This window comes from Pseudoalteromonas sp. 2CM36K (assembly GCF_023161865.1).
Taxonomy (GTDB): Bacteria; Pseudomonadota; Gammaproteobacteria; order Enterobacterales; family Alteromonadaceae; genus Pseudoalteromonas; species Pseudoalteromonas tetraodonis.
The window spans coordinates 57,672-101,917 of sequence record NZ_JALNTK010000018.1 but is presented as its reverse complement, the minus strand read 5'-3'; the positions used below and the strand labels follow the sequence as shown (position 1 = coordinate 101,917).

The following is a 44,246-nucleotide window of genomic DNA, read 5'->3' as shown; positions in this document are numbered from 1 at the left end:
GGGCGAAAAAAGCGGCAGCTTGCCTCAGGATATCATTCGTTCGCTTGAGCTCTTTATTCTCGCGCTCTAAGACGGCAAGGCGTTCTTCAGTTGATTGCGTATTAGAAGAGGGTTTAGACGGTTGAGCTTGAGATTTCTTGACCCATGCTCTAAGTGTTTCTGGGGTACATCCCAGTTTATCTGAAATCGATACTAGCGCAGCCCAAAGAGAAGGGTATTCATGCTGTTGTGTGGTAACAAGCCTAATTGCACGTTCACGAAACTCTGATGTATAGCGATTTGATTTTTTCATAGTTCCAGTTTCTCAAGTTATTGAGTCTCTGGCAAACACGGGGCGATTCAGTAAGATCTGGTGGCTAGTTAAACTTTCTATTAACGACTCAGCCCTATGAGTCGTTAATAGAAAACAATCTAAAATAAAAGCTTAAGTTTTATAAAATTATGTCGATAAAAGAAAACGACATATGAAAAAGGATTTTTATGAAAATCAGCACCAATCTACTACCTACTCTATTTGAAAGTAAAATATCTATTTTTACAAACAGTGATGATGAAAAAATAAAAAGCTTTTCTACTAAAACAAGCGAAAGTGGCTTAAAAATTAATATAAACACAACTCACCTTGATCCTAAAGTTAAAGAAAAAAAAGACAATAATGCTTTTGATTCATCATTAATTGAGGGAAGTGCATATGAAAAAGTATTTAAAAAAGAAGAGCTCAACTTTTCTAATATGAGTATAAAAGAACTTCATAGTATTGTTAAAAATGTGAATGAAATGGAACGAGAATACACACAAAAATACGATAGTGATGAACCAGTTAGATTAGGTAAGTCAGGAAACCCCATAATATCCAAAAAAAGAGAAGATATGAATAGTTTAGAGTCTAAACTTAGGATCCTTTCTTATGGTGGAGGGGATGTAGATCCTGATAAAAAAATTAATGTTATGGAGTATTTTTCTAATAGTTCAGAGAAATTAGATGGACTTGCTAAAGAATATCCTGAACGTCAGACTTATCAAGTAAGAGCCTCTTACATGAAAGAAATAATTAATACGTTTGATAAATTTATATCAGACGATACTTTTGATTTATATCAAGAAAAGGCTGCTTTATTGTTAACCGACAAAAAGAAAGTCGATGTTTTTATTTGAAAAAAGCCTAGAACATAGCAAAACAGCTAACAGCTTATTGAACACCATTTTGGTGGTTTATAACACACCGAAACGGCGTATATTACATACCCTGATAATTTCACCAATAATTACCTTTGTAAACAAGTAATTAAAACAGCTAGGAATTAAGCATGTTATTTTGCCCCAAAACGGCGTTTAATAATGTTATTGGACAAAATTAGATTTCTACTTAAAACACAGGAATAAATTTAACTTTTTCAGTGTCCGGTTATCGCTCAAAGCCGACCTATAGAATAATTGCTTTAACACGTTTTGGGGCAAAAACGAGCTACGATTGAAGGTCCGCTGGCACAGAGCCGAACTTCGTCAAAGAGCGAAAAGCGGTCATTGAGGTTGGCTAAATATTGTCGTTAATTGATTGGTTAAACTGCTCTTTGCGCATATATTCATTAAAATGAGCGTTGCGTGCATAATGGTTCATTTAACTCTACCTAAAAAATTTTAGAAAGCTTAGAGATAGTAATACCTTAGGTTATCTGTTAAAACTATATAAAGTAGACAAATGAGCGTTAAGTAGGGAGAAATAAACGCGGTTATCGTACTATAAAATGTTAGTTGCATCCGTAATATTGAACATTGGAGGTTTAAAAGTGGAATGGTCTTGGAAAGTATTCTTTATAACTTTACCCATAATGATTATTTATAGCATGTTTTCTCGTGGCTATATGAACGCACAAAATGTTGCTAAACATGGGGATAAAGCTGATTATAAGCAAAATCCTAAAATGGCGTTATTTGGTTCAATAGGCAGTGGTGCGATCGCATCGGTAATAATTACGGTCATTATTGGCTTCTTTTAGTTAATTAAAAATGCAACTAACAAGCGCATTAGATCTGACGTCCCACATTGTTCGATTTTTTGCTTAAAAGAAAATGACGAAAAAAAGCGTCTAACATGCTCCGTAACTAATGCGGGCATTATAATGACTAAAGGGAATTTTATGAAAAGACAATTTTTTGCAATATTATCAGTATCTTTATTATTAGCAGCTTGTACATCGAGCAGCGGGGTAATCCCTGACGGTAAAGATGCATACAGAGTAGTGCAAACAGGGGATACGGGATTTACCAACTCCAACACATTACAAAAAAATGCTTATAAAGAAGCCTCGTACTTTTGCGCGAATAAAGGACAAGTAGTCGAGACACTTAATGTTGAATCAAAACAAGCTAGACCGTTAGGTGGTTGGCCGGAAGCAAATTTATGGTTTCGTTGTGTAAATCGAGAAAAAGATGTCGAACAGTCCTCTTTTTCTGATAGCAATCAAAAAATTTGAGTACCGATCTATAACAGGTCAATCAACGCGCTCACTTCGTCCGCTGGGACGCAAACGCTTAGGACGGCTTCGCTATTATGCACTACGTGCCAACGCCCACTATTTATAAGTTATACTTTTCAGAGGTTTAGGTGAAGTTAATTAGCAATATAAAAACTTGGATTACACGGCTGCTAGGCTGCTTTTTAATGTATCTCGTTTTCACATCTGATTTTCACCTGCTTTATTCATCGTTAGTTGTAATAGGTGCAATTGTTTGTTTATTTTACAAACACTCATCAGATAAACGAAATGGTATAGTTGAAGGGATATGGATTCTGACAGCAGTTCTATTTATTTTATTATCTGGTTTAGCGATATTTGGTGGTAAAAATGATCTACTCGCTTTAGCTGTTCTTATCCCATTAGCGGTACTTTATGGTTGTACTTATATTCCATCTAGATATATTCCTAAGTTTATCAGGTTGCTTTTTGAATAAAACATAACAAGCGATTGAACAGGATTGTGCTTGTCCCTCGCAAATTTCAGCCTGCAATAAAAGTCCATTAATTGAGCGTTATCAATGTCCGCTCATGGCACAGAGCAGACCGCCGGTAATTATTGAGTGATGCAATCCACGGCTATAACTGACCAAGAATAGAAGTTCTTTATGTAATGAAAAATAAAGATGCGCTGTCGCTCCTCTGGCAAGCATCGGCCTAAATAAACTCTACCTCGAAGTAAACCCGATTAGCTTTCGTATAACAGATAGGCAAATTACCACTTAAAATCACTTACTGTAATAGATGTTTTCAAGCGATTTCTCGTTGTTTAAGAAATTTACCTAATAAAAAACATAATTATTTTTTAGAGTGTAATTTAGTTAATAAATCTCAATTTAAGTGCCGTATTTCATTATAAATCAACAAGTTCTCAACGCGCCGTGAATTCTCGATTTAAGTGGCACTGATCAGATTAAAAAATAAAATTTAATTTTTGATCAAAAACCAATTGATAACTATTTTCGTTTAGATTAATATAAACCCACTAAATGAAATTGAGAGTTGTTTGTATTCATGTATGTTTGTCTTTGTCACGGTGTGACCGATAAAAAAATTGAGCAAACCATCGACGATGGTGCTACTACCATGCGCGAGTTAACTAAAGAGCTTAAAGTGGGCAGCCAATGCGGTAAGTGTTGTTGCTGTACTAAAAAGATCCTCAATCGTAAACTGATTCAAATTGCAGATATAACCGATCAAGTGGCTTAATAGTAACTTATAAAAGTAGGCCCTATCTAAACGAATTGGTTTAACATTTAAAAATTAAACATAAAAAAAGCAGCCTTAGCTGCTTTTTTTATATTTATAACTTTAATTTACAGTTGCGATTGTAAGTAGTTTTCAAGCCCAGTATTTTTAATCAGTAGTTGCTGTGTTTCTAGCCAATCAATTTGCTCTTCTTGCTCATTTAAAATGTTATCGAGCGCTTCACGGCTAATATAATCTTTTTTACTTTCAGCTAGTTTAATGGCAGCACGTAGCTCATCTACTGTATCAAGTTCAAAGCTCATGTTAGCGGCAATCATTTCTTCGCTGTTTTCGCCAATGCGTAAGCGTCCTAAATCTTGAAGGTTCGGTAAGCCTTCTAAAAATAAAATACGCTCAATTAAACGATCAGCATTTTTCATTTTTTGTATCGATACTTTGTAATCAGCTTTGTCCAGTTTACTAAAACCAAAATCTTTAAACATACGTGCATGTAAAAAGTATTGGTTAATACCCACAAGCTCATTAGCAAGTACTTTATTTAGCGCTGCAATAACGTCTTTATCGCCTTTCATAATATAGTCCTTATTCGCCCATTTGAGCTTGGTGATAGTTTTGAGTGCCAATTTTGTCAATCAGACCCAGTTGTTGCTCTAACCAGTAGACGTGATCTTCTTCGGTATCAAATAATAGCTTTTCTAAAATTTCACGAGATTGATAATCTTGCTGTTGTTCACAGATAGCAATAACCTCTTTAACACACTCAACCACTTCAAGTTCTAAGGTTAAGTCGTTTTGCATCATGCTTTTTACATCGTCACCAATTAACAGATCACGACGTTTAGTCATGTTTGGTACGCCTTCTAAAAAAAGAATACGCTTGATTAGCCAATCAGCGTGATCTTTTTCTTCTTCCATTTCATGGTTAAGACGCTCATAAAGTTTGTTTAAGCCCCAATCGTCGTACATACGAGAATGAATAAAATACTGGTCAATAGCAGCTAATTCGTTAGCTAACAATGTATTGAAGGCGTCGATTACTTTTTGATTACCTTTCATAGCGCTTATCCTAAAAATTCTAATTGTGGCTAGTCTAGTATATAGGCACAGAATTGCAAGTAATTTACTTATAAATCATATGGTTAATATTGAGTTTGATTCTCGTTTAAGTTTGCATTGCTGGTTAATAAACGGACAGGTTGTTATTTGTATTTTAGATCAGCAAGTTAGTTGAGGGTATAAGCGCGTTCATACCGTAAAAGTATGAACGCGTAAGTGATTAAAATTGATAAGTAACACCTACTGTGGCCGTGGTACCTAAACCTTTAATGTTGTATCCACCATAGGTGTAAGATTGCGCACGGGCTGGGAAGTAGTCTTGGTTAAATAAGTTTTCTACCCCGATAAAACTTTTCCAGTTGTCTGCAAACTGATACTGACCGCTTAAATTAAACACAGTGTAGTTATCGACAGGTCCCTGATCGCCAACATATTTACCATTATCATTAGGCTCAAAGCGCTTTCTATCACCCACATACAGGTAACTTAATGTTAGTGACAGGGTATTCGTAGGTTGCCAGTTAAGGTTGGCTGTAGCTTTTGGTGGGCTGATTTGCTTAGAGCCTAAATATATATCTGCTTCAGTATTTTTACCTTCTACATAACTATATGTTGCCAGTAATTTAAGGGATGGATTTATGGTGTAGTCTACTAAGGCTTCATAACCCCAAATTTCTTGAGGTGCTCTAACCGGTTCATAAACACCCGTTACTTCATTAAATTTGTTTGTAGTGCCAAGCTCAGAGGTGCTTCGATATGCTGCGACTTCTAAACGAACTGCATCAAATTGAGAATTAAAACCAATTTCATAATTATCGATAATTGAAGCTTGTGTTTGAATAAGGCCTATATCATTTACTGTGGCAGAGCGAAGTAGGCGGCCAATATCTGATATATCAGATCCCTGTGAGTAGTTTAAAAAGGGGCTGAATTTTTCATCTAGATTGTATTTAATGCCCACGTTATAGGTCGTAGCATTGTAATCAACCGTGTCGCCTTTTACGCTAATTGGCACAGAGCATTGCGTGGCCGTTTTACATAATTTAAGCGTGCGATAATCATCTACTCTAAGGTCGATATTTTCTTTGCGTACACCGGCCTTTATTATTAAGTCATTAGCAATAACCCACTTAGTTTGTAAAAAGCCCGCGACACTTTTCATGTCCATTTCTGGCACCCAAACACGCCCATCAACCAGCGGTTGTGCAGTCACATCATTTAACGCATCAATTCCGTAAATAAATGACGCTTCAACTGAGTCAAAGTCTACCTGGGTATTAAAAGTTGCTCTGGCGCCTTTTTTTTCTGAACTTATAACTGATTGACCACCTTGATAATTCTCATCAGGATTGGCAAGGTTTGGAGAGAAGAAAAACACATTTTCTATATCTTGCGTATAGAGGTCTAACGTCATTTGTGTGTTTTCAAGCAGTGCGTAGTCGGTGTATTTTAAGGTTATATTTTCGTTGCCTTCTGGCCCTTGTGGTTTACCTTGCTTTTGTAATTCTGACGGCACATGAATGGCGTAGGTTTTTTCTCCTAGGCTCATATCACCAACAACATCGCCTAAGTCGGTTTTTTGTTGTGAACTAAAGTAGTTATAACTAAATTGGAGTTGCTTTTCATCATCAAAGTCATAGCCAAGCTTAGTGAAGTAATTTTGTGTAACGGCATCAGATAAACCATATTGTAAACCGAGAATATCGCCTTGCGAATCGCGTTGTACACCGTTTTCTTCATAGCTTGCAGTTACTAAGTAGCTAAATTTATCTGCACGACCATTCAATGCTGCAGATAACCTTGCGCCTGCGCTTTCTTCAAGTTTTACCGCACTAAAACGACTCGATAAGCTTATTTCACCTTGGGTTTGGCCATCGCTTTGTGCTTGCTTGGTAATATAGTTAATAATTCCGCCTGATGCGCCGTTACCATAAATTGACGTTGCTCCTTTTATGACTTCTATTCGACCTATTGCGCTTGGATCTAAGGTTTTTACCCCTAATGATCCGTTACGCAGTGGCGTTGACTGTGGCACGCCATCAATCATGATCAGTGGGGCACGCCCGCGTAAAGTTTGTCCTGAATTACTTGAGCTTCCAGTATCTGGAGCAAGGCCGGGAACCATTTGTGCTAAAAGGCTTTGTAATTCTGGATTAACTTTTAAATGCGCTTCTATTTGCTTTTGACTAATAATAGTTATGGAAGCAGGGACTTCATCAATACTTTCAAAAACACGACTACCCGAAACAATAACGTGCTCCATTTCTGTTTGATTTAAATTTCTTTGGATCGTTGATTCGTCTGCAATACTGGCGCCACTGACTATTAATGCTATTAAGCTCAGAGATGTTTTAAACATGCGGGTCCTTCGTTTGAATGGTTTTAGTTGTATTAATGATGGGCGCAATATTAAGAGTAATTTAAAGTAAACGCAAGGTTAATGATAATTGTTGTTATTTGTATTTAATAAGGAGGGGTGATAGAGATTTGAATATAGCGTTGTGTTAAAAATAGAGGTTTTACTCGTACCGATAGTGGATTATTGTTAGCAGGTCTTCTGCATTATGTTGCACAAGGCATAAAAATAAGGATGCGATCAGCTTTAATTACAAAGCACTTTGTATAATCAAACTAAGATGAACAACACTCAATTACGCAGTGTTCAATTGCAAATTCATCATGTAAATAGTGTTTTATGGCATTAAGCTCAATAGGGGTATCTGTTTGCATCACAATTTCACAGTGAGTGGTAGTATCGTCCAGTTGCCACGCTTTTATTGATTTTATTTGCGTAATAGTAAACTGTTGTAGTAATTTTTTGCTGATAAGTTGCTGGTCAAAACCAATGGGGGCTGCCTGCATTAAAATGCTGCAGCTGGCTTTAAGTAATAATACGCCGTGATAAATAACATACATTGAGATCAATATAGTCGCTATTAAATCAACTACATACCACTGGTATAAAATAATTAAAGTACCCGCAATAATAACCACAATAGAGGCCATGGCATCAGACACATTATGAATAAACGCCGCCTTTATATTCATGTTGTTTTTAGCGCCGGCTTTAAAGGTTAATAATGCAGTGACTAAATCAATGAATAGCGCTACTGCAGCAACCCACACAATGATCCAGCCATTGATAGGTTGAGGGTTTACATACCCGCTAATTGCTTCAAAAACTAAATAACAGCCAATCACAATTAAGGTTGTACTGTTAAAAAGTGTGGCTAATATTTCAGCGCGTTTGTAGCCAAAATGGTGGGTTGTATCAGCCTGCTTATTGCCAATTTTTCGAGCAACGAGGGCGATAAAAATTGAGGCCGCATCACTTAGGTTATGTAATGCATCGGCAATTAATGAAAGGCTGCCAGAAAATACGCCGCCAACAACTTGCACTGCAGTCAGTAAAACATTTATAAATACGGCAAGAGTGAGCTGTTTATCACTTTGGTTATCATCAACGTGACTGTGTGAATGACCATGACCCATCTTAGTTAAACTTCCTCATTGCTTTACTGTGTACTCATAATGACAACTTTTTGCCATATATAAAAGCATTGTTTTAATTTGTTTTTTTAATGCCCTAATGGCTAAATTGAAATAAGCTCATGAACGTTACTCATTGAATGTAAAACGATATGCTAGGGTATAAATAAATGTATTAATAGCTTAAATTATTATAATTAGTTAAGCACTTTTTATATTAAATTAGATGCTTGCCAGGCATAAAAGTAGTTTTTTAAAGGTCAATAACAATGAACACAGCAATAGAAATTCGCGATGCAAAGCCAAGTGATGCAAAAACAATTCTACACTTTATCAATGAGCTTGCTATTTACGAAAAAGAACCTGATGCAGTTAAAACCGATGAGCAAGCCATTTTAAACACCCTGTTTTGTGAAGGCGCAACGGCGCACAGTTTAATATGTTTACAAGATGATGAGCCAATTGGTTTTGCCGTATATTTTTACAACTACTCGACTTGGTTAGGTAAAAATGGCCTCTACCTAGAAGATTTATACGTGAGCCCAGATAGCCGCGGAAATGGGGCTGGTAAAGCCATTATGAAAGAACTGGCAAACAGAGCAATCAATAAAGACTGTGGTCGCTTTGAATGGGTGGTACTTGATTGGAATAAACCCGCGATTGATTTTTATAATAGCATGGGCGCTGAGCCACAAAATGAATGGATTATATATCGTTTAACGGGTCAGGCATTAATTGATTTTGCAAACAAAGATTAGTACCGAATATGGCCAGTAATACGCTTAGTTTTTGCTAAGCTAAGCGCTACCGAATTTACAAGAGCATTTTATGGGTGATCAGCATTGGCAAAAAGCACGTCAAAGTCGTGATGCGCGTTTCGATGGGCTTTTTTATGTAGCCGTTAAAAGTACCGGTATTTATTGCAGGCCAATTTGCCCTGCGCCCACAGCTCACGAAAAAAATGTGGTTTACTATCAGTTTGCGCACTCTGCTGCGCAAGCTGGTTTCAGGCCTTGTATTCGTTGTCGGCCCGATAGTGCACCAGGAAGTGCGGCTTGGCAGGGAACAAAAACAACGGCTCTACGAGCCAAGCAATTAATTGATCATGATAATCAGCACGACTGCGAAAAGCTCGCCACGCGTTTAGGAATAAGCAGCCGTTATTTAAGGCGATTATTTTCTCAATATTTCGGCATTTCTATCACGCAATATCGATTATTTAACCAATGTCATTTTGCAAAAAAATTAATTCAAGAAACCAGCTTATCGCTTACCGAAATAGCATTTGCCTCAGGCTTTAAAAGTGTTCGGCGTTTTAATGATGCTTTTTTAAAACAACTTAATATTGCGCCCTCAGCGCTCAGAACCGCCAGGCACCCAACTAATATTGGGCTCACCTTAATTTTGCCTTTTCGTCCGCCGTATAACTGGCGGGCATTGCATGGGTTTTTAGCAAAGCGAGTAATAGAGCCAATAGAGTGGTTAACGCCAACCAGTTATGGGCGTACTTTTACTTATAAATCGTGTAGAGGGCGCTTTGATGCTGAATTTGTTGCAGATAAACATCATTTTCGGGTGCAAATTGATATAGATAATACGCAATATTTACAGCCAATTATTAACAACATTCGCCGCGTACTTGATTTAGATGCTGATATAAATCTAATCGAGGCACATTTAAGCGAACACATTAATAATGCATTTCCACTTACGAAAGGCTTAAGGCTACCGGGTATTTGGTCAAGCTTTGAAGCAGGTATTCGTGCTGTGTTAGGTCAGCAGGTGAGTGTAACTGCGGCGCACAACCTAGTGACTAATTTAGTAACACAGCTTGGTGAAAAGCAACACCAACAGGTCTATTTTCCAGAGCCTGAAGTGTTAGCAAACTGTGATTTTGCATTCTTTAAAATGCCACGGGCGCGTAAAAATGCCCTGCATAACCTCGCTGAATTTTGTGCCGTTAATCCAAATTGTGATGACTTAGATCAATGGCTTAGTTTAAAAGGGATTGGCCCATGGACGGTTAATTATGCAAAGTTACGCGGCCAAAGCCAGCCCGATATTTTACTCAATGGCGATTTAGGCGTTAAAAAGGCACAAGCGGCAGCAAGCTCTTTTGAATCTGCGAACTGTGCACCATTTCGATCTTACTTAACTTTTCAACTTTGGCAGCAATTATGATAGTGCAAACCAGTTTACCCAGCCCGATTGACGATATTATTATTCAGGCAACTGAAAACGGTATTAGTTATGTGGGGTTTTATTCACCGACCAGTTATATCAGTACGCCTTTAAATAAGGTGACTAATTCGCATGTTTTATCTTGTGTGGCGCAGCTTAATGAGTACTTTGCTCATACGCGTACTGAGTTTGATTTAGAGCTTGATACTGGCGGCACACCGTTTCAGCAAAGAGTATGGCAGGCATTGTGTAGCGTACCGTTTGCTAAAGTGGCAACTTACAAAGATATAGCCATACAATTAAATAATCCTAAAGCAGTGAGGGCCGTGGGGGCTGCAAATGGCAAAAATCCAATCAGTATTATTGTGCCGTGTCACCGCATTATTGGTGCAAATAAAAAGCTAACTGGTTATGCCGGTGGCTTAGAGCGCAAGCAATGGTTACTAGAGCATGAAGCAAAATAAATAAAATAGTGTTTCCAAATTTGTATTCTCTGCACTTTAGGGTAGCATAAGCGCACTTTTTATTTGAAGGCATGGCCATGGCGCAATTATACTTTTACTACTCTGCAATGAATGCAGGTAAATCAACCACTTTATTACAATCAGCGTTTAATTATAAAGAGCGCGGTATGGAGCCGGTGATCCTCACCGCTGCCATTGACGATAGAGCAGGAGTAGGTAAAGTATCCTCACGTATTGGCTTGCAAGCAGATGCGCATATTTATGATGCAGATAAAGATGTATTTGAGCTAATTCAAACTCTTAATGCAGATAAAAAACGTCATTGTGTGCTGGTGGATGAATGTCAGTTTTTATCAAAAGACCAAGTTATGCAGTTAACCGATGTGGTTGATGAGTTAGGTATACCCGTATTGTGTTACGGATTGCGTAACGACTTTAGAGGGGAGCTGTTTATAGGGTCACAGTATTTACTTGCTTGGGCTGATAAGCTAATTGAGCTTAAAACGGTGTGTCATTGTGGGCGCAAAGCAAATCACGTATTACGTACCGATGAAAATGGCGAGGCTATTGCCGATGGTAATCAAGTTGAAATTGGCGGCAACGATCGTTATGAATCGGTGTGCCGCAAGCATTACAAAGCGGCGTTAAATATGGGCCGTTAAGGCTTTAATAAAGGTATCTATATCCGCTTTAGTGATACCTAAATGGGTTACTAGCCTAAGTTGCTTACTTGGGCTAATAAAAATGCCTTGTGCTTTTAAATCGGCTGCTAGCTTTGTAATGCTTATGCTGTTATCAAACGTAGCGTAAACCATATTTGTGGTATTACTCATATTTACTTCAAAGCCTGAAATTTCATTTAACTGCTGTGCTAAATAACGCGCGTTGGCGTGGTCATCGACTAAACGTTGCGTGTTGTTTTCTAAGGCATATTGCCCAGCAGCAGCTAACATACCCGCTTGGCGCATACCGCCGCCAAGCACTTTACGCCAGCGTCTTGCTTTAGCGATTAACTGCTCAGAACCTAATAATAATGTGTCAACTGGCGCACCTAAGCCTTTCGATAAATAAATAGAGACTGAATCAAAATGTTTGGTGATTTCTTTAATGTCAAGGTTAAGCTCGGCTGCGACATTAAATGCTCGCGCGCCATCTAAATGCAGTGCTAAGTTATGTTGATCAACAAATTCACGTGCTTTAATTAAATAATCAATACCCAGTACTTTGCCACCTATGGTGTTTTCAAGGCTCAGTAATCGCGTTTTCGCAAAGTGGCTATCATCGGCTTCATTTTCAATAGGCTGTGATTGAATAGAGCCTATAACGGCAGCGCCACCGCCTTCAAACTTTTAGCTATGAGCACTTTGCCAACAAATATACTCATCACCACGCTCACAATGCGCCATTAATGCAAGTAGATTTGTTTGTGTGCCTGAGCTACAAAAAAGTGCATCTTGGACATAGCATAGGCTTCTAATTGGTTAACGCTTTCATCATCGCCGTATACATCATCGCCAACTGGGGCATGATACATAATATCTCGCATTTTATTGCAAGGCTTGGTCACTGTGTCTGAGCGAAAATCTATCATGAGTGGTCCTTATGGTTGTTATATGAATTCTTCACAAATTTGTTCACGGGTTGTTTTATCAAAATAACTCCACGCAATAAAGCGACTGACTTTTTGCCCTTGTGCCATTTCAACTATTTTATAGTCGCAAATAGGGAGCTGTTTTAGTTGTGTTTGTAAAGCAGCAAGGGTCTCTTTTTTAGAAACCAACGAGGTGAACCAGATCACTTGCTCACTGTACTGAGCGCTTTCTTTGATCATGTTAGAAATAAAGGCCAGTTCGCCGCCTTCACACCACAGCTCATTACTTTGTCCGCCAAAGTTGAGGGCGTTACTGGGGGCTTTACCTAAGTTTTTCCATTTACGTTCACTGCCTTTATTGGCTTCTTCTGCACTGGCGTGAAATGGCGGGTTACACATCGTTAAATGATACAAATCTTTCGCATTAACCACCCCTTTAAAAATATGCTCGGGATTTTTTTGTTGTTTAAGCGTTATTTTTAAATCATTAAACTGAGCGAGCTGCTTGGCTATTTTTATTGCTGCTAAATCGATGTCGCTGCCAGTAAAGTGCCATTGGTATTCGCTATTGCCCGTTAGCGGGTAAACTAAGTTAGCGCCAGTGCCTATATCAAGCACTTTAATTTGTCGGCCAGTGGGAATAACCTGCTGATTATCTTCGCTGAGTAAGTCAGCTAAGTAATGAATATAATCTACTCTACCTGGAATAGGTGGGCATAAGTTGTGCTCAGGAATGTCCCAAAAGTTAATGTTGTAATGGCTTTTTAATAGCGCCTGATTTAAGGTTTTTACAGCTAAGTTATTACTAAAATCAATACTTTGATTGCCTGCTGGCGTCGTAATTAAAAAAGCAGTTAACGAAGGGGTTTGCGAGGTAAGCAAATTAAAATCGTAACCATTTTTGTGTTGATTGCGTGGATGTAATTTAGAACGAGTTGATTTTGCTTTCATGAGGCTTTTTTAACAACAGGAATAAAAGCCAATAGTAACAAATACTGACAGAAAAAGTGCATATTTTCCCTTTGGCTTACCAGGTATTACTGGTAGGATGAGTTGTTAACAATTATAAGGAATTCGCTTTGGCAGTTACTCAAGAGTCTGTTTTTATTAAATTAGGTGACCATCAAACACTGCATTTGCGCCGTATCGCCAACCAGAAGCCAAGTGGGCCTGTGGTGCTATTAATTCATGGCGCGGTAGAAAATGGCAAAATATTTTACACTCATAGCAATAAAGGGTTAGCGCCTTTTTTAGCTGAACACGGGTATTGTTGCTACGTAGCTGATTTACGCGGGCGTGGTGAAAGTAAACCAGCTATTTGTAAGCAAGCACGGTATGGACAAACTGAGGCGATTGTTGAAGATATTCCGGCATTTATTAAAAAAATTGAACAGTTAGAGAGTAAAAAACCTGACTTTTTAGTTGCTCATTCTTGGGGTGGGGTGTTGCTTAATAGCGTGTTTGCTCGCTTTCCTGAGCTGATAAACGATGTAAAAGCGTGTGCCTATTTTGGTTCAAAGCGTTCGCTATTTAATAACCACCCTAAAAAGTTATTTCAGGCTAATTTAATTTGGTATTTTATGGCGCCAATATTGGCGAAAAAACACGGTTATTTACCAGCAAAACGCTTAAAGTGGGGCAGTGATGATGAAACTCAAAAGTCGCATTATCAAAGTATGCAGTGGGCTAAGAAAAATCCGTGGATAGACAGTGATGATGGCTTTGATTACGCTAAAACATTAGCAAATCTCACGCTTCCTCCAACGTTACATATTGCGGCAGTAAAAGATAAAGCATTGGCACAGCCTATCGATATTCAAAAGTTTATTGATGAGTCAGGTACTGGGGTGCAAAAAATGCAAATATATGGCCGACGCTTTGGGCACAAAGTAGATTACGACCATATTAATATGCTTACCCATCCACAGGCACGCCAAGAACAGTTTATGGATGTGCTTAATTGGTTTGAGGCAACGAGAGCAGACTAAGTAAAGGGGCTTCATAACGCTGCCATTTATCAAGGCTTTTGTTATTTACAGGCTGCCTAATCGCATGTTTACTGAGCGTTGTAACGGCGCTTTTATTTTTGTAAAAGTCTAGACAAGTCTGTTCAAATTCACAGCCAGTAAAACTCAATAGTGCGGTTAATTGATCTTTAGGGTTTTCAATTAACTGCTCATAACTTAAATTATAAATAGCTAAGCGGTTAAATTGCTGCCAATGGCTCATCAATTTTTCATAAAGCTGATGGTACAAAGTAAATTCATTTAAATCACAAAAATAGGGTTCGTTTTCAGCAAAGTAATTAGTAAACACTGAAAATGCGGTTGCATGAAAGTTTCGACTCAGGTTAATAAACTTAGCATCTGGGAATAAAATATAAATTAACCCTAAGTTTTGGTAATTGCTAGGCAGTTTATTGATCACAAATGCGCAATTGCTCCCAGAAGAACTTAAGGTATCTAAATACATGGCTCTGGCTTGGTTAATTAAAGGCGTTGTTAGCTTAGTTAAGCATTGAGGGTAGCGTAACCCTTTTTTTTGTTCTAAAAAAGCGACTATCTTATTACTAATACTGGTGTCTTCTCCAAGCGTTGCCCATTGACTGTGTCCTGCTAACATCTGCTCCAGTAAGGTTGAGCCGCTTCGTGGCATACCAATAATAAACACGGGCGTAACAGGATACTGCTTATTTAGGTTTGCAAAATTGAGCACACTTTCATTATTATATTCAATAAGTTGATCATAAAACCCAATTAAATCTTCAGTTTTAAATTCACTGAGTTTGTGTTGTTGCTGATTGGCAATCACAAAATAGTTAAACGCTTGATCAGTATCGTCTAACTTGTCGTAACTTTTAGCTAAAGCATAGTAGCAGACCATTTTTAAGCGTAGGTTATTTGTTTGAGTTAAAAAATGGTGTAATTGAACGATGTAATTATTTGCTTTATTAAAACGTCCTAATTGTACCAATTCAAATAAAACATAAGCCGTAACCGGTGCTATTCCAAGCTTTAATGCTTCCTCAAGCGTTGACTGTGCTTTATCGAGCTCGCCAAAGGTTAAATAGTGCTGAGCTAAATAATAATGGGTATCTGGGTTGTCTGCGGCAATACTGGTTGCGTACTCGAGTACTTTTTGCGCATTTTCAGGGGAGTTAACCGCATTAAATGCATCACTTAGTGCATACAAAGGTTCTAGTAAATAAGGGAGGTGCTGACACGCTCGTTGTAGTATATAGACAGCGGCATCAAATTGTTCTAAACGCAGCGCCACCTTACCTAGGCCAAACAGAGCATCACCATTATCAGGTTCTGCTTGTAAAAGCGTTTTGTAATGAAACTCAGCTTCTCTAAGCTTGTTTTGTGCTAATAAATGATCCGCTTTTTTTAGTAACATAATCCAAACAATATTCTTTTTATTAACTATAACCCTAAAACAGCAAAATAAGCGAGAGTAAGATTATTATTTGAGGCCAATAAAAAGGCGAAATGCACCAAACATTTCGCCTTTGAGTATCATTAACACATGTTAGAAAGTATAGGTTGCTTTAGCGTAGTAAAAGCCACCATTAATTCCGTATGGAGATGTTTCAAAAGCTTAATAAACTAAGCGCACCTCCTGTGAGTCCTCGAAATAGACTATAGATAAAAAACTAAAGAGGGTAATAGGTGATTAATCACTACTTAACAAGTTGAAACAAATGATTTATCTAAAAATAATGCATAGTTAATCATAAGTAGGGCAGGGAAAGGGGGAAAAAGCAGGCATTGATATATAGTTATTAACTAAATAAGCTATTTTAGCTACTTTCTATTATTGAATTAAACTGACTTGCTATTGATATTTTCACCATGATGTTTTTTCCACTGTGCAAGTTTTTCTTTGTACTCATCCCATACACATGGACAGCAACTACCGCCGCCGCAGCACTCATCAGATTTTGGCCTTTCGGGTTTAGTGTTGGGTATGTTTTTTTGCATGTTTTTAATTAAAACTGAGGAAAATGAACATTAAGAATAAATGATTGAATAAAGCGTGTAAATTATTCTTTGTGAACTGAAAGCGCTGTGTGAGAATACAGGCTATGCGATTATATAAAGTTATCCATCGTGCGCCCTGGCGGGTTGCTAAAATAAGTAAAAAGCGACAACAACTACGCTTTCGTCGTGCTATGGTCGCGCTTAAAATTGCGCTTGCCCAAGAAAGGCAAGAAACCAAAGAAATGCTAATAATTTATAGGCGTTATACCCAAGGGCAAACAAATAAAGCAGAACTAAAACGCGCCAACGAGCAGTTTGTTGATATATTAAAAGGACTAGGTCTAGGCGTTTTTGCGTTATTACCGTTTGCACCATTAACTATTCCACTGGTTGTTAAACTAGGTCAGTTAGTAGGGGTTGATGTATTGCCGAGTTCTTTTAGTATGAATAAGCCGATTAAAGAAATTGATCAAGAAATTGCTCAACAAAACCAAGAGCAAGACTCAACGCCCTCAAAGAAGAAGTAAGCTAGCAGAACATAATTAGCTATACCTTTTAATAGTGCTTATTGTTATGCTAAGGCATCATTTTCTATTATGTGAGTCATTTAATGAGTGCTTTACTTCGTCATACCTCTTCAGGAATTCCTCTATCATTTATCGTTAAAAACGAACTAACCGATTGGCTTACGCAGCAACCGAGTTTTGTACAGCGCTGGCTAGCAAACACAGATTTTGAAAAATCAGGACTCGCACTAGTACCAAATCCAGAAACGGGTGAGCTAAGTCAGGTATTTTGTGTAATGCAAAGCGCTGATGATTTTTGGGCTGCTGGCGAGCTTGCCAGTAAATTACCTGCGGGTTGTTATCAAATTCAAGGTGATGAGTCTTTAGTTGCTCAACTTGCTTTAGGCTTTGTGTTAGGTGGTTATGAGTTCAGTGAGTATAAACAAAAAGCCACAGCAAAAGCTCAGCTTGGCATTGCCGATAAAACATTATATGAACAAGTAAAACAACAAGCGGATGCCATTAATTTAGCACGCGATTTAGTTAATACCCCAGCTGCCGATATGATGCCGCAGCACTTATCACAAGTCATGAGTGACCTAGCAGATACATTCGACGGTGAATTTTCGCAGTGGATAGGTGATGAGTTATTAGAGCAAAATTACCCAACTATTCATATGGTAGGGCGCGCGAGTGAAAATAAACCACGATTACTTGACTTGAAATGGGGGGCAGTCGATGCGCCACAAATTACGTTAGTCGGTAAAGGCGTGTGTTTTGATTCCGGTGGACTTGATTTAAAGCCCAGTTCAGGCATGCGCAACATGAAAAAAGACATGGGTGGGGCCGCGCATGTTATTGCCCTGGCTCAGCTAATTATGGCCGCTAACTTACCAATACGCCTCCGTGTTTTAGTGCCTGCGGTTGAAAATGCTGTTTCGCGTAATGCATTTCGCCCTGGCGATGTAGTAAAAACCCGTAAAGGTATTATGGTCGAAATAGACAATACCGATGCAGAAGGGCGATTAGTTCTGTGTGATGCTTTAAGCGAAGCACAAAACGATGATCCTGAATTAATCATAGATTTTGCTACATTAACCGGTGCGTGCCGCGTTGCTTTAGGTACAGAGCTACCAGGTTTTTTCTCAACGGATCGCGCTGTAGCAAATGCCATTATGGACTCGGGCATGCAAGTTAACGACCCTGTTTGGCAATTGCCGTTATTCGAGCAATACAAACCATTTTTGAAAAGCGATGTGGCTGATATGGCTAACTGTGCAAGTACGCCATTTGGTGGCGCAATAACCGCTGCGCTTTATTTGAAAGAGTTTGTAGAGCCAAATACACCATGGGTTCACTTTGACGTAATGGCATGGAATTTACGTGCATTACCTGGGCGTCCAGCTGGAGGTGAGGCACTGGGTATTCGTGCAGTATTTACTTACCTACAAAATCGATTTAACTAAATTAAATATACCTTGAGTTATTAGATGTTAAAGTGCATATAACTCAAGGGGTAAGCCATCTGGATCGGCAAAAAAGGTGAATTTTTTGCCGGTTATTTCATCTTCTCTAATATTTTCGACGATGACATTGTGTGACTCTAAATAATGTTTAGCAGTATTAATACACCTAACTTTAAATGCTAAATGTCTAAGTCCTTGAGCTTCGGGGTAGCTTGGTCTACTTGGCGCATCATTAAACGAAAATAATTCTAACTGACTTCCATCAGGTAAAGCTAAATCGAGTTTGTAAGACTGACGCTGTGCACGATAATGCTCATTAATAATCGTGAGTTTTAATATTTCACTATAAAAATGTTTAGAGCGTGGATAGTTGCTACAAATGATGGCTACATGATGAATGCCTAGTAGTTGCATATATTTTCCTTAAAAAGCAAAAAGCGCACTAAAAGCAGTGCGCTGTTTATCAATACATGTGCATGGTTGTATATTAGCTTTTAGCTAGGCTCTGCGTCTTTACACGCTTTTACAGCCGGTGCAACAAGCTCTAAACCCGTTTTATTACACGGTGGAAGCTCAGCATCACTAAGTGCAATAGGCGTTACTCGCTCGCCCCATTTTATATAGCTTGCCGCCCAAGTAAGGCCAGCTCCAAATGCCGCCGACATAATATTTGCATGCGGTTTAATTAAGCCTTGCTCAACGGCTTCACACAATGCAATTGCAATGGTGGCAGCAGAGGTGTTGCCATATTCACCAATATTGACCATTACTTTTTCGTCATCCACTTTTAAGCGATTTTGAATAGCTTGAATAATGCGTAGATTGGCTTGATGCGGAACTAGTACATCGATATCGTCTAACTTAAGATTGGCTTGTTCAAGCACGTCGTCACAGGCTTCACTCATGCCTTTAACGGCACGTTTAAATATTTCACGGCCTTCAAATAAAAGGTCTGATGGACCAATTGGCTCATATTTATTTAAATCACTGCCAAAATTAGTAATGTGTAAAATATCACGATCTTCGCTGTCACAACCGGTTTTAGTCCCTAATAAGCCTGCAGGTGTTTCTGCTGCTTCAAGCACAACGGCACCGGCACCATCACCAAATAATACTGCGCTGTCGCGTCGTGCCCAGTTTACATACCACGTCATGCGCTCAGCCGCGATAACGACGGCTTTTTTGATCATGCCAGCTTGAATTTGCGCTGTCGCAGCTTGTAAAGCATATAAGAAACCAGAACATGCCGCGTTGGTGTCCATGGCTGCAGCGCCTGTGGCACCAATATTTTTTTGTACTAATGAGGCGGTGTTTGCAACTACTGTTGAGGGGGTGCACGTTGCTAAAATAACTAAATCGATATCTTTTGCATCTACGCCAGCACAAGCAATGGCATGTTTTGCAGCCACACTAGCAAGTTCAGCAGTACTTACATGGCTAACTCTTCGTGCCTTGATACCTGTGCGTGTGGTGATCCACTCATCGGTTGTATCTACAATTTCGCTTATTTCGTCGTTGCTGATGCTTGCTGGTGGAATGCATTTACCCCAACCAGTGATATGTGCGTAAGGCATAGTGTGTTCTCTTAAAAGTGGTATGACGTGTTCGTCTAATGAGGACGTTATATCAAAAATTAGTTGTTAACACTAGTTTATAGCATGGTTTGCTTAGTAATTACTGCTATTTTACGGACTATTTGCTGCATTTTTGCTTAAAGGTAATTGACTTGTTTTTATTGTGTTAATTAAAAGCTTTTAATGATTGTGCCTGTTTTACACAATAGCTCATAGGCTTTCTAAGCTTAATAGAATACAAATACTTTGTTGACCATATATGCTTGAGTGCGGCTGAGTGAGCAGCTAATATGAGGCGCTTATTATGAAATCATTACTTAAAAAGCATTATTTATAATGGATAACAAAGCAATGTATATTCAATCAGGTGAATCTTATTGTGTTAATTAAAACCGATCCTGCTATTAGCCGGTTATTAATGCTGCGCAGTGGCGCCATTGCTGTGCAGCTTATTGCAGTGTTAAGCGTTTATTTTTTATTAGAGCATCAAATTGCGCTCATGCCGTTGCTAGCCGTTATTACGCTTGAGGCGGTTTTTCAGTTAGCAAGTATCTTTGCTTATAGAAATGTTAGCCAAGCAAAGCCTGTTGGCATGCTGATGCAACTGACCGCTGACGTACTTTTTTTAACTATTTTGTTGTCTTTAAGTGGCGGTGCAACTAACGCATTTGTGTCGTTATTATTGTTACCTATTATGATAGCGGCAATTACATTGAGCGCTCGTGGGCTTGCCTATATTGCTGTGCTGGCTATCGCTGCCTACAGCATGCTACTGATTAAAATGCCAGAGCATAGCATGCACCAAATGAACATGAGTGGCCACTTTATTGGCATGTGGGTTAATTTTGTTATCAGTGCCTGCGTGATTGCGTTGGTTATTGGTGCAATGAACCGTGCTTTACAACAACGTGAGCGCACTATTGCTAAAGTTAGAGAGAAACAGTTGCGTAGTGAACAACTGGTTACTCTCGATGGCGCAGCGGCGCAAATTACTCATCAATTAGCAACGCCTATTGCTAATTTACAATTATTGTTTGAAGAGCTTGTAGAAGAGCATCCCAACAATGAAATTATTCAGCAAATGCAATCACCCTTGCTGCAATGCCGCACTCAGCTTAATGATTTTAGAAAGCTCTCTATGCAGCTACGAGATAAAAACACGCAAATACCTATAAAAGCAGAGCAGCTGCAAAATCAAATTCATGATACGTTGCTATTACAATACCCTAATCAACAAATAAACTGGCTTAATGAGGCGCCTAAAGCCACATTAAAAAGTGATGCCATGCTGCTACCTGCTATTTTAAACTTATTACAAAATGCAGCACTTGCTAACGAAAAAAAAGGCCAAATGCAATTAGAGTTGAGTTGGCAACAGCCAGATGCGCAAAGTATTGCGTTAATTATTCGGGATTTTGGCGCTGGTTTTTTATCCTCCGAGTTAGCGGAGTTAGGCGGGCAGCTCATGCCCAGCGAGCAAGGCATGGGAATAGCGGTTATGCTATCAAATGTCACGTTTGAGCGTTTAAATGGTTCGTTAACTGTTTATAATCACCCCGATGGTGGAGCGGTGGCCAAGATACAAATGCCACTATTAATAACCGAGTCGGCGCTATGAAGTTGCTAATTATTGAAGATGACATTAACCTTGCTACCACTTTGGTAAGGCGCTTAACAAAACACAGCTTTAACTGTGAGGTTGCACATAACCAAACAGAGGCCTTACTTAGGGCTCGCCAGCAGCAACCTGATTGTATTTTATTAGATATGAAGTTAGCAGATGAAAATGGGCTGGCGCTTATTGCACCGCTGCGACACTTGTTACCCAAGGCGCATATTGTATTGCTTACCGGCTTTGCAAGTATAGCTACAGCCGTAGAGGCGATGCGCTTGGGCGCTAATGACTATTTAACTAAGCCTGTCGATATGGCAAGCTTATTAAAAGCGCTAAAAGTAGAGCCGGTATCGACAGTAACCGAAATTCCTGAAGAGATTATGTCACCCGAGCGTTTAGAGTGGGAGCATATTCAACATGTATTACACAGTAACAACGGTAATGTATCAATGACTGCAAGGCAGCTTAATATGCATAGACGCACTTTGCAGCGCAAGCTACAAAAAAAACCTGTGCAGCAATAAGCCCTCACTTGAGCAAGCAATTAATGACCCATACCGCCGCGCTAATAAAAAGCCAAAAAATTATACTGTTCGATGCCCAGTGCAAGCTTTGTAGTGCGTGGTGTAATTTTATTATTGCTCAAGACCCTCAGGCCATGTTTAAACTGTGCAGTGTACAATCGCCAAAAGGGCAGCAAATATTAATGCACTTTGGCTATTCGACAACTGATTTTGCCTCTATGGTTTACATTGAAAACGCTCAAGCATTTATACAAAGCCATGCATTTTTTGAGGTGATTAAACAGCTAGGCTATCCGTGGAAACTTAGTGGTATATTTAGTGTGTTGCCAAATCGTTTTAATAATTGGCTTTATGATAAAATTGCATCAAATCGATATACCTTATTTGGTAAATATCACTATTGCAGGATCCCTTCAAAGCAAGACCAAGCCCACTATTTATAAGTGCTTTAATAGATGCCTGAATGTGTTGGCTGTGATAAAATCGCGGCGTTTAAATTTAAGCATTAAAAAGGCACTTACATGGCAAATACGGCGCACGCACTGCATATTTTAGTAAAACATAAAGAGATTGCAGAAGACATCATCAAGCAATTAGGCAAAGGCGCAAAGTTTCAAACTTTAGCTAAAAAGTATTCGTCATGCCCATCGGGTAAAAAAGGCGGTGATTTAGGTGAGTTTAGACGAGGTCAAATGGTTCCACAGTTTGATAAGGTGGCCTTTAGTGGTGCAATTTTAGAACCGCATTTAGTAAAAACGAAATTTGGTTGGCATGTTATTAAGGTACTTTATCGCACATAAACTAACGCAATTTTAAGTTGCCGCTATACTTATTATTTGTTCAGTTTGTTACATGCTAAAGCAACTTGGAATAACTATGAAGCTTATTATTTTATGCTGCAGTTTGATTTTAATGGCAGTGGCATTTTTTGCCAGTAGCACTGAGCAAACGCTCACCCTTAAGCTCGGTAAACCAAGCACGCAAGACATACCAAAAAACCACTATATTTTAACGTTATTAGAAAAGAGCTTTGCAGAGGTTAATGTAAAGCTCAATATTGCCTACAGCATTGAGCCAATGAATACTAAAAGGATTTTGCAAGAGCTCAAACGTAACGGTGATGTTGATTTAGCTTGGTTAACTATGCCAAGCGCCCTTGCAGAGCAAAGAAATTTAATACACACAAGTTATCCTATTTACAATGGGCTGCATTCAAAGCGCTTGCTCATGGTTAAACAAAGTCGGTTAAAAGAATTTTCTGATATCAAAACCTTGGCACAGCTAAAACCATTTATTGCGTTGCAAAAACAAAGTTGGTCAGACTTTTATGTTTTAAAAAACAATGGCCTAACAGTTAATGGTGATTTGAGTTATCAAGGAATGTTAAAAGCGTTAGACGAGGAGCTTGGCGATTATTTTCCGCGTTCAGTTACAGCAATAAAAGCCGAGATACGTAAACATCCTCAGTATAACTTTGTTATTGAGCCACATATTATGCTGCAATACGATAATTACTATTATTTTTACGCAAACGAAAATAACAAAGCAATCATTGAGTTATTAGAGCAAGGCTTAACAAAGTTAGCAGATAGCGGTGAGTTGAACGCGCTTTATGAGCGCTATTATCATGATGTTGAGGACGGGCTTAATTTAAACAACAGACAGGTGTTTAACTTAAAAAATTAATAATGTTAGGCCGCAAAATGCAGCCTAACCCGAAAAATTATTGCTCCTGGTTGGCTTCTTCTTCACTTATTTGCTTAAGTGCTTGAATAAACGATTCACTCGGTTGCCCACCGGTAAGCGCGTACTTATCATTTATAATGAAAGTAGGTACTGAGGTTATTCCCATTTGTTTAAAGTTATTTTGCTCTTGGCGTACCGCTTGTACGTATTTATCTGAGTGTAAAATTTCTCTGGCAGTGTCTTTGTTAAGGCCTACTTTTTCTACCACATCCAGTAATGCATCTTCTTGATTTAAATATTTTAAATCGGTGAAGTGTGCCTCAAAAAACGCCAGTTTTAACTCAGTTTGCTTACCTTCTTCACGAGCCCACATTAGCAAGCGATGTAAATCAAAGCTGTTGATCATGATGCGTTTACCGTCAAAATTAAAGGTAAAGCCAGCTCGTTCACCCGCATCCGCCATGTTTTGACGATTTCGTGCGCTTTCTTCTTCGGTTAAGCTGTATTTTTGCTGCAAGTGCTCGTTTAAGTCTTGCCCTTCAAGTGGCATATCCGGATTAAGCTCAAAAGGGTGCCATGTAATATCCGCACTCATTTCGTCTTTTAATTCTGCCAATGCGGCTTCTAAGTTTTTATACCCAATAATACACCATGGGCACATTACATCTGAGACGATATCTATTTTTAAGTTTTTCATAAGGATCTTTGAAGGGTTGCTTTTTAATAACAATGGATATTGGGATGAAGTTTAGTTTATCAATCATTGAACATAAAAAGAGCAGCGAAAGTGCTGCTCTTTTATTGAATGTTTTCAGGTTAGCTGTTTAAACCAAATGGGTCGTCAATGCTGTGGCTTGGCTGGGTAAACCAACGCGGTCCGTCATCTGTCATATAGAAGTGATCTTCTAATCTCACACCAAACTCATCTGGAATAACCAGCATTGGCTCGTTACTAAAACACATGCCTGTGGCAAGCGGGGTTTTATCGCCGCCCACTAAGTATGGCCATTCATGAATGTCTAAGCCAATACCATGGCCTGTGCGGTGTGGGCAACCTGGCGTTTGGTATTCAGGGCCTAAGCCTTGAGCTGCTAAGTAACTACGGGCTGCTTCGTCAACCGATTCACAGGTTTTGCCAATGGCGGCTTGATTGAAAGCTGCTAACTGAGCTGCTTTTTCAAAATCCCAAAATAGGCGCTGGCGACTGGTTGCTTCACCAAATACGTAGGTACGCGTGATATCAGACAAGTAATCGTGTACTTTGCATCCGGTATCAATAAGGACCATGTCGCCTTTTTTCAAAATTTGTGGATCTTTTACACCATGAGGGAATGAGGTAGCAAGGCCAAACAATACAATACAGAAGTAATTTCCCGGAGCACCTACTTTTTGATGCGCTTTTTTTATAAATTCTTCGACTTCTACTGTACTAATTCCTTCATAAAGCATGCTCGCCGTAGCCTGATGAACCGCTAAAGTCATATCCATGGCACATTGCATTAATGCTAATTCATTGGCTGATTTATGCATTCTACAATGTGCGGTTACAGGTTGTGCGTTAACTAGTTTTAACCCTGAACTGGCTTTATTGATACCATCAAAAATAAAAAACTGTGCGCTTTCATCAATGCCCACGGTAGCGGTGTCACTAATATTCAGTTGTTTAAGCACTTTAACGAATAGCTCAAACGGGTTCTCGTGTTCTTGCCAGCCGTGTATTGGGCCATCAATGACTTTAAAGCCATTTAAAGAGCCAATTTCAAAATGGGGGGCAATGTATTGCACCTCACCCATGGCGGGTAAAATAGCGCCGACTAGTCGTTCACTGGCGTACCATTTCATACCGGTAAAATATGTTAAGTTAGTACCTGCATTTAAATATATCGCATCAATATTATTAGCTTGCATATAAGCTTGCGCTTTGGCCATACGCACTAAATACTCATCGGCCTGAATTGGCGTTACTGAGTGGGTCATATTGCTTAAACTAGCAAGTGCTTGTTCGGGTGTGTGTGTACCAATACCAACTGTGGTCATATATTTCTCCTACAAAATTTTGCATAGTGTGTAGGCTAAATGCGTTCAATTCAAACTAATTGCGATTAGTGAACAAGGGATTGAACAAATAGAGGAAGTTATCAAGTCCCTCATTCCCAAGGACTTGATAACCTTGGGCTATTTTTTCGCGTAGGGTAAACGATTGAGCTTATTCGCCGTGTGGTAGCTATCTAATCCGGTTACTGCAACGGTATCGATGGCTTGTAAGTCTAAAAAGCCATCACTTTGGAGTGCTGATTTATCTACATAAACATCCATTATTTCGCCAATAACCAGCTCAGTGCTATTAACAGCTAAGTGCTGATTCTCTACAAATTTTACTGCGTATTTTAGTCGGCTTTGTGCAACAAAAGGCGCTTTAAAGTCGTTTAAGTACTCTGTTTTGAGACCGGTTGCATTAAACTCAGACTCATCTTTAGCGTAACGTGCCGATGTTTGGTGTGCCTGCTGGTAAATATCACTATTTACTTGGTTAATAGTATAAACGCCTGTTTCTATAATATTTTCGAATGTATGCCTTGGTACGCTGTGCGGGCGCATTATCATGCCCACTAGAGGTGGGTGAGCGCCTAAATGAATAACTGAACTGACAATGGCTAGATTGGTATTACCTTGTAAGTCTTGTGTGCCAATTAAGTTTGCACTTTTAAACCCTGAAAGTGAATTGATAAAGTGTGTACGGGTATGTTTTTCAAGTGCGGCTATGCGGTCTTTCGAAAAATGCATGTGTTTGTTCCTTACCATTTTATGGTGTTTCCTTGCCAATCTAGGTAGGCAGGTTCGCCGTTGAGTTCTAGCTGTGGGTTTTCGTAAGTAAATTTAAATAATTGCTGAGCAACAAAGTCAGGGGTAAACAGTTTACCTGCGGGCACATTTTTTTGAAATGGCTTAGAGAGCTGTGTATCTGTAGTACCTGGGTGAAATAAAACAAGTTTGGTATTTTTAGCGCGACGAGCAAGTTCAATGGCGGCTGTTTTAAATAGCATGTTCAGCGCAGACTTGGATGCGCGATAGGTATACCAGCCACCCAATTTATTGTCGTTAATACTGCCTACACGAGCGCTTAAAGCAGTAATTGTGCAATGAGTTTTGTGATTAAGCAGTGGCACTATACTTTGTAAGCACAGCAGGGGGACAAGTGAATTAGAGTGCAAAAGCTGCATAAAATAATCACTGTTAATTTCTTCGAGCTTTTTTTCTGGCATGTGCTGGTCGTTTTGTAATTGACCATTAAATATTATTACCTGAGCAAGCTCAATTTGTTGTAACTTTAACGACTGGGTTAGCTCATTTAGGCTTTGCGCCGAGTAGTCGCTGTGGAAATAGGTTACCCTGTCATCATTATGCTCAATATTCGATGAGCTGACACAAATTATATTAAATTGTGCTGCTTGCTGATTTAAATGACTTACGTAGGATTGTGCAATGGCGCTACTGGCGCCAAATAAAATCACTGTTTTCATTTTTCACCTTTAGATTTAATATTGCATTGACCATTACTACACTGCGCATTGGGCATTAAAAAACGGCTTATATGATGGCGGTATTTTGCAAAAAAAGTGTAAGCATGATCGGCAAAAAAGCGAATTACGGGCAAACGAATTATTTTAAGCCAACGGTATTTGCCAACGGTGCGCCAAGCTTGATAAGTGACGTCTAAGCCGTAAATCATCTGCCCCTTATCAGTTTGGGCGTGCAATAAATCCATGGCATTTTGTTTATCGATTGCAGGAAAACGTTCACTAAAATCATCCGCATTTAAATCTTCTAGTGTAATTTTATGATCAACATCGGCACGTTTTAAATGTTGCATTTCTGCATTGCACAGTGGGCAATTGCCATCGTAAAAAATGATCATGTTATCGCTTTGTGTTTATTTTACATATGCTTTTTTACGACAAGACAATGCAAATGGATCTATTAAATATTCCCTCTTAGTGATATTAATAGGTCTCCAAGAAACGAAGGAGAGCTAGAAATGAGTGAACAATATGCCGCCTTGCGAGGTAATGTAAATCTACTTGGTCAATTATTAGGACAAACTATTAAAGATGCCCAAGGCCAAGAGATTTTAGATAAAGTAGAAGAAATTCGGGCTTTATCAAAATCATCTCGCAGTGGCAATGAAGCCGATCGCCAAGCGTTAATTGATGTACTCCATGCGCTTAGTGATGAGGAGCTTTTACCGGTTGCCCGTTCATTTAATCATTTTTTAAACTTAGCTAATGTTGCAGAGCAGTTTCATACCGTATCACGTTTTAATGATGTTGGTTTTTGCCAACTAAATCCTCTCACTCAAACATTAAAAACGTTAGCAGCAAAGGCCGAACAAGGTCAGCTTAATCATAATCATTTAGCCGACACACTCTCAAAACTCCACATAAACTTAGTACTAACCGCTCACCCAACCGAAGTGACTCGCCGTACTATTATTAACAAACATGTTGAACTAAGCGATTGTTTAGCGTCGCTTGAGCGAACCGACAACCTTGCGCAAGAGCGCGAAGCGATATTAAATCGAATTGCGCAGCTTATTAGCCAAGCTTGGCATACTGACGATATTCGTCGTTCTCGTCCAAGCCCTGTTGATGAAGCTAAATGGGGCTATGCGGTAATTGAAAATAGCTTATGGGATGCCGTGCCACGTTTTTTACGTGAGTTTAGCCAGTATGTTAAACAGCATTTGAGCCTTGAGCTACCAGCCAATTACAGCCCGATAGAGTTTACGTCGTGGATGGGGGGAGATCGGGATGGTAACCCGTTTGTAACCGCTGAGGTGACTAAGCAAGTACTCGATCATGGCCGTTGGATGGCGCTGGATTTATACCAGCGTGATTTAGAAACTTTGTGTGCTGAACTTTCAATGTCTGATGCCAGTGATGAGCTCATTAAACTGGCAGGGCAAGAGTTTGAACCTTATCGAGCCGTGCTCAAAGAGCTTAAAAACCAAGTGGCTGAAACAGTGATGTACTTAAGCGCTAAAATTAAAAACAAGCGTACAGAATCACAAGATTTAATAACTGATATTAACCAAATTAGGCACCCAATTGAGGTGTGTTATCGCTCATTGTTAAAATGCAATATGCAAGTGGTTGCTGATGGCTTGCTATTAGATGTGATCCATCGTGTAAATAGCTTTGGTTTGCGCTTGGCAAAACTGGATGTACGACAGGATTCGTCAAGACACAGCGATGTGTTTTCTGAATTAACTCGTCATTTAGGTATTGGCGATTATAATCAATGGGAAGAGCAAGACAAACAAGCTTTTTTACTGACAGAGCTCAATTCACGTCGTCCGCTAATTCCTAGGCATTGGCAACCAAGTCCAGAAGTGCAAGAGGTGCTCGACACCTTTGATGTTATTGCGCAACAAGATGAAAAAACCTTTGGTTTATACATTATCTCTATGGCACGAACTGCCTCTGATATATTAGCAGTGCAGCTATTACTTAAAGAGTCTGGCTGTGGTTTTGAACTGCCTGTGGCGCCTTTATTCGAAACCTTGGATGATTTAAACGATGGCCACAACGTCATCACTACACTTTTAAATAACGAGTGGTACCGTGGACACATTAAAAACACCCAAAATGTAATGATTGGCTATTCAGACTCAGCCAAAGATGCAGGCATGATGGCTGCTGGTTGGGCACAATATGAGGCAATGGATAAGCTCGTACAACTAGCGGATGAACGCGGTATTGAGCTTATTTTATTCCATGGCCGTGGGGGTACGGTTGGCCGTGGTGGTGCGCCTGCTGCACAAGCATTGCATTCTCAGCCGCCGGGGTCGTTAAAAGGCGGGCTTAGGGTAACAGAGCAAGGTGAAATGATCCGCTTTAAATTTGGCCTGCCTAATGTGGCATTACAAAGCTTAAATATTTATGCGGGTGCGGTACTACAAAGTAATTTATTGCCACCACCAGAGCCTAAATCACAGTGGCGCGAAGTAATGGCATTAATTAGCGATGTGTCGTGTGAGCATTACCGTAATGTGGTGCGCCACGATGAAAACTTTGTGCCTTACTTTAGAATGGCGACACCTGAATTGGAACTGTCAAAATTACCTTTAGGCTCAAGGCCTGCAAAACGAAATCCAAATGGAGGGGTTGAGAGCTTACGTGCTATTCCATGGATTTTTGCGTGGAGTCAAAACCGGTTAATGTTACCTGCATGGTTAGGTGCATTGAGCGGGCTTAAAGCCGCGCTTGAAAAATACGGTATAGAAACCTTAAGTGAAATGAGCTTGCAATGGCCATTTTTTAGGGCGCGTTTAGAAATGCTAGAAATGGTATTTAGTAAAGCGGATAGCTGGTTGAGTGAGCATTACGATAATGCGCTGGTGGAAGAGATGTATAAGCCGCTGGGTGTAGCTTTACGTGATGAACTTGGTGAAGCTATAACGTTAGTGCAATCATTAAGCCCACAAAAAAGCTTATTGGCTGATCAGCCTTGGATCAAAGAGTCTATCGGGCTTAGAAATCCATACACCGATCCGCTGAATGTATTACAAGTTGAGTTATTACGTCGTTCTCGTGGCGATGATAAAGGCAATGAAAACGATATAGATAATGCTTTGATGATCACTATGACCGGCATTGCAGCGGGTATGCGTAATACAGGTTAATCCAAAACTAGATTAGTTTTAAAGGGAACACACGACGTGTTCCTTTTTTTTACGTTGAATAGGCTGGTATTTAGTTTGCCAACCTTTTACACTACTTGGCCATTGATCAAATAAAAACTATTATGGCTTCAGCAACTTTTAAAGTGCAACATAATACAGCACTTAGCAATTCACACATTTCATTAAACGTAGCGCAAACGCAAGCTCTACGCAGTCAATTAAAAACTCAACGCGGTATTTTATACCCAAACGATATTTCAGCGCTTTGCACCGAGCTTAATGTTAGTGAAGATATTTTATTACAAGGCTTAGTGCCTATGGCTTCAGAGTTTTCGGTTGCACCTATTTCCAAATTTCATGTCGGCGCAATTGTAAAAGGGCTCGATTCACAAGGAAACACCATTTTTTATTTTGGCGCTAACGCTGAGTTTGACCATCAAGCACTTAGTTTAGTGGTGCACGGTGAGCAATCTGCCATTAATAATGCCTGGTTAAATGGCGGTAAAAAAATTCTTAAAATAGCGATTAGTGATGTCCCATGTGGGTACTGTCGTCAATTTATGAATGAACTCGCTGATGCGAAAGAGCTTGATATTTTACTGCCAGCACAAAACTTTAAATTGGCAGAGTTATTACCTCACTCATTTGGACCAACCGATTTAGGCAATGAGCACAGCTTATTTAACCCAGCAAAGCAAACTAATTGTTTTGAAAACGAACAACTTGATGAAAAGCTGATGAGTTATGCTTTAGCGGCTTATGTGCCGTACAGCCAAAATTACAGTGCAGTAAAAATAAGTACGTTTGAAAACGGTGATTTTTATGGCAGCTATGCAGAAAATGCAGCGTACAGCCCGAGTTTATCGCCATTACAAAGTGCTGTGAGTCAGTTGTTTTTAGCAGGACTGAGCTTTGATAAGCAAACAGTAAAATCAGTTACGTTATTAGAAACGGCTGGTCATGAAAACCAATCTGGGGTGGCAAAAGCCGTGTTAGCAAGCTTTACTGGCTTGCCAACACTTGAGGTTATTAGCGCAACATTAGCCAAGTAACACTTTAGCGGCTTCAAGTACCACGGCAACCGATTTTTTCTCAATCTCGCCGTGGTCTACGTTAGGAATTTCTTGACGTGTTCTATTTACTAATACACCGGCAACACAGGCTGCTTGTAGGCCAAGAGCGGCACACATAGTAAATAAAGTAGCCGATTCCATTTCGTAGTTCATCACGCCTAGTTTTTGCCATTCTTCACAGCTACCCTGTAATGACTTAGGAACATAACCAGAATGCGTATCGTAACGCTCTTGTCCTGGGTAGAAGGTATCGCTTGAAGCGGTGATACCGATATGAAAATCGATGTTTAGGTTTTCACAGGCTTTTACCATCGCTTGAGTGGCAAAAAAATCAGAAACAGCAGGGTAGCACAGTGGTGCAAAATGCTGACTCGCGCCATCCAAACGAACTGAGGCTTGGCTAATTAAAATATCGCCTTCGTTAATGTGCGGCTGAATCGCGCCTGTTGTGCCAATGCGAAGAAAGCTACGTACGCCAAGTTGAGCCAGTTCTTCAACCGCAATTGACGTTGAAGGGCCGCCGATACCGGTTGAACATACAACCACTGAGTGGCCGTTTAATTGGCCTAAATAAATGTGAAACTCACGGGTTTGAGCAAGGCAGGTTGGATTATCTAAGAACTGTGAAATGCGTGCTGCACGATCTGGATCCCCTGGAACAATAGCCAGTTTTGCACCTTTTAAATCATCAATACACAGTCCTAAGTGAAATACCTTTTCCATAACTAAGCCTTTTTAATAAGAGTTGTTGTCAATTTAGCATGATTACGAGAAACCTAAATGAAGTACAGGACGGATGTCCGTATTGATTTATTCATCAACTCTGAATATTCAATCAATGGCTAAAATTACTAACAAAATGAGCCAGTTGACTTGTTTGCTCAGACACTATATTCATACCTCAGAGCAAACCAGTAGCTAGCTAAAAGAGTTGTTAGCTAAATTTTAAATTGTTTATATTCATAAGGTTAGTTAGTAGGTTTTGTATTGTTTTACCGCTGACCTAACCTCGCAGAACACAACGTTCAGTGATTTTTATAACCACATACAATTAATTTTTAATTTATTCAGCGTTCGTCGTTTTGCATAACTACTCAATAATAGACAAGATATTCAGATTGAAAAAGGGTTTACAATGAGCACACAATTTCAAGCATTTAAAAATAAAGTTGAACACTGTTTATGTGCACCTGGCGATGGTGTATTCACGGTTAATACGGCAAAAGAACGCAAAGCAGCACTCAGAAATAAATTATATGGTCAAACTGAAAATGTCGATGTTTTATGGCGTGACTCGCTAAATGAATTACCTAACTCACCCCACAAAGCGGTTATGCTGGGGATTAGCTCTGATTGTGGTGGTGGTATTTTACGCGGTGCTAACTGGGGGCCTTTGTTTTTACGTTCAGCTCTAATTGACCAGCAAACACAGTGTCGTTCATTTGACTTAGGTGATGTGCGCGTAATACCGCATTTATTACACGATAAATACTTAAACGAGGCAACAATTACCAATTGCCAAAAAGCGCTTTATGGCAATGATAATAACGATCATTTCGTAAGTCCACTGTCTATTACCGAAGATGTATGTGACAGCTTTTATGCAACATTCCACGATAAAGGAATTTTTGGCATTGGTGGCGATCATTCTATTAGTTACCCGCTGACAAAAGCGTACTTAAAAGCCAAACGCGAGCAAGGTAAACGTACGGCTATTATTCATTTTGACGCCCACACCGACTTACTCGTAGAGCGTTTGGGCATCGATTTATGTTTTGGCTCTTGGTGTACCCATATTTTAGAATTTTTACCCGCGCCACATCATTTAATTCAATTTGGTATTCGCTCAAGTGGTAAGCCTAAATCACATTGGGAAAGTACCTTTGGCGTTAAACAGCACTGGGCTGCTGAAATTATTGAGCGTGGCGCAGCCGCTGTTGCTGCCGATACAATCGCGCAACTAAAGGCTGACAAGGTTGATGAAGTGTATGTAAGCTTTGATATTGACGCACTAGATGCTCAATTTGCTTCAGCAACAGGTACACCTGAAGAAAATGGGTTAACACCACAGCATGCGCTTGATATTCTGTCAGCCATTGCCGATGAGTTTCCAATAACCGGAGCAGATATGATGGAAATCGCGCCGTTTACCGACAGCTCATTAGTGGGTCAATCAAGCTCAGAGACGACGCTTAGAGAAGGCGCTAAAATTTCAGCATTCTTAATTGCAGCAATGAATCGTTAATCCCACAGGCCCAAAATTGGCTATTTGTAATTAATCCGCTATATTAAATTTGCTTTTACCAAAAAAGTAACATCTTAAATTTTATATAGTGGGTTATTGTGACTAAATGGTATTTCGTATTATTGCTCATTGTAAGCCATCATTGTGCGGCTAAACTTACTGTTGTAACAGAGAACTTTGCGCCTGCGCAGTATCTGGACGCGAATAACAATTTAGTAGGTGATGCTGCCGATAAAGTCCGATTGGCGCTTGATAGCGCAGGCATTGATTATTCAATCTCTGTAAGCGATTGGAGTATGGCTTACAATATTGCACTGAGAGATCCCCAAACCTGTATATTTTCTATTTCTCGTTCGCCTGAGCGGGAACATAATTTTATTTGGTTTGCTAAGCTCGCCCAATTTGACACTAATTTTTACTCCCTTAAAAGCAAAGGTATTTCCTTAACTAATTTAGAGCAGGCTAAGCAATACCGTATTGCGGTTTTAAAAGATAACTACAGTCATCATTATCTACTTTCAAAAGGCTTTAAAGAAAACGAAAATTTAATGCTGTTTAGTAGTTTTGATAATATTTTTAAGATAATTCAAACACGAAGTTCGAGTATTGATTTAGTGGTTATACCTGCGCAGCGAATAAACCATGAACAATCTCATTTATTAAATAAATTACAACTCGAATTACTAATGCCAATCAATGCCCATCAAGCCCCTTTATATTTTGCCTGTAATAAAAACCTCCCCGATAACGTAAAGCAACAACTTAGCGTAGCTTTTTCTTCATATGAGTCTAAACTATAAATATTAAGCTTTTGATTTTTATTAGTTATTAATATTATTTAAATATCAATTGCCCTGTCTATAAAAGCGTCTATAATCCAGCTGCTTTTGCTTGTAAAAGCGATTATTTTGGAGTTATAAATGGGTGATTTAATCGGGATTGCGTTATTAATCTTGATGAGTGCGTTATTTGCGATGTCAGAAATTTCGATTGCCGCTTCACGCAAAATTAAGTTAAGAGTAATGGCGGACGAGGGCAATGTTCACGCTTTGGCGGTTTTAAAGCTGCAAGAGCAGCCTGGGGCTTTTTTCGCCATGATCCAAATTACGCTCAATGCGATTGCGATATTAGGCGGGATTGTTGGCGAGCAAGCATTGTCTCCTTATATGCAAGAAATACTACAGCTGTTTTATCAAGGTCCATTACTTGGGCAAATTAGCTTTGTATTATCGTTTTTAATTATTACCTCGTTATTTATTTTATTTGCCGATTTACTACCAAAGCGTTTAGCGATGATTTTACCTGAGGCCGTTGCGGTGAGAGTGGTGACAATTATGCGCTGGGTTACTTTTGCGCTCACGCCACTGGTACTATTTTTTAATGGCTTAACCAATATTGTTTTACGGGTGTTTAAAGTGCCCAGTGAACGTGAAGATATTGTGACCACTGAAGATATTGTTGCGATGATGGATGCTGGTGCTGAATATGGCAGTTTACAGCAACAAGAGTATGATTTAATAGGAAATGTATTTGATTTAGAAGCGCGTTTTTTATCAAGCGTTATGTCACCGCGTGAGCAAATTGTTTATTTTGACATTGATGAATCTAGCGACGATATAGCAAATAAAATTATAGATCACCCGCATAATCACTTTTTAGTGTGCAAAGGCAATCTTGATAAGTTAATTGGCTCTGTTGAGTCTAAAGATATTTTACGCCAAGTACTCAAAGGTGAGGCGGCAAATATTAACGATGACATGCTTGATAAAGATATTTTTTTCTTGCCCGAAACATTGAGTTTATCTGAAGCGTTAAATGCGTTTAAAACCGCTGTACATCCTTTTGCGGTGGTAGTTAATGAGTATGCTTTGGTGGTTGGGATTGTTACGGTTAAAGATTTAATGAAAGGTTTTATGGGCGATTTAATTACTCATCAAAGTGAAGAGTTAATTATTGAGCGCGACGCGAGTTCTTGGTTAGTAGATGGCTTAACCCCGATTGTTGAGCTGGCGAAGGTACTTGAAATTGATGAATTTCCTGATCAAAATCATTATGAAACCGTGGCCGGATATTTAATCTATACCATGAAACATATTCCTAAACGCGCAGAGTTTGTTTTATTTGCAGGTTTTAAATTTGAAGTTGTGGACGTGGAAGGAATTCGTATTGAGCAATTACTAGTCTCTAGAGTTAATACTGACAACGAATAATGACAGCCAACATAGCTTAAGAGCAGCCAATGAAAGTTCATTGGCTGCTTTTTTTATGGGTGTTGCTTAAATAACTCAGCTGTTATTTGTGTTACTTATCTATTCAATTGTAAAAATGTGTAAATGTTGCTCAGTAGCTATTTTTAATTGCTTTACTTTAGTTTAGAATGATCGTTCATTCTAAACTAAAAGGTATTTTACATGCAGCGTTCCCGCATCGCTTTTTTTGTATTTTCGGCCCTCGTTGGTTCTGTTGCTTTAAGTGGTTGTGATCAGGTTGCTGAACAGCCTAAGGCTTCTGCTCCTGCAGCGACACCTGTTGGTGTGGTCACCTTAACAAGCCAAGCTATTACACTTAAAAAAGAATTACCAGGGCGTGTTAGTGCGTTTCAAATTGCTGAAATTCGTCCTCAAGTAAGTGGTATTGTTCAATCTCGCTTATTTGAAGAAGGCACACAGGTTGAGCAAGGCCAAGCGCTTTATCAAATTAATCCTGACATTTATGAAGCAGAACTCGCAGCCAGCAAAGCGGCCGTTGCGCGCGCAGAGGCTAGTATTGCAAGCAGTAAATCTAAAGCGTCGCGTTATAAAGAATTACTAGAAATTAAAGCGGTAAGCCAGCAAGACTTTGATGAAGCCGATGCAGCATACAAGCAAGCACAAGCCGAGCTATTAACAGCAAAAGCACAGCTTAAATCTGCACAAATAAACTTAGATTACAGCCATGTATCTTCTCCGATTAGTGGTCAAATTAGTAAATCGAACGTTACTGTTGGTGCGCTTGTAAGCGCTAATCAAACAACGGCACTGGCAACAGTAACCCAGCTTGACCCTATCTATGTTGACTTAACGCAATCAAGTAATGAACTAACTAGGCTAAAAAGAGCATTGGCATCGGGTTCATTAAGTGTTGACTCAAAAACACAAGCCAACGTTGAGCTGCAAATGGAAGATGGCTCTATTTACCCAATTAAAGGCACGTTACAATTTTCAGAAGTAACTGTAGACCCAAGCACTGGGTCGGTAACTTTACGCGCTAAATTCCCAAATCCAGATAAGTTATTACTACCGGGTATGTATGCACGTGCCTCAGTGGTTGAGGGTGTAAAACAAGACGCTATTTTAGTGCCGCAGCGTGGAGTAAGCCGAAACACCAAAGGTGAGCCAACAGCGATGGTTGTAAGTAAAGAAAACACCGTAGAAAGCCGTGTGTTAAAAGTAGATAGAACGATTGGCTCTAACTGGTTAGTTACCGCTGGATTAGCTGATGGCGATAAAGTAATTGTTGAAGGTTTACAAAAAATTCGCCCAGGTGCGCCAGTTAGCCCTTCAGAAGTTTCACCGTCTGCAACAGCCGACAAAGCGCAATAACGGAGAGTTTTAATGTCACGATTTTTTATCGACAGACCCATCTTTGCGTGGGTGCTTGCTATCGTGGTTATGCTTGCAGGTGTGTTGGCTATTCAAAGTTTACCAATAGCACAATACCCGTCAATTGCACCGCCAGCAATTAGCATTACCGCTACTTACCCAGGGGCATCAGCTCGTACCCTAGAGGATACGGTTACCCAGGTTATAGAGCAAAAAATGAAAGGACTTGATGGCTTGTTGTATATGTCATCTACGTCTGAGTCGAGTGGTTCGGCTACGCTTACGCTTTCATTTAGCGCCGATACAGACCCAGACATTGCACAGGTACAAGTGCAAAACAAGTTAGCCACAGCTACACCGCTTTTACCAGAAGAAGTGCAAAGGCAAGGTGTATCGGTGGCTAAGTCTGCACGTAACTTTTTAATGGTATTAGGTTTTGTATCAAAAGATGGCAGCATGACCAATATCGACATTGGTGATTATGTTTCATCTAATGTGCAAGATATTATCTCGCGTGTTGAAGGGGTGGGTGAAGTTCAGCTGTTTGGCTCTCAATATGCTATGCGTATTTGGTTAGACCCAGCTAAGTTGCAAAACTACAAATTAACCCCTGCTGATATTAGCACTTCAATTAGTGCGCAAAATGCGCAGGTATCTGCTGGTCAATTAGGGGGCATGCCAGCGGTTGAAGGCCAGCAGCTCAATGCAACGGTAACAGCACAAAGCCGTTTGCAAACCGCAGCAGAGTTTGAACAAATTATAGTAAAAGCAAACCCTGATGGCTCGTTTGTTCGCCTTAAAGATGTAGCGCGTGTGGAGCTAGGTGGCGAGAGCTACCGTGTTGTAGCTCGTTACGATGGAAAACCTGCATCAGGCCTAGGTATTAAGCTTGCCAGTGGGGCAAATGCCCTTGATACAGCTGAAGGTGTAAAAGCTGCGATTGCAGAGCTTAAAGCGTTTTTCCCTGAGGGATTAGACGTTGTTGTACCCTACGATACCACCCCTTTTGTATCACTATCGATTGAAAAAGTGGTTCATACCTTAATAGAAGCAGTGGTACTAGTTTTTGTTGTTATGTATCTGTTTTTACAAAACTTCCGCGCTACGCTTATTCCAACGATTGCTGTGCCGGTGGTGTTACTCGGTACTTTTGGTATTTTGTACACGTTTGGCTATTCAATAAATACATTAACCATGTTTGCCATGGTACTTGCCATAGGCCTACTGGTTGATGATGCCATTGTTGTAGTAGAAAACGTTGAGCGTGTAATGAGCGAAGAAAAACTCTCTGCGCTTGAGGCAACACGTAAATCAATGGATGAAATTAAAGGCGCGCTAGTGGGTATTGCTATGGTGCTGTCGGCGGTATTTATTCCGATGGCGTTCTTTAGTGGCTCTACCGGTGTTATTTATCGTCAGTTCTCTATTACGTTGGTATCAGCAATGGGACTATCGGTATTGGTGGCGCTTATTTTAACACCTGCGTTGTGTGCTACGCTTTTAAAGCCAAGCCATGTTCACGATAACAGCTCGTTATTCGGTCGTTTTTTCAGTGGTTTTAACCGCGGATTTGATAAAACTAATTCAGGCGCACAAAGTCTTGTCAGTCGTATGATCCGTTTATCTAAGCGCTATCTTTTATGTTATGGCCTTATTGTAGCGGGTATGGTGTATATTTTTTCAAGCTTACCAACGGCATTTTTACCAGATGAAGACCAAGGTATTTTGTTTAATCAGGTGTCATTACCAGCAGGCTCAACGACTGAAGAAACGCTTGAAGTAGTTAAAAAAGTAGAAAAACACTTTTTGAACGATCAATCGGATGCTGTAAATGGTATTTTCACGGTGACTGGATTTAGTTTTGCAGGTTCTGGCCAAAACTCAGCAATTGCCTTTGTTAACTTTAAGCACTGGGATGAGCGTCAAGGCGAAGGTTTATCTGTGCAAGCAGTTGCAGGTAAAGCAATGGGCTATTTTTCTACCATTAAAGAAGCGTTTGTATTTGCATTTCCGCCGCCAGCGATTGTGGAACTAGGTACAGCCAATGGCTTTAATATGTTTTTACAAGACCGTGTTGGACTTGGCCACGAGGCTCTACTGGCCGCACGTAACCAGTTATTAGGTTTAGCAAGCCAAAGCCCAATTCTCGCGGGCGTACGACCTAATGGCCAAGAAGATATGCCAGAGCTCCAGCTTGATGTAGACCTTGCAAAAGCTCAGGCACTGGGCGTTTCGCAAGCTAATATTAACAGCACGCTTGCAACAGCCTGGGGTAGTAGTTATGTAAATGACTTTATTGATCGCGGCCGTGTAAAAAAAGTATACCTACAAGGCGATGCTGAATCGCGAATGGTGCCTGAGGACTTAAACAAATGGTATGTACGTAATGCTAGCGGTGATATGGTGCCATTTTCAGCATTTGCCAGTTCGCATTGGACCTATGGTTCGCCACGTCTTGAGCGTTATAATGGTTTTTCTGCTATGGAAATTCAAGGAACAGCTGCGCCAGGTTACAGTACAGGGCAAGCAATGGATGAAATGGAACGTTTAGTCAAGCAACTCCCTAACGGTATTGCCTCTGAGTGGACTGGTATTTCGTTTCAAGAGCGCTCAAGTAGCGGTCAAGCGCCGTTGTTATATGGCTTATCACTGTTATTTGTATTCTTATGTTTAGCGGCGCTTTATGAAAGTTGGTCAGTACCATTTGCAGTAATGATAATTGTGCCACTGGGTATTTTTGGTGCGATTGTAGCCGCCTTTATGGGTAACTTATCAAACGATATTTACTTACAAGTGGGTTTATTAACCACCATAGGTTTAGCCTCTAAAAATGCCATTTTAATCGTTGAGTTTGCGATTCATAAAATGGAAGAAGGCTTAAGCTTAGTTGACTCGGCGATTGCCGCTGTACGCCTTCGCTTACGTCCTATTTTAATGACCTCAATGGCCTTTGTGTGTGGTGTGCTTCCATTAGCTATTGCCTCAAGTGCTGGTTCAGGTGCACAAAATGCATTAGGAATTTCAATTATTGGTGGAACACTTGCCGCCTCGTCATTGGTTGTTATTTTTGTACCGTTGTTTTTTGTTTTAGTACGTAGACTGTTTTCAGGAAAAGCTAAAACCACCTCGCAGGAGGAAGTATAATGAGTTTAAGAGCAATCAGTTTTAGTGCTTTTACTTTAGCAATTTTATCTGGATGTCAGTTAGCTCCTCAACAAGAAGCGCTAAATTTACCTGTCCCTGATGCGTATGCATCAGAGACAGGGGATGAGCAGGTGTCCTCGTTAAAATGGCAGCAGTTTTTTAATGATGAAAAACTTAAAACACTGATATCACAAAGTCTTGAACATAATAAAGACCTACAAATAGCTGCTTTAAATGTTCAGCGCGTGCGTGGTTTGTATCAGATTGAAGATTCAGCGTTATATCCATCACTGGATTTTAATGCATCAGGAAGTCGTCAGCGTTTACCCGGCGATTTATCAGCAAGTGGTCAACCACAAATAAGTTCTCAGTACAGTGCAACGGTAGGCATGACGGCTTACGAGTTAGATTTATGGGGTAAAGTACGCAATCAGTCAGAGCAAGCATTACAAACGCTTTATTCCACTCAGCTGAGCCAATACACCATGCAAGTGTCGTTAATTGCAGAGCTTGCTAATGCTTGGTTAAATTACGCGACCGATCAACAGTTGTTAGCGTTGGCACAAGAGACGTTATCATCGCAGCAAGCATCCTTATCATTAACCCAAAAAAGTGTTGATTTAGGGGCAGCTTCTAAAATTACGCTGGAACAACTTAAAAGTACGGTAGCCACAGCGAAAGTTGATATTGCTAAATACCAACGTTTAGTGAAACGCGATAAAAACGCGCTTGATTTATTAGTAGGTAAAACGGTAGGTGAGGATTTACTGCCAAGTAAGTCATTAAATTATTTATTAGACTTGCCTAGTGTGCCTGTGGGTTTACCTTCTGATTTACTAACGCAGCGACCAGATATAAAAGCAGCAGAGCATCAGCTGTTAGCCGCTAACGCTAACATTGGTATTGCCCGTGCAGCGTTTTACCCGAGCATTAGTTTAACTGCCAATGCAGGAACTGCATCACGTGATTTAAGTAATTTATTTGATGCAGGCTCAGGCACATGGAGCTTCATGCCATCGGTAAATTTACCTATTTTTAATATGGGTCGAAATCAAGCAAATTTAGATGTCGCTAACGCAGAGCAACAAGTTGCTGTAGCAACGTACCAGCAAAAAATACAGCAAGCATTTCGTGAAGTTGCTGATGTACTTGCGGATAGAGAAGGCTATAACGCACAGTTAATGGCTCTTGAGGAGTTATTACAAAGCCGAAAGACAACCTTTGAATTATCGCAGGCGCGCTACGACAAAGGGGTTGATAGCTTTTTGCAAGTGCTTGACGCTCAGCGAACTTGGTATAGCGCAAGGCAGCAATTGATCACGGGCCAACAAGCTGTGCTTGCTAGTCAAATCAATTTATACAAAGCGGTTGGCGGCGGCTGGCAGACCACTACTTCAACCGTTAAGTAAATTAGTACGCATAAAGCCTGTTAACAATAAAAGGTTTTATGCGTGATTAAAGTAATGCCCATTTAGCGTTTATTTTTTGTGATCAATGCAGTAAACGCTAAATATTTCGAGTTGAGAGACTCGATACTGGAGTTTCAAATGAAACCTAAAAATAAAAAACACCTAGATCCGGTGCAAGCACAAGCGCGTCGCGAGCAGGTATTAACCGCCGCTGCTGATTGTTTTCGTCGCAAAGGCTACCATGGCGCAGGTATGGCAGAAATAGCTAAAACGGCAGGGATGAGTGCCGGCCATATTTATAATTACTTTGAAAGTAAAGAAGCCATAATTGAAAGTATTATTGAACAAGATATGGAAGAAATGTTTTCCATATTTCAAGAGTTTGAAGATCAACCTGGCGATATTTTAACGGTGTTACTTGATGGCTTACACCATGGTGTGCAGCGTCATATGGACACGGGGGCCTGCGTTGTTGACTTAGACATGATGGCAGAGGCCAGTAGAAACAAAAAAGTCGCTTTATTACTGCGTGAGGCTGACACACAAGCACGTAACAGAATGCGTGATTTATTAGTCAGTGAAAGTAGTTTAATAAAAACACATTCAGAGCAAGAACTTGAAAGCCGCATTAATGTGATTTTTTCAGTGATGGCAGGATTGTTATTACGAAAAATGCTGTTTCCTGAGTTAACAGAAGAAACCGTGCTTATTGCACTGCGTCCAGCGATGAAAACATTACTTATGCCGTTTGATAATTAATACGCTAAGTTATTAAGTAACCATGAATATTTGACCGTTACAATTGTAAAAAAGAAAGGGCTAGTCTTAGCTATAAACAGCTTTAAGGTTAATATTATAAATAAAGACTAGCTTTGAATAGCTGAAATGGAAACCGAAAATAAAAATATAACTTAGTATTATCAACGCACTAGGTTTTTATGGCGGTTTGTTGTAAGTTTGCGTTTTATACCTGAATACAGTAAACAAGAATAGTTGCTTTTTGGCGTATTACTTGCAGTCTTTGAGCTATATTAAAAGCGTTAATTTTGCGTTACCAACTTTAAGGAGAGCACATGTGGGCTGCAGTAAGTTATCTTGTAACAGCATTGGTATTTATAGTCTTAGGATTAACGGTTAACTCCATTTACTTTGCAGTTGCGTTTTTTTGGACCGCACTTTCGCTACTATTAGTCAGCGGTGCTTATTTTTTTAATGCGGGGAAAATATTCAGAAAGCGAGAAAATGGCGTTATCCCTTTTTACATTCGCTGGGCTTTTGTACCTTTTTTATTAGGTGCACAATTTTATAATGCGTGGTCACGCAAGCGCGACAAAGTACCGCCTATTCAACAAATAAACGATAATCTCTTTTTAGCATGTCGTTTGTTTCCCTCAGATATAGATACATTAAAAGAAAATGGTATTACCGCTGTTTTGGACGTTACCTGTGAATTTGATGGGCTTGAGTGGACATCTACCCAAGAAAATATTGATTATTTAAATATTCCTGTTCTTGATCACAGTGTGCCTACACATTCACAGTTAAACCAAGCCATTAATTGGATCCATCACCATATAAAGAAAGACCGTCGTGTTGTGGTGCATTGTGCATTAGGTCGCGGACGTTCGGTGTTTGTTATGGCAGCGTATTTATTGAGTCAAAATAAAGATGCAGATGTACATGATATTCTGGCACAAATCAAAGAAACACGTGAAACTGCTAACCTTAATAAACGCCAATTACGCCATTTAGTTAAGCGCCACCGTAAGGGGGAGCTACTGATAAAAAATAAAGCGTACTTAATTGCTAATCCAGTTTCAGGCACTAAGTTATGGTCTGAAAAAGAGCATTTAATTGTTGCGCGTTTATCTGCGTATTACGATTTAACTATTTTAAAAACTACACCGGAACAAAATGGCATTACATTGGCTAAACAAGCTATAGAGCACGAGCCTGATATTATAATTGCCTGCGGTGGAGATGGCACAGTCACTGAGGTTGCCAGTGTGTTGGTGGGTACATCGTGTCGATTAGGAATTATACCACTGGGCACAGCAAATGCGTTGGCCCATGTGCTGATGGGAATAAAATCTAAATTTATTCCTGTTGAGCAAGCGTGCGATTTAATAATTGATGGTCAGACAAACCTGATCGATACCGCATATTGTAATAACGATTTGATGTTATTGCTAATTGGCATTGGCTTTGAGCATGCAATGATTGAAAAAGCAGATCGAGAGTCGAAAAATAAA

The 44,246-nt window shown here is 39.7% G+C and carries 43 protein-coding genes and 1 pseudogene (1 of these 44 only partly in view); 27 read left to right on the top strand and 17 right to left on the bottom strand.

Translation table 11 applies throughout. The annotated features are described in order from the left end of the window. A partial coding sequence (locus tag MTN97_RS12530) for a transposase (protein ID WP_035112642.1) occupies window positions 1-292 on the bottom strand: 292 nt, incomplete at its 3' end. Between the two features lie 188 nt (window positions 293-480). Between MTN97_RS12530 and MTN97_RS12525 the strand changes: the two genes are divergently transcribed. The 5 genes from MTN97_RS12525 (at window position 481) to MTN97_RS12505 (ending at window position 3,725) form a co-directional block, all read left to right on the top strand. Continuing rightward, the gene (locus MTN97_RS12525; protein ID WP_013463096.1) at window positions 481-1,155 is read left to right on the top strand and encodes a hypothetical protein; all 675 of its coding nucleotides are present in this window, start codon (window positions 481-483) and stop codon (window positions 1,153-1,155) included. Window positions 1,156-1,787: 632 nt separating this feature from the next. Next, entirely contained in the window at window positions 1,788-1,997 is a 210-nt protein-coding gene (locus MTN97_RS12520; protein WP_152965273.1) for a hypothetical protein, read from the top strand. A 141-nt stretch (window positions 1,998-2,138) separates the two neighbouring features. After that, window positions 2,139-2,474, top strand: coding sequence for a hypothetical protein (locus MTN97_RS12515; protein WP_055013468.1), 336 nt, complete (start codon window positions 2,139-2,141; stop codon window positions 2,472-2,474). A gap of 131 nt (window positions 2,475-2,605) precedes the next feature. Then, entirely contained in the window at window positions 2,606-2,953 is a 348-nt protein-coding gene (locus MTN97_RS12510; protein WP_214552677.1) for a hypothetical protein, read from the top strand. A 577-nt stretch (window positions 2,954-3,530) separates the two neighbouring features. After that, complete coding sequence (locus MTN97_RS12505) at window positions 3,531-3,725, top strand: (2Fe-2S)-binding protein (protein ID WP_010389142.1); 195 nt, start codon at window positions 3,531-3,533, stop codon at window positions 3,723-3,725. A gap of 107 nt (window positions 3,726-3,832) precedes the next feature. On the opposite strand, the gene bfr (MTN97_RS12500) is transcribed toward MTN97_RS12505, so the two are convergent. The 4 genes from bfr (MTN97_RS12500) to MTN97_RS12485 form a co-directional block, all read right to left on the bottom strand. Continuing rightward, window positions 3,833-4,297 carry a bacterioferritin gene (gene bfr / locus MTN97_RS12500; protein ID WP_008112262.1) on the bottom strand — a complete coding sequence of 155 codons (465 nt, stop codon included), beginning with the start codon at window positions 4,295-4,297 and terminating at the stop codon, window positions 3,833-3,835. 10 nt (window positions 4,298-4,307) lie between these two features. Next, window positions 4,308-4,781 carry a bacterioferritin gene (gene bfr / locus MTN97_RS12495; protein ID WP_013463107.1) on the bottom strand — a complete coding sequence of 158 codons (474 nt, stop codon included), beginning with the start codon at window positions 4,779-4,781 and terminating at the stop codon, window positions 4,308-4,310. Between the two features lie 220 nt (window positions 4,782-5,001). Beyond that, window positions 5,002-7,140, bottom strand: coding sequence for a TonB-dependent receptor (locus MTN97_RS12490; protein ID WP_248474521.1), 2,139 nt, complete (start codon window positions 7,138-7,140; stop codon window positions 5,002-5,004). A 272-nt stretch (window positions 7,141-7,412) separates the two neighbouring features. Then, the gene (locus tag MTN97_RS12485) at window positions 7,413-8,273 is read right to left on the bottom strand and encodes a cation diffusion facilitator family transporter (RefSeq protein ID WP_248474520.1); all 861 of its coding nucleotides are present in this window, start codon (window positions 8,271-8,273) and stop codon (window positions 7,413-7,415) included. 266 nt (window positions 8,274-8,539) lie between these two features. On the opposite strand from MTN97_RS12485, the gene MTN97_RS12480 reads away from it, so the two are divergent. The 4 genes from MTN97_RS12480 (at window position 8,540) to MTN97_RS12465 (ending at window position 11,577) form a co-directional block, all read left to right on the top strand. Further along, entirely contained in the window at window positions 8,540-9,028 is a 489-nt protein-coding gene (locus MTN97_RS12480) for a GNAT family N-acetyltransferase (RefSeq protein WP_016899173.1), read from the top strand. A gap of 70 nt (window positions 9,029-9,098) precedes the next feature. Then, window positions 9,099-10,451, top strand: a complete 1,353-nt coding sequence (locus MTN97_RS12475; RefSeq protein ID WP_248474519.1) for a DNA-3-methyladenine glycosylase 2 family protein — start codon at window positions 9,099-9,101, stop codon at window positions 10,449-10,451. Further along, on the top strand, window positions 10,448-10,915 hold the full coding sequence (locus MTN97_RS12470) for a methylated-DNA--[protein]-cysteine S-methyltransferase (RefSeq protein ID WP_248474518.1): 468 nt from the start codon (window positions 10,448-10,450) through the stop codon (window positions 10,913-10,915). The genes MTN97_RS12475 and MTN97_RS12470 overlap by 4 nt, the downstream gene beginning before the upstream one ends. Window positions 10,916-10,992: 77 nt before the next feature. Then, window positions 10,993-11,577: a thymidine kinase gene (locus tag MTN97_RS12465; protein WP_036983857.1), complete on the top strand. Its 585-nt coding sequence runs from the start codon at window positions 10,993-10,995 to the stop codon at window positions 11,575-11,577. Here the strand turns inward: MTN97_RS12465 and ltaE are convergent. Both ltaE and rlmF read right to left on the bottom strand, forming a co-directional pair. Further along, window positions 11,560-12,506: pseudogene (ltaE, locus tag MTN97_RS12460) on the bottom strand (low-specificity L-threonine aldolase). The gene MTN97_RS12465 and the pseudogene ltaE overlap by 18 nt on opposite strands. 18 nt (window positions 12,507-12,524) lie before the next feature. After that, complete coding sequence (gene rlmF / locus MTN97_RS12455) at window positions 12,525-13,457, bottom strand: 23S rRNA (adenine(1618)-N(6))-methyltransferase RlmF (RefSeq protein ID WP_036983858.1); 933 nt, start codon at window positions 13,455-13,457, stop codon at window positions 12,525-12,527. Window positions 13,458-13,585: 128 nt separating this feature from the next. On the opposite strand from rlmF, the gene MTN97_RS12450 reads away from it, so the two are divergent. Then, window positions 13,586-14,494 carry an alpha/beta fold hydrolase gene (locus MTN97_RS12450; RefSeq protein WP_036983859.1) on the top strand — a complete coding sequence of 303 codons (909 nt, stop codon included), beginning with the start codon at window positions 13,586-13,588 and terminating at the stop codon, window positions 14,492-14,494. On the opposite strand, the gene MTN97_RS12445 is transcribed toward MTN97_RS12450, so the two are convergent. Both MTN97_RS12445 and MTN97_RS12440 read right to left on the bottom strand, forming a co-directional pair. Beyond that, window positions 14,463-15,905, bottom strand: coding sequence for a sulfotransferase (locus tag MTN97_RS12445; protein WP_214552671.1), 1,443 nt, complete (start codon window positions 15,903-15,905; stop codon window positions 14,463-14,465). The two genes, MTN97_RS12450 and MTN97_RS12445, sit on opposite strands and share 32 nt — an antisense overlap. A gap of 425 nt (window positions 15,906-16,330) precedes the next feature. Continuing rightward, on the bottom strand, window positions 16,331-16,489 hold the full coding sequence (locus MTN97_RS12440) for an oxidoreductase-like domain-containing protein (RefSeq protein WP_076921669.1): 159 nt from the start codon (window positions 16,487-16,489) through the stop codon (window positions 16,331-16,333). 104 nt (window positions 16,490-16,593) lie between these two features. Here MTN97_RS12440 and MTN97_RS12435 point away from each other — a divergent pair, with 104 nt between their 5' ends. Continuing rightward, entirely contained in the window at window positions 16,594-17,016 is a 423-nt protein-coding gene (locus MTN97_RS12435) for a hypothetical protein (protein ID WP_013463120.1), read from the top strand. Between the two features lie 83 nt (window positions 17,017-17,099). Then, window positions 17,100-18,461 carry a leucyl aminopeptidase family protein gene (locus MTN97_RS12430; RefSeq protein ID WP_069439004.1) on the top strand — a complete coding sequence of 454 codons (1,362 nt, stop codon included), beginning with the start codon at window positions 17,100-17,102 and terminating at the stop codon, window positions 18,459-18,461. A gap of 27 nt (window positions 18,462-18,488) precedes the next feature. Here the strand turns inward: MTN97_RS12430 and MTN97_RS12425 are convergent, their stop codons facing one another. Together MTN97_RS12425 and MTN97_RS12420 are read right to left on the bottom strand one after the other, a co-directional pair. Beyond that, window positions 18,489-18,875 carry a VOC family protein gene (locus MTN97_RS12425; protein ID WP_248474517.1) on the bottom strand — a complete coding sequence of 129 codons (387 nt, stop codon included), beginning with the start codon at window positions 18,873-18,875 and terminating at the stop codon, window positions 18,489-18,491. An 80-nt stretch (window positions 18,876-18,955) separates the two neighbouring features. Then, window positions 18,956-20,035 (bottom strand): ketoacyl-ACP synthase III, encoded by a 1,080-nt coding sequence (locus MTN97_RS12420; RefSeq protein ID WP_248474516.1) that lies wholly within the window; start codon window positions 20,033-20,035, stop codon window positions 18,956-18,958. Between the two features lie 379 nt (window positions 20,036-20,414). Between MTN97_RS12420 and MTN97_RS12415 the strand changes: the two genes are divergently transcribed. The 5 genes from MTN97_RS12415 to MTN97_RS12395 all read left to right on the top strand — a co-directional run bounded on the left by MTN97_RS12415 (window position 20,415) and on the right by MTN97_RS12395 (window position 23,860). Then, entirely contained in the window at window positions 20,415-21,653 is a 1,239-nt protein-coding gene (locus MTN97_RS12415) for a sensor histidine kinase (RefSeq protein ID WP_096039052.1), read from the top strand. Continuing rightward, on the top strand, window positions 21,650-22,174 hold the full coding sequence (locus MTN97_RS12410) for a response regulator transcription factor (protein ID WP_069439001.1): 525 nt from the start codon (window positions 21,650-21,652) through the stop codon (window positions 22,172-22,174). The genes MTN97_RS12415 and MTN97_RS12410 overlap by 4 nt, the downstream gene beginning before the upstream one ends. Before the next feature lie 23 nt (window positions 22,175-22,197). Further along, the gene (locus tag MTN97_RS12405) at window positions 22,198-22,617 is read left to right on the top strand and encodes a thiol-disulfide oxidoreductase DCC family protein (protein WP_069439000.1); all 420 of its coding nucleotides are present in this window, start codon (window positions 22,198-22,200) and stop codon (window positions 22,615-22,617) included. A gap of 78 nt (window positions 22,618-22,695) precedes the next feature. Beyond that, entirely contained in the window at window positions 22,696-22,974 is a 279-nt protein-coding gene (ppiC, locus tag MTN97_RS12400) for a peptidylprolyl isomerase PpiC (RefSeq protein ID WP_008464312.1), read from the top strand. A gap of 76 nt (window positions 22,975-23,050) precedes the next feature. After that, window positions 23,051-23,860 (top strand): ABC transporter substrate-binding protein, encoded by an 810-nt coding sequence (locus MTN97_RS12395; RefSeq protein WP_248474515.1) that lies wholly within the window; start codon window positions 23,051-23,053, stop codon window positions 23,858-23,860. Between the two features lie 37 nt (window positions 23,861-23,897). On the opposite strand, the gene MTN97_RS12390 is transcribed toward MTN97_RS12395, so the two are convergent. The 5 genes from MTN97_RS12390 to MTN97_RS12370 all read right to left on the bottom strand — a co-directional run bounded on the left by MTN97_RS12390 (window position 23,898) and on the right by MTN97_RS12370 (window position 27,776). Continuing rightward, complete coding sequence (locus MTN97_RS12390) at window positions 23,898-24,557, bottom strand: DsbA family oxidoreductase (RefSeq protein WP_138626952.1); 660 nt, start codon at window positions 24,555-24,557, stop codon at window positions 23,898-23,900. A 119-nt stretch (window positions 24,558-24,676) separates the two neighbouring features. Further along, the gene (locus MTN97_RS12385) at window positions 24,677-25,897 is read right to left on the bottom strand and encodes a Xaa-Pro peptidase family protein (RefSeq protein WP_036983870.1); all 1,221 of its coding nucleotides are present in this window, start codon (window positions 25,895-25,897) and stop codon (window positions 24,677-24,679) included. 138 nt (window positions 25,898-26,035) lie between these two features. After that, window positions 26,036-26,644: a flavin reductase family protein gene (locus tag MTN97_RS12380; protein ID WP_248474514.1), complete on the bottom strand. Its 609-nt coding sequence runs from the start codon at window positions 26,642-26,644 to the stop codon at window positions 26,036-26,038. Window positions 26,645-26,655: 11 nt separating this feature from the next. Further along, window positions 26,656-27,381: an SDR family NAD(P)-dependent oxidoreductase gene (locus tag MTN97_RS12375; protein WP_248474513.1), complete on the bottom strand. Its 726-nt coding sequence runs from the start codon at window positions 27,379-27,381 to the stop codon at window positions 26,656-26,658. After that, window positions 27,378-27,776: a thiol-disulfide oxidoreductase DCC family protein gene (locus MTN97_RS12370; protein ID WP_016899157.1), complete on the bottom strand. Its 399-nt coding sequence runs from the start codon at window positions 27,774-27,776 to the stop codon at window positions 27,378-27,380. Before MTN97_RS12370 ends, MTN97_RS12375 begins: the two co-directional genes overlap by 4 nt. 120 nt (window positions 27,777-27,896) lie before the next feature. Here MTN97_RS12370 and ppc point away from each other — a divergent pair, with 120 nt between their 5' ends. Both ppc and cdd read left to right on the top strand, forming a co-directional pair. Then, window positions 27,897-30,542: a phosphoenolpyruvate carboxylase gene (gene ppc / locus MTN97_RS12365; protein WP_248474512.1), complete on the top strand. Its 2,646-nt coding sequence runs from the start codon at window positions 27,897-27,899 to the stop codon at window positions 30,540-30,542. A 122-nt stretch (window positions 30,543-30,664) separates the two neighbouring features. Further along, window positions 30,665-31,594 carry a cytidine deaminase gene (gene cdd / locus MTN97_RS12360; RefSeq protein WP_248474511.1) on the top strand — a complete coding sequence of 310 codons (930 nt, stop codon included), beginning with the start codon at window positions 30,665-30,667 and terminating at the stop codon, window positions 31,592-31,594. Here cdd and udp read toward each other — a convergent pair. Further along, window positions 31,583-32,338, bottom strand: coding sequence for a uridine phosphorylase (gene udp / locus MTN97_RS12355; protein ID WP_008112319.1), 756 nt, complete (start codon window positions 32,336-32,338; stop codon window positions 31,583-31,585). The genes cdd and udp overlap by 12 nt on opposite strands. A 412-nt stretch (window positions 32,339-32,750) precedes the next feature. On the opposite strand from udp, the gene MTN97_RS12350 reads away from it, so the two are divergent. From MTN97_RS12350 to MTN97_RS12315, 8 genes are all read left to right on the top strand, one after another. After that, entirely contained in the window at window positions 32,751-33,860 is a 1,110-nt protein-coding gene (locus MTN97_RS12350) for an arginase family protein (protein WP_069438997.1), read from the top strand. Between the two features lie 98 nt (window positions 33,861-33,958). After that, window positions 33,959-34,660: a substrate-binding periplasmic protein gene (locus tag MTN97_RS12345; RefSeq protein WP_248474510.1), complete on the top strand. Its 702-nt coding sequence runs from the start codon at window positions 33,959-33,961 to the stop codon at window positions 34,658-34,660. 120 nt (window positions 34,661-34,780) lie between these two features. Continuing rightward, the gene (locus MTN97_RS12340; RefSeq protein ID WP_036983877.1) at window positions 34,781-36,070 is read left to right on the top strand and encodes a hemolysin family protein; all 1,290 of its coding nucleotides are present in this window, start codon (window positions 34,781-34,783) and stop codon (window positions 36,068-36,070) included. A gap of 201 nt (window positions 36,071-36,271) precedes the next feature. Beyond that, complete coding sequence (locus MTN97_RS12335; protein ID WP_248474509.1) at window positions 36,272-37,441, top strand: efflux RND transporter periplasmic adaptor subunit; 1,170 nt, start codon at window positions 36,272-36,274, stop codon at window positions 37,439-37,441. Window positions 37,442-37,453: 12 nt separating this feature from the next. Next, the gene (locus MTN97_RS12330) at window positions 37,454-40,585 is read left to right on the top strand and encodes an efflux RND transporter permease subunit (protein WP_248474508.1); all 3,132 of its coding nucleotides are present in this window, start codon (window positions 37,454-37,456) and stop codon (window positions 40,583-40,585) included. Beyond that, a complete protein-coding gene (locus tag MTN97_RS12325) occupies window positions 40,585-41,994 on the top strand; it encodes an efflux transporter outer membrane subunit (RefSeq protein ID WP_036983880.1) in 1,410 nt (469 codons plus the stop codon). Before MTN97_RS12330 ends, MTN97_RS12325 begins: the two co-directional genes overlap by 1 nt. Window positions 41,995-42,132: 138 nt before the next feature. Beyond that, a complete protein-coding gene (locus MTN97_RS12320; protein WP_248474507.1) occupies window positions 42,133-42,753 on the top strand; it encodes a TetR/AcrR family transcriptional regulator in 621 nt (206 codons plus the stop codon). Between the two features lie 314 nt (window positions 42,754-43,067). Further along, window positions 43,068-44,246, top strand: the 5' portion of a protein-coding gene (locus MTN97_RS12315; protein ID WP_248474506.1) for a diacylglycerol kinase family protein. The gene runs 450 nt beyond the window's last position; the window shows 1,179 of its 1,629 coding nt (coding positions 1-1,179); its start codon is at window positions 43,068-43,070; its stop codon lies beyond the right edge, outside the window.

Excerpts from the sequence above, each read along its gene's own strand:
- MTN97_RS12525 (WP_013463096.1), top strand. The coding sequence starts at position 481 with ATGAAAATCAGCACCAATCTACTACCTACTCTATTTGAAAGTAAAATA.
- MTN97_RS12515 (WP_055013468.1), top strand. The coding sequence starts at position 2,139 with ATGAAAAGACAATTTTTTGCAATATTATCAGTATCTTTATTATTAGCA.
- MTN97_RS12505 (WP_010389142.1), top strand. The coding sequence starts at position 3,531 with ATGTATGTTTGTCTTTGTCACGGTGTGACCGATAAAAAAATTGAGCAA.
- bfr (WP_008112262.1), bottom strand. The coding sequence starts at position 4,297 with ATGAAAGGCGATAAAGACGTTATTGCAGCGCTAAATAAAGTACTTGCT.
- bfr (WP_013463107.1), bottom strand. The coding sequence starts at position 4,781 with ATGAAAGGTAATCAAAAAGTAATCGACGCCTTCAATACATTGTTAGCT.
- MTN97_RS12490 (WP_248474521.1), bottom strand. The coding sequence starts at position 7,140 with ATGTTTAAAACATCTCTGAGCTTAATAGCATTAATAGTCAGTGGCGCC.
- MTN97_RS12485 (WP_248474520.1), bottom strand. The coding sequence starts at position 8,273 with ATGGGTCATGGTCATTCACACAGTCACGTTGATGATAACCAAAGTGAT.
- MTN97_RS12480 (WP_016899173.1), top strand. The coding sequence starts at position 8,540 with ATGAACACAGCAATAGAAATTCGCGATGCAAAGCCAAGTGATGCAAAA.
- MTN97_RS12475 (WP_248474519.1), top strand. The coding sequence starts at position 9,099 with ATGGGTGATCAGCATTGGCAAAAAGCACGTCAAAGTCGTGATGCGCGT.
- MTN97_RS12470 (WP_248474518.1), top strand. The coding sequence starts at position 10,448 with ATGATAGTGCAAACCAGTTTACCCAGCCCGATTGACGATATTATTATT.
- MTN97_RS12465 (WP_036983857.1), top strand. The coding sequence starts at position 10,993 with ATGGCGCAATTATACTTTTACTACTCTGCAATGAATGCAGGTAAATCA.
- rlmF (WP_036983858.1), bottom strand. The coding sequence starts at position 13,457 with ATGAAAGCAAAATCAACTCGTTCTAAATTACATCCACGCAATCAACAC.
- MTN97_RS12445 (WP_214552671.1), bottom strand. The coding sequence starts at position 15,905 with ATGTTACTAAAAAAAGCGGATCATTTATTAGCACAAAACAAGCTTAGA.
- MTN97_RS12440 (WP_076921669.1), bottom strand. The coding sequence starts at position 16,489 with ATGCAAAAAAACATACCCAACACTAAACCCGAAAGGCCAAAATCTGAT.
- MTN97_RS12435 (WP_013463120.1), top strand. The coding sequence starts at position 16,594 with ATGCGATTATATAAAGTTATCCATCGTGCGCCCTGGCGGGTTGCTAAA.
- MTN97_RS12430 (WP_069439004.1), top strand. The coding sequence starts at position 17,100 with ATGAGTGCTTTACTTCGTCATACCTCTTCAGGAATTCCTCTATCATTT.
- MTN97_RS12425 (WP_248474517.1), bottom strand. The coding sequence starts at position 18,875 with ATGCAACTACTAGGCATTCATCATGTAGCCATCATTTGTAGCAACTAT.
- MTN97_RS12420 (WP_248474516.1), bottom strand. The coding sequence starts at position 20,035 with ATGCCTTACGCACATATCACTGGTTGGGGTAAATGCATTCCACCAGCA.
- MTN97_RS12410 (WP_069439001.1), top strand. The coding sequence starts at position 21,650 with ATGAAGTTGCTAATTATTGAAGATGACATTAACCTTGCTACCACTTTG.
- MTN97_RS12405 (WP_069439000.1), top strand. The coding sequence starts at position 22,198 with ATGACCCATACCGCCGCGCTAATAAAAAGCCAAAAAATTATACTGTTC.
- ppiC (WP_008464312.1), top strand. The coding sequence starts at position 22,696 with ATGGCAAATACGGCGCACGCACTGCATATTTTAGTAAAACATAAAGAG.
- MTN97_RS12395 (WP_248474515.1), top strand. The coding sequence starts at position 23,051 with ATGAAGCTTATTATTTTATGCTGCAGTTTGATTTTAATGGCAGTGGCA.
- MTN97_RS12390 (WP_138626952.1), bottom strand. The coding sequence starts at position 24,557 with ATGAAAAACTTAAAAATAGATATCGTCTCAGATGTAATGTGCCCATGG.
- MTN97_RS12385 (WP_036983870.1), bottom strand. The coding sequence starts at position 25,897 with ATGACCACAGTTGGTATTGGTACACACACACCCGAACAAGCACTTGCT.
- MTN97_RS12380 (WP_248474514.1), bottom strand. The coding sequence starts at position 26,644 with ATGCATTTTTCGAAAGACCGCATAGCCGCACTTGAAAAACATACCCGT.
- MTN97_RS12375 (WP_248474513.1), bottom strand. The coding sequence starts at position 27,381 with ATGAAAACAGTGATTTTATTTGGCGCCAGTAGCGCCATTGCACAATCC.
- MTN97_RS12370 (WP_016899157.1), bottom strand. The coding sequence starts at position 27,776 with ATGATCATTTTTTACGATGGCAATTGCCCACTGTGCAATGCAGAAATG.
- ppc (WP_248474512.1), top strand. The coding sequence starts at position 27,897 with ATGAGTGAACAATATGCCGCCTTGCGAGGTAATGTAAATCTACTTGGT.
- cdd (WP_248474511.1), top strand. The coding sequence starts at position 30,665 with ATGGCTTCAGCAACTTTTAAAGTGCAACATAATACAGCACTTAGCAAT.
- udp (WP_008112319.1), bottom strand. The coding sequence starts at position 32,338 with ATGGAAAAGGTATTTCACTTAGGACTGTGTATTGATGATTTAAAAGGT.
- MTN97_RS12350 (WP_069438997.1), top strand. The coding sequence starts at position 32,751 with ATGAGCACACAATTTCAAGCATTTAAAAATAAAGTTGAACACTGTTTA.
- MTN97_RS12340 (WP_036983877.1), top strand. The coding sequence starts at position 34,781 with ATGGGTGATTTAATCGGGATTGCGTTATTAATCTTGATGAGTGCGTTA.
- MTN97_RS12335 (WP_248474509.1), top strand. The coding sequence starts at position 36,272 with ATGCAGCGTTCCCGCATCGCTTTTTTTGTATTTTCGGCCCTCGTTGGT.
- MTN97_RS12330 (WP_248474508.1), top strand. The coding sequence starts at position 37,454 with ATGTCACGATTTTTTATCGACAGACCCATCTTTGCGTGGGTGCTTGCT.
- MTN97_RS12325 (WP_036983880.1), top strand. The coding sequence starts at position 40,585 with ATGAGTTTAAGAGCAATCAGTTTTAGTGCTTTTACTTTAGCAATTTTA.
- MTN97_RS12320 (WP_248474507.1), top strand. The coding sequence starts at position 42,133 with ATGAAACCTAAAAATAAAAAACACCTAGATCCGGTGCAAGCACAAGCG.